53 protein-coding genes and 2 pseudogenes (1 of these 55 cut by a window edge) are annotated in these 56,584 nt (G+C 62.4%); 26 read left to right on the top strand and 29 right to left on the bottom strand.

Annotated elements, in window-relative coordinates; all coding sequences use genetic code 11:
* From lspA to ACESL9_RS04235, 4 genes are all read left to right on the top strand, one after another.
* Nucleotides 1-35, top strand: partial view of a signal peptidase II gene (lspA, locus tag ACESL9_RS04250; protein ID WP_372610121.1) — the final stretch only. 499 nt of this gene lie to the left of the window's left edge; the window shows 35 of its 534 coding nt (coding positions 500-534); its start codon lies beyond the left edge, outside the window; the stop codon is at nucleotides 33-35.
* 52 nt (nucleotides 36-87) lie between these two features.
* Entirely contained in the window at nucleotides 88-615 is a 528-nt protein-coding gene (locus ACESL9_RS04245) for a DUF3035 domain-containing protein (RefSeq protein WP_372610123.1), read from the top strand.
* A gap of 100 nt (nucleotides 616-715) precedes the next feature.
* On the top strand, nucleotides 716-2,089 hold the full coding sequence (locus ACESL9_RS04240; protein ID WP_372610125.1) for a M16 family metallopeptidase: 1,374 nt from the start codon (nucleotides 716-718) through the stop codon (nucleotides 2,087-2,089).
* On the top strand, nucleotides 2,086-3,393 hold the full coding sequence (locus tag ACESL9_RS04235; protein WP_372610127.1) for a M16 family metallopeptidase: 1,308 nt from the start codon (nucleotides 2,086-2,088) through the stop codon (nucleotides 3,391-3,393). Before ACESL9_RS04240 ends, ACESL9_RS04235 begins: the two co-directional genes overlap by 4 nt.
* Nucleotides 3,394-3,727: 334 nt before the next feature.
* Here the strand turns inward: ACESL9_RS04235 and ACESL9_RS04230 are convergent.
* Nucleotides 3,728-5,592 (bottom strand): annotated as a pseudogene (locus ACESL9_RS04230) (aldehyde dehydrogenase family protein); the annotation flags it as partial.
* A gap of 18 nt (nucleotides 5,593-5,610) precedes the next feature.
* A pseudogene (gene deoC / locus ACESL9_RS04225) lies at nucleotides 5,611-6,372 on the bottom strand (deoxyribose-phosphate aldolase); the annotation flags it as partial.
* A 262-nt stretch (nucleotides 6,373-6,634) separates the two neighbouring features.
* Between deoC and ACESL9_RS04220 the strand changes: the two are divergent.
* From ACESL9_RS04220 to ACESL9_RS04205, 4 genes are read left to right on the top strand one after another with little or no spacing between them, the layout of a single operon-like run.
* The gene (locus ACESL9_RS04220; protein ID WP_372610129.1) at nucleotides 6,635-7,597 is read left to right on the top strand and encodes a metal ABC transporter solute-binding protein, Zn/Mn family; all 963 of its coding nucleotides are present in this window, start codon (nucleotides 6,635-6,637) and stop codon (nucleotides 7,595-7,597) included.
* 13 nt (nucleotides 7,598-7,610) lie between these two features.
* A complete protein-coding gene (locus tag ACESL9_RS04215) occupies nucleotides 7,611-8,408 on the top strand; it encodes a metal ABC transporter ATP-binding protein (protein ID WP_372610131.1) in 798 nt (265 codons plus the stop codon).
* A gap of 3 nt (nucleotides 8,409-8,411) precedes the next feature.
* Nucleotides 8,412-9,593, top strand: a complete 1,182-nt coding sequence (locus ACESL9_RS04210; RefSeq protein WP_372610133.1) for a metal ABC transporter permease — start codon at nucleotides 8,412-8,414, stop codon at nucleotides 9,591-9,593.
* A complete protein-coding gene (locus tag ACESL9_RS04205) occupies nucleotides 9,593-10,507 on the top strand; it encodes a metal ABC transporter permease (RefSeq protein ID WP_372610681.1) in 915 nt (304 codons plus the stop codon). Before ACESL9_RS04210 ends, ACESL9_RS04205 begins: the two co-directional genes overlap by 1 nt.
* On the opposite strand, the gene ACESL9_RS04200 is transcribed toward ACESL9_RS04205, so the two are convergent.
* Together ACESL9_RS04200 and ACESL9_RS04195 are read right to left on the bottom strand one after the other, a co-directional pair.
* Nucleotides 10,504-11,031 (bottom strand): 2-dehydro-3-deoxygalactonokinase, encoded by a 528-nt coding sequence (locus ACESL9_RS04200; protein WP_372610135.1) that lies wholly within the window; start codon nucleotides 11,029-11,031, stop codon nucleotides 10,504-10,506. The genes ACESL9_RS04205 and ACESL9_RS04200 overlap by 4 nt on opposite strands.
* A gap of 46 nt (nucleotides 11,032-11,077) precedes the next feature.
* Complete coding sequence (locus tag ACESL9_RS04195; RefSeq protein ID WP_372610137.1) at nucleotides 11,078-12,001, bottom strand: DMT family transporter; 924 nt, start codon at nucleotides 11,999-12,001, stop codon at nucleotides 11,078-11,080.
* 117 nt (nucleotides 12,002-12,118) lie between these two features.
* Here ACESL9_RS04195 and ACESL9_RS04190 point away from each other — a divergent pair, with 117 nt between their 5' ends.
* Nucleotides 12,119-13,621, top strand: coding sequence for a malonate--CoA ligase (locus ACESL9_RS04190; protein WP_372674540.1), 1,503 nt, complete (start codon nucleotides 12,119-12,121; stop codon nucleotides 13,619-13,621).
* A gap of 9 nt (nucleotides 13,622-13,630) precedes the next feature.
* Here the strand turns inward: ACESL9_RS04190 and ACESL9_RS04185 are convergent, their stop codons facing one another.
* Complete coding sequence (locus tag ACESL9_RS04185; RefSeq protein ID WP_372610141.1) at nucleotides 13,631-14,332, bottom strand: response regulator; 702 nt, start codon at nucleotides 14,330-14,332, stop codon at nucleotides 13,631-13,633.
* Nucleotides 14,329-14,826 (bottom strand): MarR family winged helix-turn-helix transcriptional regulator, encoded by a 498-nt coding sequence (locus ACESL9_RS04180; protein WP_372674539.1) that lies wholly within the window; start codon nucleotides 14,824-14,826, stop codon nucleotides 14,329-14,331. The genes ACESL9_RS04185 and ACESL9_RS04180 overlap by 4 nt, the downstream gene beginning before the upstream one ends.
* A 170-nt stretch (nucleotides 14,827-14,996) precedes the next feature.
* Here ACESL9_RS04180 and ACESL9_RS04175 point away from each other — a divergent pair, with 170 nt between their 5' ends.
* The gene (locus ACESL9_RS04175; RefSeq protein WP_372610145.1) at nucleotides 14,997-15,863 is read left to right on the top strand and encodes a branched-chain amino acid aminotransferase; all 867 of its coding nucleotides are present in this window, start codon (nucleotides 14,997-14,999) and stop codon (nucleotides 15,861-15,863) included.
* Between the two features lie 219 nt (nucleotides 15,864-16,082).
* On the opposite strand, the gene ACESL9_RS04170 is transcribed toward ACESL9_RS04175, so the two are convergent.
* The 5 genes from ACESL9_RS04170 to ACESL9_RS04150 all read right to left on the bottom strand — a co-directional run bounded on the left by ACESL9_RS04170 (nucleotide 16,083) and on the right by ACESL9_RS04150 (nucleotide 21,846).
* The gene (locus tag ACESL9_RS04170) at nucleotides 16,083-16,880 is read right to left on the bottom strand and encodes an SDR family NAD(P)-dependent oxidoreductase (protein ID WP_372610147.1); all 798 of its coding nucleotides are present in this window, start codon (nucleotides 16,878-16,880) and stop codon (nucleotides 16,083-16,085) included.
* A gap of 16 nt (nucleotides 16,881-16,896) precedes the next feature.
* The gene (locus ACESL9_RS04165) at nucleotides 16,897-17,811 is read right to left on the bottom strand and encodes an ABC transporter permease (protein WP_372610683.1); all 915 of its coding nucleotides are present in this window, start codon (nucleotides 17,809-17,811) and stop codon (nucleotides 16,897-16,899) included.
* Between the two features lie 356 nt (nucleotides 17,812-18,167).
* Nucleotides 18,168-19,457, bottom strand: a complete 1,290-nt coding sequence (locus tag ACESL9_RS04160) for an ABC transporter permease (RefSeq protein ID WP_372674538.1) — start codon at nucleotides 19,455-19,457, stop codon at nucleotides 18,168-18,170.
* A 98-nt stretch (nucleotides 19,458-19,555) separates the two neighbouring features.
* Complete coding sequence (locus tag ACESL9_RS04155; protein WP_372610151.1) at nucleotides 19,556-20,629, bottom strand: ABC transporter substrate-binding protein; 1,074 nt, start codon at nucleotides 20,627-20,629, stop codon at nucleotides 19,556-19,558.
* 116 nt (nucleotides 20,630-20,745) lie between these two features.
* A complete protein-coding gene (locus ACESL9_RS04150; RefSeq protein ID WP_372610153.1) occupies nucleotides 20,746-21,846 on the bottom strand; it encodes an ABC transporter ATP-binding protein in 1,101 nt (366 codons plus the stop codon).
* 262 nt (nucleotides 21,847-22,108) lie between these two features.
* On the opposite strand from ACESL9_RS04150, the gene ACESL9_RS04145 reads away from it, so the two are divergent.
* On the top strand, nucleotides 22,109-23,293 hold the full coding sequence (locus ACESL9_RS04145) for a M24 family metallopeptidase (RefSeq protein WP_372610155.1): 1,185 nt from the start codon (nucleotides 22,109-22,111) through the stop codon (nucleotides 23,291-23,293).
* Entirely contained in the window at nucleotides 23,290-24,450 is a 1,161-nt protein-coding gene (argE, locus tag ACESL9_RS04140) for an acetylornithine deacetylase (protein WP_372674537.1), read from the top strand. The genes ACESL9_RS04145 and argE overlap by 4 nt, the downstream gene beginning before the upstream one ends.
* Here argE and ACESL9_RS04135 read toward each other — a convergent pair.
* The 3 genes from ACESL9_RS04135 to ACESL9_RS04125 all read right to left on the bottom strand — a co-directional run bounded on the left by ACESL9_RS04135 (nucleotide 24,447) and on the right by ACESL9_RS04125 (nucleotide 28,237).
* Nucleotides 24,447-26,003: a class I adenylate-forming enzyme family protein gene (locus tag ACESL9_RS04135; protein WP_372674536.1), complete on the bottom strand. Its 1,557-nt coding sequence runs from the start codon at nucleotides 26,001-26,003 to the stop codon at nucleotides 24,447-24,449. The two genes, argE and ACESL9_RS04135, sit on opposite strands and share 4 nt — an antisense overlap.
* A gap of 82 nt (nucleotides 26,004-26,085) precedes the next feature.
* The gene (locus tag ACESL9_RS04130; protein WP_372610161.1) at nucleotides 26,086-27,483 is read right to left on the bottom strand and encodes an aspartate aminotransferase family protein; all 1,398 of its coding nucleotides are present in this window, start codon (nucleotides 27,481-27,483) and stop codon (nucleotides 26,086-26,088) included.
* Between the two features lie 76 nt (nucleotides 27,484-27,559).
* Entirely contained in the window at nucleotides 27,560-28,237 is a 678-nt protein-coding gene (locus ACESL9_RS04125) for a GntR family transcriptional regulator (RefSeq protein ID WP_372610685.1), read from the bottom strand.
* A gap of 192 nt (nucleotides 28,238-28,429) precedes the next feature.
* On the opposite strand from ACESL9_RS04125, the gene ACESL9_RS04120 reads away from it, so the two are divergent.
* From ACESL9_RS04120 to ACESL9_RS04100, 5 genes are all read left to right on the top strand, one after another.
* A complete protein-coding gene (locus ACESL9_RS04120; protein WP_372674534.1) occupies nucleotides 28,430-29,515 on the top strand; it encodes a polyamine ABC transporter substrate-binding protein in 1,086 nt (361 codons plus the stop codon).
* A gap of 61 nt (nucleotides 29,516-29,576) precedes the next feature.
* Nucleotides 29,577-30,701, top strand: coding sequence for an ABC transporter ATP-binding protein (locus tag ACESL9_RS04115; RefSeq protein WP_372610165.1), 1,125 nt, complete (start codon nucleotides 29,577-29,579; stop codon nucleotides 30,699-30,701).
* Nucleotide 30,702: 1 nt separating this feature from the next.
* Nucleotides 30,703-31,593 carry an ABC transporter permease subunit gene (locus ACESL9_RS04110; protein ID WP_372610167.1) on the top strand — a complete coding sequence of 297 codons (891 nt, stop codon included), beginning with the start codon at nucleotides 30,703-30,705 and terminating at the stop codon, nucleotides 31,591-31,593.
* Entirely contained in the window at nucleotides 31,590-32,405 is an 816-nt protein-coding gene (locus ACESL9_RS04105) for an ABC transporter permease (protein ID WP_372610169.1), read from the top strand. The genes ACESL9_RS04110 and ACESL9_RS04105 overlap by 4 nt, the downstream gene beginning before the upstream one ends.
* Before the next feature lie 2 nt (nucleotides 32,406-32,407).
* Nucleotides 32,408-33,745 (top strand): NAD(P)/FAD-dependent oxidoreductase, encoded by a 1,338-nt coding sequence (locus ACESL9_RS04100; protein WP_372674533.1) that lies wholly within the window; start codon nucleotides 32,408-32,410, stop codon nucleotides 33,743-33,745.
* Here the strand turns inward: ACESL9_RS04100 and ACESL9_RS04095 are convergent.
* On the bottom strand, nucleotides 33,742-35,094 hold the full coding sequence (locus ACESL9_RS04095; protein ID WP_372610173.1) for an aminotransferase class III-fold pyridoxal phosphate-dependent enzyme: 1,353 nt from the start codon (nucleotides 35,092-35,094) through the stop codon (nucleotides 33,742-33,744). The genes ACESL9_RS04100 and ACESL9_RS04095 overlap by 4 nt on opposite strands.
* A gap of 97 nt (nucleotides 35,095-35,191) precedes the next feature.
* Nucleotides 35,192-35,932 (bottom strand): glutamine amidotransferase, encoded by a 741-nt coding sequence (locus ACESL9_RS04090; RefSeq protein ID WP_372610175.1) that lies wholly within the window; start codon nucleotides 35,930-35,932, stop codon nucleotides 35,192-35,194.
* A 203-nt stretch (nucleotides 35,933-36,135) separates the two neighbouring features.
* On the opposite strand from ACESL9_RS04090, the gene ACESL9_RS04085 reads away from it, so the two are divergent.
* The gene (locus ACESL9_RS04085) at nucleotides 36,136-37,368 is read left to right on the top strand and encodes a 3-deoxy-D-manno-octulosonic acid transferase (protein ID WP_372674532.1); all 1,233 of its coding nucleotides are present in this window, start codon (nucleotides 36,136-36,138) and stop codon (nucleotides 37,366-37,368) included.
* On the top strand, nucleotides 37,368-38,372 hold the full coding sequence (lpxK, locus tag ACESL9_RS04080; protein ID WP_372610179.1) for a tetraacyldisaccharide 4'-kinase: 1,005 nt from the start codon (nucleotides 37,368-37,370) through the stop codon (nucleotides 38,370-38,372). Before ACESL9_RS04085 ends, lpxK begins: the two co-directional genes overlap by 1 nt.
* Before the next feature lie 167 nt (nucleotides 38,373-38,539).
* Here lpxK and ACESL9_RS04075 read toward each other — a convergent pair whose 3' ends face one another.
* Genes ACESL9_RS04075 through ACESL9_RS04065 form a run of 3 tightly spaced genes read right to left on the bottom strand, consistent with a single transcriptional unit; the run spans nucleotide 38,540 to nucleotide 40,787 of the window.
* Nucleotides 38,540-39,655, bottom strand: a complete 1,116-nt coding sequence (locus ACESL9_RS04075) for a CaiB/BaiF CoA transferase family protein (RefSeq protein ID WP_372610181.1) — start codon at nucleotides 39,653-39,655, stop codon at nucleotides 38,540-38,542.
* Nucleotides 39,652-40,260 (bottom strand): DsbA family protein, encoded by a 609-nt coding sequence (locus ACESL9_RS04070; RefSeq protein ID WP_372610183.1) that lies wholly within the window; start codon nucleotides 40,258-40,260, stop codon nucleotides 39,652-39,654. The genes ACESL9_RS04075 and ACESL9_RS04070 overlap by 4 nt, the downstream gene beginning before the upstream one ends.
* The gene (locus ACESL9_RS04065) at nucleotides 40,257-40,787 is read right to left on the bottom strand and encodes a DUF721 domain-containing protein (RefSeq protein ID WP_372610687.1); all 531 of its coding nucleotides are present in this window, start codon (nucleotides 40,785-40,787) and stop codon (nucleotides 40,257-40,259) included. Before ACESL9_RS04065 ends, ACESL9_RS04070 begins: the two co-directional genes overlap by 4 nt.
* A gap of 81 nt (nucleotides 40,788-40,868) precedes the next feature.
* On the opposite strand from ACESL9_RS04065, the gene ACESL9_RS04060 reads away from it, so the two are divergent.
* Both ACESL9_RS04060 and ACESL9_RS04055 read left to right on the top strand, forming a co-directional pair.
* Entirely contained in the window at nucleotides 40,869-41,954 is a 1,086-nt protein-coding gene (locus ACESL9_RS04060) for an A/G-specific adenine glycosylase (RefSeq protein WP_372610185.1), read from the top strand.
* Nucleotides 41,951-43,084, top strand: coding sequence for an alkane 1-monooxygenase (locus tag ACESL9_RS04055; RefSeq protein ID WP_372610187.1), 1,134 nt, complete (start codon nucleotides 41,951-41,953; stop codon nucleotides 43,082-43,084). The genes ACESL9_RS04060 and ACESL9_RS04055 overlap by 4 nt, the downstream gene beginning before the upstream one ends.
* 15 nt (nucleotides 43,085-43,099) lie before the next feature.
* On the opposite strand, the gene ACESL9_RS04050 is transcribed toward ACESL9_RS04055, so the two are convergent.
* The 7 genes from ACESL9_RS04050 to ACESL9_RS04020 form a co-directional block, all read right to left on the bottom strand.
* Nucleotides 43,100-44,266, bottom strand: coding sequence for a nucleotide sugar dehydrogenase (locus ACESL9_RS04050; RefSeq protein WP_372610689.1), 1,167 nt, complete (start codon nucleotides 44,264-44,266; stop codon nucleotides 43,100-43,102).
* Nucleotides 44,267-44,412: 146 nt separating this feature from the next.
* Nucleotides 44,413-44,838, bottom strand: coding sequence for a DUF4376 domain-containing protein (locus ACESL9_RS04045; protein ID WP_372674531.1), 426 nt, complete (start codon nucleotides 44,836-44,838; stop codon nucleotides 44,413-44,415).
* Nucleotides 44,835-45,155, bottom strand: coding sequence for a hypothetical protein (locus ACESL9_RS04040; protein ID WP_372610191.1), 321 nt, complete (start codon nucleotides 45,153-45,155; stop codon nucleotides 44,835-44,837). Before ACESL9_RS04040 ends, ACESL9_RS04045 begins: the two co-directional genes overlap by 4 nt.
* Before the next feature lie 11 nt (nucleotides 45,156-45,166).
* Entirely contained in the window at nucleotides 45,167-46,285 is a 1,119-nt protein-coding gene (locus ACESL9_RS04035; protein ID WP_372610691.1) for a DUF2793 domain-containing protein, read from the bottom strand.
* Between the two features lie 159 nt (nucleotides 46,286-46,444).
* On the bottom strand, nucleotides 46,445-47,938 hold the full coding sequence (locus ACESL9_RS04030; protein ID WP_372610193.1) for a heme biosynthesis protein HemY: 1,494 nt from the start codon (nucleotides 47,936-47,938) through the stop codon (nucleotides 46,445-46,447).
* Between the two features lie 4 nt (nucleotides 47,939-47,942).
* Complete coding sequence (locus ACESL9_RS04025) at nucleotides 47,943-49,247, bottom strand: COG4223 family protein (RefSeq protein ID WP_372610195.1); 1,305 nt, start codon at nucleotides 49,245-49,247, stop codon at nucleotides 47,943-47,945.
* Between the two features lie 56 nt (nucleotides 49,248-49,303).
* The gene (locus ACESL9_RS04020; RefSeq protein WP_372674530.1) at nucleotides 49,304-50,035 is read right to left on the bottom strand and encodes a uroporphyrinogen-III synthase; all 732 of its coding nucleotides are present in this window, start codon (nucleotides 50,033-50,035) and stop codon (nucleotides 49,304-49,306) included.
* Between the two features lie 80 nt (nucleotides 50,036-50,115).
* Between ACESL9_RS04020 and tsaD the strand changes: the two genes are divergently transcribed.
* From tsaD to ACESL9_RS03995, 5 genes are all read left to right on the top strand, one after another.
* Nucleotides 50,116-51,210, top strand: a complete 1,095-nt coding sequence (tsaD, locus tag ACESL9_RS04015) for a tRNA (adenosine(37)-N6)-threonylcarbamoyltransferase complex transferase subunit TsaD (RefSeq protein ID WP_372610199.1) — start codon at nucleotides 50,116-50,118, stop codon at nucleotides 51,208-51,210.
* Complete coding sequence (locus tag ACESL9_RS04010) at nucleotides 51,207-52,169, top strand: NAD(P)H-dependent glycerol-3-phosphate dehydrogenase (RefSeq protein ID WP_372610201.1); 963 nt, start codon at nucleotides 51,207-51,209, stop codon at nucleotides 52,167-52,169. Before tsaD ends, ACESL9_RS04010 begins: the two co-directional genes overlap by 4 nt.
* Nucleotides 52,170-52,439 (top strand): YciI family protein, encoded by a 270-nt coding sequence (locus ACESL9_RS04005; protein WP_372610203.1) that lies wholly within the window; start codon nucleotides 52,170-52,172, stop codon nucleotides 52,437-52,439. It begins immediately after the preceding gene.
* Nucleotides 52,439-52,858 (top strand): EVE domain-containing protein, encoded by a 420-nt coding sequence (locus ACESL9_RS04000; protein WP_372610205.1) that lies wholly within the window; start codon nucleotides 52,439-52,441, stop codon nucleotides 52,856-52,858. Before ACESL9_RS04005 ends, ACESL9_RS04000 begins: the two co-directional genes overlap by 1 nt.
* Nucleotides 52,859-53,193: 335 nt before the next feature.
* Nucleotides 53,194-53,661, top strand: a complete 468-nt coding sequence (locus ACESL9_RS03995) for an MAPEG family protein (protein ID WP_372610207.1) — start codon at nucleotides 53,194-53,196, stop codon at nucleotides 53,659-53,661.
* A 59-nt stretch (nucleotides 53,662-53,720) separates the two neighbouring features.
* Here ACESL9_RS03995 and ACESL9_RS03990 read toward each other — a convergent pair whose 3' ends face one another.
* From ACESL9_RS03990 to ahcY, 3 genes are all read right to left on the bottom strand, one after another.
* A complete protein-coding gene (locus ACESL9_RS03990) occupies nucleotides 53,721-54,062 on the bottom strand; it encodes a DUF2853 family protein (RefSeq protein ID WP_372610209.1) in 342 nt (113 codons plus the stop codon).
* Between the two features lie 127 nt (nucleotides 54,063-54,189).
* Nucleotides 54,190-55,155: a ketopantoate reductase family protein gene (locus tag ACESL9_RS03985; protein ID WP_372610211.1), complete on the bottom strand. Its 966-nt coding sequence runs from the start codon at nucleotides 55,153-55,155 to the stop codon at nucleotides 54,190-54,192.
* 67 nt (nucleotides 55,156-55,222) lie between these two features.
* Nucleotides 55,223-56,584: adenosylhomocysteinase (ahcY, locus tag ACESL9_RS03980; RefSeq protein WP_372674528.1), on the bottom strand; the 1,362-nt coding region annotated here is incomplete at its 5' end.

Raw genomic sequence — 56,584 nt, 5'->3', positions numbered from 1 at the left:
CACCCAAGGCAAATCAGGCCAAAAACGGCTCGTGACGCCAGTGTCGTGATGGGGTAAACCTGTGCCAAGTTGTGTGGGAGTGCAAAGATGCGCAAGCGCGTCCTGATCCTGATGATCTCTGCCCTGGGTCTTTCGGCCTGTGGTGGCAATGAACGTGACATAACCCTGCGTGACATGCGTTCGGCCACGCCCGGCCCGGACGAATTCTCGGTCCTGCCGACCAAGCCGCTCGAGGCCCCGCCCGAACGTGGCGACCTGCCCACGCCCACACCCGGCGCGGCGAACCTTGTCGATCAGAATCCACGTGCCGATGGCGTCGCCGCGCTTGGCGGCCGACCCGAACGGCTCTCGCCCGGCGACGTGCCCGCGTCGGACGGGGCATTGGTGCGCCACGCGGGACGCAATGGCGTGCCTGCCAACATCCGCGAGGAACTGGCCGCCGTGGACGAGGATTTCCGCCGCCGCAAGTCGCGCTTCACCCGGATTCGTATCGTCCCGACCGACCGCTACAACCAGGTCTACCGGGGCCAGACCCTCAACCCGCGCGCCGAGGCCGAACGGTTCCGCCGCGCGACCGGCGTGCGCACGCCGACCTACCCGCCACCCAACCGCTGACCGGCCCCTCACGTCTGCGTCACCGGCACCGCACCCGGCTTGAAGCCGCGGGGCGATGGCCTATCTTGTGCGCAGCGTTCTCCAGACAAAAGGACAGCCCATGTTGCGCCTTGTGCCCCTTCGCGCCACCTTCCTCGCCCTGACCGTCACGTTCGTTCTGGCCCTCGCACCGGGCACACGGGCCGACGACACGGTGACGCATTTCACCCTCGACAACGGGATGGAGGTCGTGGTGATCGAAGACCACCGCGCCCCGGTCGCCATGCACATGGTCTGGTACCGGGTCGGCGCGGCGGACGAACCCCCCGGCCAATCGGGTATCGCGCATTTCCTCGAACACCTGATGTTCAAGGGCACCGAGACCCTCGCCCCCGGTGAACTCTCGCGCACCGTCGCGCGCAATGGCGGCCGCGACAACGCTTTCACCAGCTATGATTACACCGCCTATTTCCAACGTGTCGCCGCCGACCGGCTTGACCTCGTGATGGGGATGGAGGCCGACCGGATGGTCAATCTGCGCCTCGCCCCCGAGGCCGTCGCCACCGAACGCGATGTCGTCCTCGAGGAACGCAACCAGCGCACCGAGAACAACCCCTCTTCCCTCTTTCGCGAACAGAAGAACGCGGCGCAATATCTCAACCATCCCTACGGCGTGCCGATCATCGGCTGGCGCCACGAGATCAAGACGCTCGACCGCGAGGCGGCACTGGCCTTCTACGAACGCTTCTACACCCCCAACAACGCGATCCTGGTCGTCGCGGGCGATGTCAGGCCGGACGAGGTGCGCGCGCTGGCCGAAGAACATTACGGCCCGCTGCCGCCCAATCCCGACCTCGCCGACCGCGCACGCCCGCAAGAGCCGCCCCAACTGGCCGAGCGCCGCCTGGTATTCGAAGACCCGCGCGTCGCCCAACCCTGGGTCAACCGCTCCTACACGGCACCCGCACGGGAAAGCGGCGCACAGGAAAAAGCCGCGGCGCTCAACATCCTGGCCGAGCTTCTGGGTGGTGGCACCACCTCCTACCTCGCCGAGAAACTGCAATTCGACGATGAGATCGCGGTCCATACATCGGCCTACTATGACGGGCTCTCGCTGGACGACACGACCTTTTCGCTCATCGTGGTGCCCGCCGACGGCGTTTCCCTGCAACAGGCCGAAGACGAGATGGACGCGACGCTCGCACAATTCATCGAAGACGGGATCGACAGCGAAGATCTCGACCGGGTCAAGATGCAACTGCGCGCCGCACAGGTCTATGCGCGAGACGATGTCGAACGCCTGGCCAACCGCTATGGCCAGGCGATGACCCAGGGCCTGACCGTGGCCGACGTGCAGGCATGGCCCGACGTTCTCCAATCCGTCACCGAGGATGACATCCTTGCCGCCGCGCAAGAGGTGTTCGACCGCCGCCGCGCCGTCACCGGCTGGCTCAACGCGCCATCCGAAACCGCGCAAGAGGAGATCATCCAGTGATTCGCTTCGTCCTTGCCTTTGCCGCCACGCTTTTCCTTGCACTTCCCGCCCGCGCCGGCGTCGAGATCGAAGAGGTCACGTCGCCCGGCGGTATCACCGCCTGGCTGGTCGAGGAGCGGTCGATTCCCTTCGTCGCGCTCGAACTGCGCTTTCGCGGCGGCGGCTCGCTCGACGCACCCGGCAAACGCGGCGCGACAAGCCTCATGACCGGCCTGCTCGAAGAAGGGGCGGGCGACATGGACGCGCGCGAATTTGCCCGCGCCTCCGAACGGCTCGCCGCCTCGTTCCGCTATGACGTGAATGACGACGCGGTGACCGTTTCCGCCAAGTTCCTGACCGAGACCCGCGATGATGCCATCGCGCTCTTGCGCGAGAGCCTGGTTGACCCGCAATTCGATGACGACGCCATCGAGCGTGTGCGCCGGCAGTTGCTCTCGTCGATCCGCTCGGATGAAAAGGACCCCCGCGCCATCGCCGGGCGCGTCTTTGACGCGAAGATCTATGGCGACCATCCCTATGGGACGCCGCTTGACGGCACGGCGGAGAGCGTATCGGCGCTCACGCGCGACGACCTCGTCGCGGCGCATCGCGGCGCGCTCGCGCGCGACAGGCTCTATGTCAGCGCCGTGGGCGACATAACCGGCGAAGAGTTGGGCGCCCTGCTCGACCGGCTGCTTGCCGACCTGCCCGAATCCGGCGCTGATCTGCCCGGACCCGCCGAACCCCGGCTCGATGGCGGGATCGAAGTGGTCGATTTCGACACGCCGCAATCGGTGGTGCAATTCGCGCAGCCGGGACTCGATTTCGACCACCCCGACTACTTCGCGACCTACATCCTCAACCACATCCTTGGCGGCGGCGGTTTCGAATCGCGGCTGATGAACGAAATCAGGGAAAAGCGCGGCCTGACCTATGGCATATATTCCTACCTGGTCGACAAGGACCAGGCCGATCTCTGGATGGGCTCGGTCGCCTCGTCCAACGAGCGCGTGGCCGAGGCCATCGAGGCGGTGCGTGAGGAATGGGTTCGGGCCCGCGATGAGGGCGTGACAGAGGAAGAGCTCGAACAGGCCAAGACCTATCTGACCGGCTCCTATCCTCTGCGCTTTGACGGCAATGGCCCGATCGCCCGGATCATGGTGGCGATGCAGATGTCGGACATGCCCATCGACTATATCGAGACCCGAAACGACCGGGTGAATGCCGTCACGCTCGATGACGTGAACCGCGTCGCAAAGGAACGGCTCGACCCCGAACGGCTCAGCTTCGTCGTTGTCGGGCGTCCGCAGGGGCTGTCGAACTGACGGACGAGAAGTTGCGCCGACTGACGTCGTCGCGGCGGGGCCTCGCTTTCGCTCGGCCCATCAGAACGAGGGGCCCGTGCCAGGGGTCTTGCGGCGGGCCGTGGGTCAACCCGGGGATTGAGTATTTTTCCCAAGAAAGAACCGGCAAGTCTTGTCATCTCACGGGTGGCGCCGTGCGCCGCGTTAACCGCTTTCGCGGCGGATTTTCCGCAGTGCGGCGGTGTACGCCTGGCAGCCGGGCCGCAGCCGGAGATCACCCCCCTGATTCATCGGGGCCAGCCCGGCGTTAACCTTTCGGGACGGCTGTCAGGCCCCACCGCAGGCAAGCGCCCGCTCACGCGCCGCAAGGCACCCAGATCGTCTTGACCTCGGTCGCTGCTTCAAGAAAGGTGCTTCCCTCGCCTTTGGCTGAAAACCAGTCTCTAACAAGGCCATTATTGACCCATGTGCGCTTGAGATTACGCACGCTCTCGCGCTCGATCACTCCGGAAATATCCGAGGACGAAAACGACCAGACCGCAACCACATCCATATGCGCCGCCATTACCGGGGCCAGCGCGTCATGTTTTCCAACCAGAATGCTCACCACCCCACCGGGCAGATCGGACGTGTCGAGAACCTGGTAAAAATCAGCATAAACAAGGGGGTAAGGCTCGCTTGCAACCAGGACCGCACGGTTTCCCATGGCGATTGCCGGCCCCATCACCGACACCAGTCCCAGGAGCGGCACCTCATCGGGACAGAACACCCCGATCACCCCCACCGGCGCGCGCAGGCCCAGCGCCATGCCCCGCATCGGCACGCCATGCACCTGCCCGTCAAACTTGTCCGCCCAGGCGGCATAGGTGAAGAGGCGGCAGATGCTGGCCTCAACTTCCCTGTCGCCCCCGCGTCTACCTTTCATCTTGTTGATTTCACGGGCAAACTCATCGGCCCGGGCCTGCTTGCCACCAATATAGAGTTTCGGAGTGCGGTCGATGCCCTCGAAAGTGCCACTTTTCCATGTGTTAGGCTCGATTCCGACCAAGTGTCGCGACGCACGATCCGCAGGCCGGGTATAAGCGCGCAGCCCTTCCCAGCCGCCTTCGCGGCCAGAACCACTCTCGCGACACCCCCGAAAGCGGCGGCAGCATCGAACATGTTGGAGCCGTTGATCCAGATCACCCCCGCCTCGATCTGCGGCGCGATATCGAGCGCGAGATTCACATTCTTGCTCCAGACACTCGCTGCCAGCCCGTATTTCGTGCTGTTGGCCAAATGCACCGCTTCATCTGGTGTGCGGAACGTGGTTGAAACCAGAACGGGGCCGAAAATTTCCTCCTGCATCAGGCGATGCGACGGCGCCAGCCCGCTGATCAGCGTCGGCGGATAGAATGACCCCTCGGCAGGTAGTTCCGTGCCGACGCTGAACCGTTCATCCTCCGCGCAGCCCTCGACCATCTCGGTGATGGCCCGCAACTGCGCCGGATCGACGATCGCCCCCACATCGATGCATTTGTCGAGCGGATTGCCGATCCGCAGGCTCTGCATTCGCGCCTTCAGCTTGTCGTGAAACCGCTCTGCGATTCCCTCCTGCACCAGAAGGCGCGACCCTGCGCAACAGACCTGCCCATGGTTGAGCCAGATCGCATCGACCAGCCCCCCGATCGCCGAGTCGAGATCGGCAAAAAGAAGCGCGGTCAACGACGTGTATTCGGCCGGTTTCAACACCACCGTGTTGCCCATCGCCAGCGTTGGCGCCACCTTCCAGGCCAGCATCAGCAGGGGGAAGTTCCACTAGATCACCTGTCCGCAGACCCCCACCGGGGCGCGGTCGGGCAATTGGCTTTCCATCAGTTGCGCCATGCCCGCGTGAAAATAGAAATGCCGCTGCGCGAGAGGCAGGTCGATGTCGCGGCTCTCGAGGATCGGCTTGCCGTTATCAAGCGTCTCTAACACGGCGCAAAGCCGCGCATTGCGCTGCAAGATGCGGGCAATCGCATAAAGGTGTTTCGCCCGCCCGTGCCCGCCAAGCCGCGCCCATTTGCCCTGTGCCTTGCGCGCCGCCGCAACCGCGGCATCCACATCCACCTGCGTCGCCTGGGTGAGCGTCTCCAATGTCTCGCCATTGGCCGGGTTGCGTGAAAGGAACCCATCGCCCGGTGGCGTGAACGCCCCGTCGATGAAATGGCCGAACCGGAACAGCGCCGGGGTCAGCCACGGCTTGCCCAGCTCTTCCTTGATCAGCACGAGATAGCTCAGCGCATCCTTGGCCTTGCCGATCCCGCCCGCCGGTTTGTATCCCACGCAATGGCCTGTTGCGGCGTAATAGTCCCTGATCGCGCGGATCATCACCAGTGACACCGGCAGCGTCGCGTTCGCTGCCTCCTTGCCGGTCGAGGTCTTGATGAAATCCGCCCCCGCCATCATCGCCACCAGCGACGCGCGCGCCACGTTGCGCAGCGTGCCGAGTTCTCCGGTGGCAAGGATCGCCTTGAGATGGGCCGGGCCACAGGCCGCGCGAAAGGCGCTGATCTCGTCGTAATGCGCGGCCCAGTTCCCGGTGAGCACATGGCGCAGCGAAATCACGATGTCGATCTCCTCGGCGCCGGCCTTGACGCTTTCCTCGATCTCGGCCAGCCGCAGGTGAAACGGCGTGAGCCCGGCGGGGAACCCTGTTGAGACAGCCGCGACCGGAATGCCCGACCCTTCCAGCGCCGCGCGCGCCGGTGCGATCATCTCGTGATAGACACAGACCGTGCCCACGCGCAGCCCCTCCATCCCCAGCGAATCGAGCAGATCGGCGCGCACCGGTTGGCGCGCCTTGGCCGCGAGGCGGTGCACACGGCCCACGGTATCATCGCCGGCAAGCGTGGTCAGGTCGATGCAGCTGATCGCCCGGCACAGCCATGCCGCCTGATATTCCTTGTTCACCGTGCGCCGCCCCGCAAGCGTCGCCACGCGCCGTTCGATGGCCGACCGATTGGCCTGCGACCGCATCACCCAGTCGAGGTCAAGCGCCATGCCCGCATTACGGGCCACGCGCGCCTGTTAAAGCCCGGCCACCGGGGTTGCTATATCGGTCTGCATGATCACGTCCCCGCTTGCCGAAGAAAGGTCTCATGCGACCGGTGCCGAGGCAAGCACGGCGTATCCGGGCATTCCGTTACCCGGAAACTTTGCGAATGACTTGCAAGAATATTGACATTCCTGCGAGTGACTCGCATATTCATCTGAACAACCCGATCCACATGAGGTTTCCATGACACTTTCCAGACGGGCGGCGCTCGGTCTGATCGCGGGGGCGAGCGCCCTTCCCCACATTGCCGGCGCGGCCAGCGCCCGGCCCGGCGTTGTCGCCACAACCGGCATGATCGCCGATACCGCGCGCCGGATCGCCGGCGACCTGATCGATGTGCGCGCGCTCATGGGTCCGGGCGTCGATCCGCATTCCTATCGCCAGACTCGAAGCGATATCGTCGCGCTCACCCGGGCCGATCTGATCCTGCGCCACGGTCTCTATCTCGAAGCCCAGCTCGAAAAGCTTTTCGCGCGCATGGCCAAACGCTCCACCCTCGTTGCCGTGGGCGAGGCGACACCGGCCGAATTTCTCATCGCGCACCCGGACTACGACAACAAGTTCGACCCGCATGTCTGGATGGTGCCCGCTCTCTGGGCTCATGCGTCCCGTGCAATCCGCGATGCGTTGACAGCGCTCCTGCCGGATGAGGCCGAGACGATCGCCGCCCGGGCCGAGGACTTCCTGACCGATATTGCCAGGCTTGACGCCTACGCCCTCGAAACCCTGACGAGCGTGCCCGAACCCGCCCGTGTATTGCTCACCGCGCATGACGCTTTCGGCTATTTCGGCCGTGCCTACGGGTTCGAGGTAATCGGCATCCAGGGCATCTCGACCGAATCCGAGGCCGGGCTGAACCGTATCAGCGAATTGGTTGAAATGCTCGCGTCCCGCAAGATCAGTGCCGTTTTCGTCGAGAGCTCGGTCTCGGATCGCAATACCCGCGCCCTGATCGAAGGTGCTGCGGCGCGGGATCACGAGGTGAGGATCGGCGGCGAGCTTTATTCGGATGCAATGGGGGCCGAAGGCAGCTATGAAGGCACCTATATCGGCATGATTGACCATAACGTCACCACCATCGCCGCCGCGCTTGGCGGCACCGTGCCCTCCCGTGGCATGAACGGGCGCCTGGCACAGGCAAGTTGAGGAAAGGGCCGCAATGCAACTTGGACTGGCCGCACGCGATGGCAGGATCGTCTCGCCCGACGAGAACAAGACCGCGCCGCTCGCGGTGCGTGGCCTGACCGTCACCTATGGTGAGAAACCTGCGCTCTTCGCGCTCGACGCCACGTTCGAGGCCGGCGTGATGAGTGCGATCATCGGCCCGAACGGGGCCGGCAAATCGACCCTGCTCAAGGCAGTTCTGGGGATGGTGACACCGGTTTCGGGCGACATCAGGGCCTATGGGCACCCGGTCAGGGACGTGCTCGACCGCATCGCCTACGTCCCGCAACGCGCAAGTGTCGACTGGGATTTCCCGGCCCGCGTGATCGACGTGGTGTTGATGGGGATGGCGCGCGAGCTGGGGCTTTTGCGCCCGGTCCGGCAGGCACACCGCGACCGCGCAATGGATTGTCTCACCCGCGTCGGGATGGAGCATTTCGCCGACCGTCAGATCGGTCAGCTTTCGGGCGGCCAGCAACAGCGCGTCTTTCTCGCCCGCGCATTGGCGCAAGAGGCCGATCTCTACCTGCTTGATGAACCCTTTGCCGGGGTGGATGCCGCCACCGAGAAGACCATCGTCGCGGTCCTAAAGTCCCTGCGCGACACGGGCCGCACCGTGGTCGTCGTCCATCACGACCTCGCCACCGTGTCGGACTATTTCGAGCGGGCGCTTTTGATCAACACCACCCGCATCGCCGAAGGGCCCGTTGCCGACGTGCTGACCCCTGATACGCTTCAGGCCACCTATGGCGGGCGCCTCGCACAGGCGCAGCTGGCCCAGATCCTCGGCTGAGACATGTGGGGGCTGGGCTATAACGCCGCCCTCGTGGCGACCGGGGCGGGGCTCCTCGGGGCGGCGGCAGGAATCACCGGCAGCTTCCTGGTCCTGCGCAAACGCGCGCTCGTGTCCGACGCCATCGCCCACGCCACGCTGCCCGGCATCGCGCTGGCCTTTCTGGTGATGGTGGCGTTGGGTGGTGACGGCCGCAGCCTTGCCGGGTTGCTCATGGGATCGGCGCTCTCGGCCTGGCTCGGCCTGCTCTGTGTCGGCTGGCTCACCCATGCCACGCGGCTGAGCGAGGATGCCGCCATCGGCGCGGTGCTCTCGGTCTTCTTCGGCTTCGGAATCCTGCTGCTGACGGTGATTCAGTCCCTGAACCTGGGGCGGCAGGCCGGGCTTGAAACCTTCCTGCTCGGCGCCACGGCGGGGATGCTCTATTCCGACGCGCTGACCATTGCCATTGGCGGCGGGATGGCCACGCTGGCTGCGCTGGTGCTGCGCCGTCCGATGCTGACCGCCGCCTTCGATCCGGGCTACGCGGCCGCAACGGGACTCGATGTGCGGCGGGTCGACCTGGCGATGATGGGGCTGGTCATGGCCATCACCGTGATCGGGATCAAGATCGTGGGCCTCGTGCTCATCGTCGCGATGGTCATCCTGCCCCCGGTCACCGCCCGGTTCTGGAGCGACCGGGCCAACCGCGTGGTTCTGATCGCCGGTATCATGGGTGGTCTGACCGGCCTTGTGGGCGCGCTTATCTCGGCGACCGCGCCGAACCTGCCCACCGGCCCGATCATCGTGCTGACCGGCAGCGCGGGATTTGCCCTTTCGCTTCTGATCGCCCCGAGGCGCGGGCTCCTGGCCACCGTCCTCGGACAGTATCGCTATCAACGCCGGGTGCATCTGCGGCAGGGACTACTGGCCCTCGCCCATGGCCATCCGGTCTATGAACGCTTTACACTGCGGCTTCTGATCCGCGCGGGGCTTGCCAATCCCGACGGCACCGCCACGGAAACCGGCCGTGCCGCCGCGGCGCGCGCGCTGCTCGACGAAAGCCGCTGGCAGGTGCTGCGTGCCGATCCCGCGCAGGAAATCGCCGCTTCGCATTATGACGGGCTGCGCCCGATCGAAACCGTGCTCACCCCCGACCAGATCGCGCAGATCGATGCCCGCCTTGCCCCGAGGCCGCTCACATGATCGGGGCCGAGTTCGTCGCACTGTCGCTGCCTCCGATCCTGATCGGGTGCCTGGCTGCCATCGCCTGTGCGATTCCGGGCAATTTCCTTTTGCTCCGGCGGCAGGCCCTGATCGGCGACGCGATTTCGCATGTGGTGCTGCCGGGGATCGTGGTCGGCTTTCTCGTCACCCGCACCGTCTCGACCTGGCCGATGATGCTCGGCGCGGGCGGTGCGGCCCTAGTCGCTGTGCTGCTGATAGAAAGCATCCGCCGCGCTGGCCGGCTCGAACCCGGCGCGGCGATGGGCGTTGTGTTCAGCACCATGTTCGCGGGCGGTGTCCTGCTGCTTGAACAATCCGACACCTCCTCGGTGCATCTCGACGTGCAGCACGCGCTTTACGGCAATCTCGAAAGCCTGATCTGGCTCGATGCAACCGGCTGGGCCTCGCTCCTCGATGCGCAGGCGCTGGCCGGTTTGCCACCTGAACTCCCGCGCATGGCGATCACCTGCCTGATCGTCACCGGCGTAACCGCCCTGCTCTGGCGCCCGCTCAAGCTCTCGACATTCGACGAAGGTTTCGCCCGCGCGCTAGGCCTGCCGGTGCGCGCGCTCAGCCTCGCGCTGGTCATCATGGCGGCCATGGCGGCCGTGGCGGCTTTCGACGCCGTGGGCTCGATCATCGTGATCGCGATGTTCATCTGCCCGCCCGCCGCCGCGCGGCTGATGACCGACCGGCTGGCTCATCAGGTCTGGCTGAGCGTGGGGTTTGCCACGCTCTCCGCCATACTGGGCTATGTTCTCGCCGGTTATGGCCCGCTCTGGCTCGGCTTCGACAACTCGGTCAGCGCGGCGGGCATGATCGCCACCGTTTCGGGCCTCATCCTCGCGCTGGCTGCAGGCTTCGGCCCGCGCCGCGCGCCGCGCAGCCCCTAAAGCGCCTTGCGCCCCGCATCCTCCATCGCCGCGCGCCCAACCCGCTCCACCGGCACGCCCTGTGCCTCCAGTACCGCCGCATAGCCCTCGGCCAGCGTTTCATCGCCCATCACCACCACCTGCTGGCCAAGCCAGTAGGGCCGTGCCGCCGCCATCTCGGCACCCAGAAGATGACCCAGCAATGCGTCCCTGTTTCCGCCCAATTCCGCGGAATCGAGATGCTGGGCCAAACGCTCGGGCCGGGCCATCGTATCCGCAAGCGCCTCCGCATCCACCCGCTCGCCCGCATCCAGCGCGCGGGCCAGGCGGATGGTCAGGAAGGACTGGAAACTCACGATCTCGCCCGCGCTCAGATGCACCCAATGGCTGCGCACGCCCGGCAAAAGGACCACCCCGTCCCAATGCGGATGCCTCGCCGCATGACCCGCCACGGCGAGCCGCGCGGCCGCATCGAGTTTCCCGCGCGGCTGGTCCTGAGCCACGTCCCCGGACCCAAGCGCCGGGCAAGGCACCCTGTCTGACATTTCCATACCCCTCCAATTCAGTCTCTGTTCAAGCCCAAACGACCAATTACCCCTGCGGCGTAATGTTCCTGCGCGCGCGGTTGCGTTCGATGCCCAGCCGGTGTTCGCGGACGATGATGATCACCCCGGCCAGGATGACGATCCCCGCCCCAAGCAGCATCGGCCCGGTCGGCACCTCGGAAAAGACGAAATACCCGATCAGAAGCGCAAAGATCATCGAGGCATAATCGAACGGCGCCACCACGCTCGCATCCGCAAAACGATAGGCCGAGGTCAGGAATATCTGCCCCATCCCGCCGACAAGCCCGATCAACACCAGCAACACCGCTTCCTTGCCGGTCGGCACCACCCATCCGAAGGGCAGCGTCAAGAGCGCAAGGATGCTCGATGTGAGCGAAAAGAAGAACACGATTGCCGATGTCTGCTCGGTCTGGACCAGCTTGCGCACATAGATCTGCGCCAGCGCCGCACAGCCCGCTCCGGCCAGGACGACGATCGCGCCCAGCGCCTGCGTGGTCTCGACCGTATCGCCGGCGAACGCGGTCAGCCGTGGCGACAGCACGATCAGAACCCCGACAAGGCCCAGCGCCACCGCCCCGAGCCGAAACAGACCCACCTGTTCGTTGAGAAACATCGCCGCGAAGATCACCACAAGCAGCGGCGCGGCATAGCCGATCGCCGTCACCTCGGGCAGCGGCAAGAGCGCCAGCCCGGTGAACATCAGCCCCATCGCCGTCGTCCCGACGAACCCGCGCCAGAAATGCCCCATCGGTGACGCGACGCGCAGCCCGGTGCGCAGATCCCCCCGCACCCAGAGCCAGCCGAGGATCACCGGAATCGCAAAGAACGAGCGAAAGAACACCGCCTGACCCGCCGGCACATGATCCGAGGTCGCCTTGACCAGCGCGGCCATGACGACGAATGTCACCACTGCCAGCAATTTCAGCAATATTCCCTTGATCGGATTCATTTTGCGCGCCCTTTTTCCGGTTGCCACACTTACGACCCCCGGCGAAAAGATCAATCCGCGCTTGAAAATACCCGCCATGCACCGCACGAAAGCCAGACAGAACCAAGGATCGGACCCATGTACGACAACAACCATCTCGCCCATCGTCTCGCCACCCATCTGCCCCAGATCCGCGACAAGGTCTTTGCCGTTCGTCCCGGGCAGTCGGATGTCAGCTATGGTGCGCTTTTCGATGGGGCCGAACATCTTGCCGCGCGACTGATCTCGGCCGGGCTGCAACCCGGCGACCGGGTCGCCGTGCAGGTCGAGAAAAGCATCGAGGCGGTGCAGCTCTATATCGGCACAGTGCTGTCCGGTGGCGTATTCCTCCCGCTCAACACCGCCTATACCGCCGCCGAGATCGAGTATTTCCTTTCGGATGCCACGCCGGCCGTGGTCGTCTGCGACCCCGCGCGCGAGGCCGAGATTGCGCCGCTCGCAGGACAGGCGCGGCTCTTCACCCTCGATAGCGCGGGCGAAGGCAGCCTGACCGCCGACCTGCCCGACGCGCCCGGATTCGCACCCGTGCCGCGCAGCGGCGATGACCTCGCGGCGATCCTCTACACCTCGGGCACGACGGGGCGCTCCAAGGGCGCGATGCTCAGCCACGACAACCTCGCGTCGAACGCGCAAACGCTGCGCGATTACTGGCGTTTTACCCCCGATGACGTGCTCATCCATGCGCTGCCTATCTTCCACACGCACGGGCTTTTCGTGGCCACCAACGTGGCCCTCATGGCCGGGGCCTCGACCGTGTTCCTGCCCAGGTTCGACGCCCGCGCGATCCTCGACGCGATGCCGCATGCCACCTCGCTGATGGGCGTACCCACTTTCTATACCCGCCTGCTCGACGATCCACGCCTCAACCGCGAAACGGTCTCTAACATGCGGCTTTTCATCTCCGGCTCCGCCCCGCTCCTCGTCGACACCCACGAGAAATGGGAGGAACGGACCGGCCATCGCATCCTCGAACGCTATGGCATGACCGAAACCAACATGAACACCTCGAACCCTTACGACGGCGAACGCCGCGCCGGCACGGTTGGCTTTCCCCTGCCGGGGGTCGAACTGCGCATCGTGGATGACGGTCGCGAAGTCGCCGCCGGCGAGATCGGCATGATCGAGGTGCGCGGCCCCAACGTGTTCAAGGGCTACTGGCAGATGCCCGAAAAGACCGCCGAGGAACTGCGCCCCGAGGGGTGGTTCATCACCGGCGATCTGGGGATGCGCGACGAAGACGGCTATGTGAGCATCGTCGGCCGCGGCAAGGATCTTATCATTTCGGGTGGCTTCAATGTCTATCCAAAGGAGGTCGAGAGCCTGCTCGACGACATCCCCGGCGTCCTGGAATCGGCGGTGATCGGCGTGCCGCATCCCGATTTCGGCGAAGCCGTCGTCGCGGTGATCGTGAAAGAGAAAGAGGCTCTTTCGCTTGCGGATATCACCGCCATAACGGGCTCTAACCTGGCCAGATTCAAGCAGCCCAAGCATTACGAATTCGTCGCCGAGCTGCCCCGCAACACCATGGGAAAGGTGCAGAAAAAGACGCTGCGCGAAACCTATGCCGGGCTCTTCACCTGAACGCCGGGGTCAATCGGGCGAAAGCATGTAGCCCGCCCCGCGCACCGTCTGAAGGTAACGCGGCTGTTTCGGGTCTACCTCGATCTTGCGCCGAAGCCGCGTGATCTGCACGTCAATGGCACGCTCCTGGGCCTGCCCGCCATCGCGGCCCAGGTCCTCGACCAGTTTGATCCGGCTCACCGCCTCGTTCGGCGTGGCAGCAAAAATGCGCATCAACTGGCTCTCGGTCGCGGTCAGCCGGATCGGGGCGCCGTCCTTCCAAAGCTCACCGCGCTCGATGTCATAGCGGATCGAGCCGAGGTTGAGGACCTTCGGCCCCGGCGCCTCATCCTGTGCCTCCGGCATCCGCCGCAGGATCGCGTTGATCCTGAGCAAGAGCTCCTTGGGCTCGAACGGCTTGGCGAGGTAATCGTCCGCCCCGGCCTCGAGCCCGGCAATGCGGTCTTCGGTCTCGCCCTTCGCCGTGAGGAGCAGGATCGGCGTCTGCGACGTCTCGCGCAGATCCTGGGTCAACGCGATTCCCGTCTCGCCCGGCATCATCACATCCATCACGATCAGGTCGAAATCCAGCCCCGCAAGGACGCGCCGTGCATGCGCCGCATCCCGCGCCGAGGTGACGAGGAACCCGTGCCGGCTCAGGAATTTCTGCAAAAGCGTTCGGATACGCTCATCGTCATCCACGATAAGCAGATGCGGTTCGAAATCCGTCATGCGCCCTTCTCCCTCAGCGCGTGATAGCGCCGTCGCATCTCCGGGTCCATCATCGCTTCGAGAACGGTGCGAAACCCCGCCACGGCCTGTGGCCCGGCCTGTCGGAACGCCGCCCGCATCCGCGCCCGCTGCGCATCGCTCAGCCTCTGTTCGAGCGCGGCTCCCGCGTCGGTCAGGTAAAGATGCCGCTCCCGCCGATCCGTCCTGCCGACCTGGCTTTCCACCAGGCCATCCTCGACCAGCGTGCGCAGGACACGGTTGAGCGATTGCTTGGTCACGCCAAGAATTTCGAGCAGGTTGTTCACCGTCGTTCCGGGCACCCGCGCGATGAAATGAAGCGCCCGGTGATGAGCGCGGCCATAAGCCATCGTGGCCAGGATGCGATCCGGGTCGGCGGTGAACCCGCGATAGGCAAAGAACATCGCCTCGATCGCCTGCCGCAACTGCTCGTCGGTCAGAAACAAAAGCGTCTCGCCGCCCGCGCTGTCTGACATGACACACCCCTCAATCACAAATCGCCTGCATTTTCTCCACAATAAGTCAGCTTTATTGACATTCCAAGATGCAACTGTTAGCGAATCGCAGTTTTTGCGTAACTTTATGTCCGTAACGGACATAAATCGCGCAACAAATGCAAAGCTCGGACTGTGAAGGAGTAAGCTAAATGACGGGCTACGATGATCGTGACGGCAAGATCTGGATGGATGGCAAACTGGTCGACTGGCGCGCGGCCAATGTGCATGTCCTGTCCCACGCTCTGCATTATGCCTCCTCCGTATTCGAGGGCGAACGCTGCTATGACGGCAAGATTTTCCTCTCCCGCAAGCACTCCGAGCGGCTCCTGAACTCGGGCAGCCTTCTTGACATGCCGATCCCCTATTCGGTGGACGAGATCGAGGCCGCCAAACAGGCGGTGATCGCGGCCAACGGGTTGACCAACGCCTATGTCCGGGCCGTTGCATGGCGCGGCGCGGGCGAGGACATGGGCGTCAGTTCCGCGCGCAACCCGGTCCGCATGGCGGTCGCCGCCTGGGAATGGGGCGACTATTACGGCGATGCCAAGATGAAGGGGGCGAAACTCGACGTGGCAAAATGGAAGCGCCCCAGTCCCGAAACCATCCCCACCTCCGCCAAGGCCGCCGGGCTCTACATGATCTGCACCATGTCGAAACACGCCGCCGAGGCCAAGGGCTGCTCGGACGCGATGTTCCTCGATTACCGCGGCTACGTGGCCGAGGCGACCGGCGCCAACATCTTCTTCGTGCGCGACGGCGAGGTCCACACCCCCCTGACCGACGCCATCCTCAACGGCCTCACCCGGCAGACCGTGATCGACATGCTCAAGGATCGCCAGGTCAAGGTGCATGAACGCCACATCATGCCCGAGGAACTTGAGAGCATGGAACAATGCTGGCTCACCGGTTCCGCCGCCGAGGTCACCCCTGTCGGCCAGATCGGAGATTGGAATTTCGAGGTCGGTGCCCTGACCAAGGACATCGCGCAGGGGTATGAGAAGCGTGTCCGCGCCTGACCCGGTTCTTGCCGAGGTGATCCCGCAGAGGAACCCACCCTCCGGACCCACACGGGTTTCGGGGGGTTTTCTTTTCCACCCGGGCTGGTGCACCCGCAAACACCGCACGGGCGATTAACCTTTTGCGCGGTTAACGAATGGTTGTTTCACCCGGCAGCCGGATGGCAGCCGGGAGTCATACGCTTATCACCCCCCCGGTTTTGGTCCTTTTTGCGGCGTTTACGATTTCGCGTTGGCGTTCTTGTAAATGCGCTGCAACTTGGCCATTCCGCCGATCCAGCGGTCGTAATTCTCGACCTTGTTGCGCATGTATTGCGCAACCTCCTCATGCGGCAGAACAAGGAAGGTCTCAGACCGGATCGCATCCAGCGTTTTCTGTGCAACCTCTTGAGTTGAAAGGACTCCGTCCGCCGTGGCCGGGTTGTCGCCGGCATTGCGCACCATCGCCGTATCCACCCCCTGCGGGCACAGGACGCTCACGCGGATATTGTCGTCCTTGTGGCCCAGCGCCAGCGCCTCGGCAAACCCCACTGCGGCATGTTTCGTCACCCCGTAAACCGCTGATCCCACTTGATTAAGCAACCCCGCGGCGCTGGCCGTATGCATGAAATACCCACCGCCACGCGCCTTCATTTTCGGGATCAGATGGCGCGCGGCATGGACATGCGCCATGACATTCACCGCCCAGGCCTTGTTCCAGGCCTCCGTGCTGGCGAACGCGATGTTGTCAAACGAGTCATCTTTCCCGGTCAGAATGCCCGCGTTCGAACACATAAGGTCGATCGGCCCGATATCCGCCTCGACCTTGTCGAGCATGCCTTCGACCTGGTGCTGATCGCTGACATCACAGGCAACAGCCGTGCCATCCACCATGTCCGCAGTTTCCGCCGCACCGTCGATATCGAGGTCCACCGCCACCACATGACGCGCACCCGCATCTTTCAACGCAATACATAGCGCCCGGCCGATACCTTGGGCAGCACCCGTTACAACTGCAATCTTACCATTGATTTCCAATGACTTACCCTCCCTTTTACTGGGGGGTAACCCCCCTGAGACGCTCCGACCGACGGCGCAGAAGCTCCACCGTGGTCAGGAGCAGGATCGAGATCACGACAAGGATCGTTGCCACCGACAGGATTGCCGGGCTGATCTGTTCGCGGATCCCGTTCCACATTTGCCGGGGGATGGTCTGCTCGTCCAGAGCACCGACGAAAAGAACCACCACAACCTCGTCAAATGACGTAACGAAAGCAAACAGCGCGCCCGACACGACACCGGGAAGGATCAACGGCATCTGCACGCGCCGAAAGGTCGTGAACGAGTCGGCCCCGAGGCTGGCCGCCGCGCGGGTGAGCGAATGATCGAACCCGACAAGCGTCGCGGTCACGGTGATGATCACGAACGGAATGCCCAGTGTGGCGTGGGCCAGCACGACGCCCAGATAGGGAATGCCCCAGTTCTGAATGCCGAGCGCCGAGTAGAAGAAGAACAGGCCCGTTGCCACGATGATGATCGGCACGATCATCGGTGAAATCAGGATGGCCATGATCGCCCGGCGATAGGGCATTTCCGACCGGCTCAGTCCCAGCGCGGCGATGGTGCCCAACGTGGTGGCCAGGATCGTCGAGAAGAACCCGATTATGATCGAGTTCTTGGCGGCGTTGATCCACCTCGCGTTGTCCCAGGCATCAGCCCACCAACTCAGGTCACGCGGCGCATCGGGATTGGTCATCCCGAAAGTCAGCAGCAGGTCATACCAGCGGAGCGAATAGCCCGTGGGATCAAGAGCCAGCATCTTCTCCGTGAAGGTGAAATAGGGCGCTACGTTGAAGCTGAGCGGGATGATGACGAGGATCGGTGCGATCAGGAAAACAAAAATGATGCTGCAGATGGCAAGATACGTGTAATGCCACAGAACTTCGTTCGAAGTCAGATAGTTGGGCAAGCCATCCAGATAATGTCGATAGTGAACCCAGAACACGAAATGGGCGATCAGGACTGCCAGAATTGTCCCTGCGATCGCCCCGCCGATGCCCCCGGCAAACAGCCCGAGAACGAGACCCATCGCACCCAGCACGATCATTGCTGTCCGCTTGCTGTCAAAGACCGACACCAGAACGAATGCCATGCCCGCCGCCACCACGCTGGTCACCAGCATCGCCGTTGCGGCCTCGAGCAAACCCGATGCCCGGGCGTTCATCACGACCAGAACCACGAAGGCCGACAGAAGAGCAAAAAAGGACAAGGAGAAGCGGAAAGACGCGGTTGCCTGCGTGGTCGAAACATCTGAATTCATCGCGATCATCCCAGTTTCAGGTTGTCGATTCCGACAAGGCGGTCATAGAGCCAGTAAAGGATCAGAACCCCGCCGAGCAAAAGTGCCGCAAGCGCCGCGGCAAGCGACCAGTTGAGCGAGTTCTGCATGTGAAAGGCGATCAGGTTCGAAATCAGCTGCCCGCTGGCGCCCCCGACAAGCGCGGGTGTGATGTAATAGCCGACCGACAGGATAAACACCAACAACGCCCCGGCCCCGATCCCCGGAATCGTCTGTGGAAAATAGATTCGCCAGAACGCGGTCCAGCTTGTCGCGCCAAGGCTGCGTGCGGCGCGCACATAGGAGGGGTTGATCGGCCGCATTACCGAGTAGAGCGGCAACACCATGAACGGCAGCAGGATATGTGTCATCGCAACCACCGTACCGATCTGGTTATACATCATCGGGAGCCGGTTCTCGTCGCCAAGCAACCCCGCACCCACCAGCGCGTCATTGAGCACCCCTTCGGATTGAAGCAGCACGATCCAGCTTGTCGTGCGCACCAAGAGCGAGGTCCAGAAGGGCAGGAGGACGAGGATCATCAACAGGTTCGATTGGCGGAGCGGCAGGGTCGCCAGCAGATGTGCGATCGGATACCCCAGTACAAAGGTCAGGAAGGTGATCAGCACCGACAGGAACAACGTGCGCTGGAACAGGTTCACATAGACCTTGCGATTGTCCGGAACGCCCTCAAAGCCCCCGTCGGGCGATTTCTTGAGGTCGATCGCGGCAAGATAGAAATTTACCGTGTAAGGGGTGGATGCATCGCGCATGACCTGCCAGAGGTCCGGGGCACCCCATTCCTCGTCAAGCTCGATGAAGGCCTCCTTGTAAGGTGGTTCAAGGCCGGTGATGCTCCTGTTGGCCTTGGTGAACATCGACCGGGTGCCGGACCGTTCATAATTGATCCGCGTCCCGGCCGAGCCGGCGGCCCGCACTTCTCGCAGTTTTCTTATGTCCTCTGCCAGCGCGGCATAGGCCGCCTCGTCTGGTTCGGTCCCGACAGGGTTTTCGTCGAACCATTCCTTGACGTTCGTCATGATCGGCGTGCGCTCGCCGGTTATGACGTCGGTATGCATCGTGAAGCCTTCGTTATAGACAGATTGATGCAGCATCTGTGCAATCGGCGTTACGAAGGTGATCAGGATGAAGGCGAGCAGGGGAAGCACGAGAAGGAATGCACGGCGCCGCGCCCGTGCTTCTGCCCTTGCAAGGGCAGCCTTGAGAGGTATGCCATCCGCGGTGGTCAGCGATTGATTGGCCGTTGCGTCGCTCATCGATGCCGTCATCCTGTCCCAGTGGGGGCAGGCCGTCCCATTGGCGCCCCGCCCGTTGTCATCCGGCCCGGGTCATGTGCCCCGGGCCGTGTGCTGACTCAGTTCGCCAACCAGGCGTTGAAACGCTCATTCAGCTCGGCGTCCATGTCGACCCAGAACTCGAAATTGTTGACCAGAGCGTTTTCAAGATTGGCTTCCGCTGTGGGCATATGCGGGCCCATCTCGGTTTCTCCATCCTGGTACAGTCCCACGAGCTCGCCAGAAGACTTGCGTGCCGGACCGTAGGAGATCCACTTGGCCTGATCTGCCAGGCGCTGCGTGTCAGTGGCAAAAGAGATGAACTCCATCGCGTTCTCCATATTGGCCGCACCACGGGGCACCACGAAAAGGTCGAAGTCGAGGATCTGGCCATCCCACAGGATTTCAAGAGGTTGCTCTTCCATGACGGCGGCGTTGAAGATACGGCCGTTATAGGCAGTGGACATCACCACCTCGCCATCGGCGAGCAGTTGCGGCGGCTGTGCGCCGGCTTCCCACCAGACGATGTCGTCCTTGATCCCATCGAGAACCGCAAAGGCGCGATCCACGCCTTCAGAGGTATCGAGCACGTCATAGACCTCTTCTGCGGGAACGCCATCTGCCATCAGCGCCATTTCAAGGGTCGCCTTGGCCGATTTGCGCAGGCCGCGCTTGCCGGGGAATTTCTCCGTATCGAAGAAATCCGCGATCGAGGTCGGCGTGCCATCGACATTGTCAGAGTTATAGGACACCACAGTTGACCACACGATGCTGGCCACGGCGCAATCCTGCAGCGCGCCTTCGATGAAATCCTCGGTCGCCGGGGTGCCATCAGGGGCAGGCGGAAGCATGCTGTGGTCGATAAGTTCGAGCAGGCCTTCGTCACAGAGGCGCACCGCGTCGGAGAATTCGACGTCGGCGACATCAACCGAGACATTGCCCGCTTCGACCTGCGCCTTGATCGGGGTGGCCGGGTTGTCGGCATCGACCGAATTCACCTTGATGCCGGTCTCGGCAGTGAACGGCTTGTGATAGGCTTCGACCTGGGACTTCGTATAGGCCCCGCCCCACGACATCACGGTTACTTCCTGCGCCTGGGCGCCGAACGCCACGCCGGCGAGTGCCGTTGCCATCAGTACAGATTTGAGCTTCATTCGCTTTTTCTCCCTAGTTGACCCGTTTCGTTATTGAGGACCGCCGCTCCGGGTTCAGCGGATTGGCCCATGCCGTCACCCCGGGTCCTGGACGACCCGGAACGGTCACATTCCCTTCAGGCATCAAGTGCCCGGCAGTCTTCTGGTAACCAGCCGATCTCGATATGCTCTCCGGGTTGAAGCCTTTTCTGGTCGGGCGCATTGCGGGTCTTGACGACGAACTCGTCATTCCCGGCGACCCGGAGCCGCGTGCGGAAGATGTCACCCATATAGATGAATTCAAGCACTTCGGCCTTGAGCGTATGGGCCCCCTCTTGAAGACGCGCCTTGTTGAATTCCACCCGTTCGGGGCGAATGGATACGCGCGTGCGTTCACCGGCCTTGCTCACGTTTACGGGGTTGCAATCTATCACTTCGCCATCGTCAAGCTGAACCAGTGCAACGCCGTTCCTGATCTCCTTGACGAAACCCTCCAGCGTGTTGTTCTCACCGATGAACTGCGCCACGAAGCTGTTCATCGGCTCCTCGTAAAGCTTGTCTGGCGTGTCAAGCTGCTGAATGACCCCGTCATCGAAAACCGCCACCCTGTCGGACATGGTCAGAGCCTCGGTTTGGTCATGGGTCACATAAACCACGGTGATTCCAAGGCTGTGGGCCAGGTTGGTGATCTCGAACTGCATCTTTTCACGCAACTGCTTGTCAAGCGCCCCGAGCGGTTCGTCCATCAGGACAAGCTCGGGCTCGAACACGAGCGCGCGGGCCAAGGCAATCCTTTGTTGCTGCCCGCCGGAAAGCTGGGCCGGGCGCCGCTTGCCGAAATTGCCCATCTCGACCATTTCCAGAGCGCGCTTGACCTTGGCCTCGCGATCGGATTTGCCGATGTTGCGCACCTCCAATGGGAAGGACAGGTTTTCCTCGATCGTCATGTGCGGGAAAAGCGCGTAATTCTGAAAGACCATGCCGATCCCGCGCTTGTGCGGCGGAATGTTGTTGATGGACTTGCCACCCAACCGGATATCGCCATGGGTGGCTGTCTCGAACCCCGCGAGCATCATAAGGCAGGTGGTCTTGCCGGATCCGGAGGGACCAAGCATGGTCAGAAACTCACCCTTGGGCATCGTGAGGTTCAGGTCTTTCACGACGAGCGTTTCGCCGTCATAACTCTTTTGCACGCGATCGAACTCGACGAACGCATCCGAAGTCTGCGAAGCTGCCAATTTCGGCTCCCTGTTGTTTTTCCCGGCTCTTGCCGTTTGTTGAATCGTATGTAAACCGGGCTAGACGTTCGTTTGCAACAGATTTGAGGTCTTAAACGGCGATTCGGGCATTTCTGTTGAAGAAATGGGCGCCTTTTCCGCCCAATTGCAAAGATTGGTGTCGGGTTGCTCGCGTCGCCGCAAGCGTGCGGGTTGTCGTAATCGAAGGGGCCAGAACACGTTAACCGTGTTTAATGCGCCCATGCGAAAGAAGGAGTGGGGCATGACAAGGAACGCGACCGCGTTTTCCGAAGCGGAATACCAACGCCGGTTGAAACGGACACGCGCGGCGATGTCCGAACAGGGCATCGACGTTCTCTTCGTCGAGGATCCCTCCAACATGGCATGGCTGACCGGCTATGACGGATGGTCCTTCTACGTGCATCAGGGTGTCATCCTGACCCAGGAGGGCGAACCGTTCTGGTGGGGCCGGAACATGGACGCGAATGGCGCACGTCGCACCGCCTGGCTCTCGGATGACAGCCTGCGCCCCTATGGGGACGAATACGTCCAATCGACCACGCGTCATCCGATGCAGCACCTTGCCGTTCTGCTCGCCGATCTGGGTTTCGAGCGCGCGCGGATCGGCGTCGAAATGGAGAATTATTACTTCTCGGCAAAAGCGTACACGACACTGCTCGACTGCCTGCCGCAGGCGCAGATTGTCGATGCGACCGCGCTTGTGAACTGGCAGCGCGCAGTGAAGTCCGAGGAGGAACTGAACTTCATGCGCCGCGCCGCGCGCATCGCGGAAAAGATGATCGACGGCGCGATCGAACGCGCCGAACCGGGGTTGCGCAAGAACGAATTGGTGGCTGAAATCTATCGCGATGCATTGCGCGGCGTTGGCGAGGACTGGGGGGACTACCCGGCCATCGTGCCGATGTGTCCGTCGGGGGCCGATGCGTCCGCGCCGCATCTGACATGGGATGGCAACGCGCTCAAGACCGGCGAATGCACCTTTTTTGAATTGGCTGGTGTCTACCGCAGGTATCACACTCCGTTCTCTCGCACCGTCTTTCTCGGCACGCCACCAGACGACATGAAACGCGCCGAGGCCGCACTGGTCGAGGGGCTGGAGGCCGGCCTTGACATGGCCCGCGCCGGAAACCGGGCATGTGATATCGCGAATGCCCTGGCCAAGCCGCTGGAAAGTGCTGGAATCGAACGCGGCGCGCGTTGCGGATATCCCATCGGACTATCCTATCCGCCGGACTGGGGCGAACGCACCATTTCACTGCGCGCCGAAGATGAAACCGTGCTCGAACCGGGCATGACCTTTCATTTCATGCCGGGTCTCTGGACACCCACCTGGGGCCTTGAAATCACCGAGCCTATCCTGATCCGCGAGAGTGGTCCGGCCGAGGCTTTCTGCAATCGCCCGCGTCAGATGTTCGTGAAACCATGACCGATCTTGCTCGTACCAAGGACATATTGAGCGAACTCATATCCTTTCCGACCGTGTCCACCGACAGCAATCTGGACATGATACAGCATATGGGTGCGTTACTTTATGACATCGGCGCGAGTGTCGATATCTATGCCGATGACAGCGGGACGAAGGCGAACCTTTTCGCCACGATCGGGCCGGATCGCGATGGTGGTATCCTGTTGTCTGGTCATTCGGACGTCGTGCCGGTGGCCGATCAGGATTGGCGATCCGATCCGTTCCAGCTTTATGAGGCGGATGACAAGCTCTATGGCCGCGGCACCTGCGACATGAAAGGCTTTATCGCTGCAACGCTCGCCATGGCACCCGAGTTTGCGCGCCGCGAATTATCCCGCCCAATCCACTTCGCCTTCACCCATGACGAGGAAACCGGATGCATCGGGGCGCAGACGCTGGTTTCGGAGCTAAAGGCACGCGGTATCAAACCCGGCATTGCGGTTATCGGCGAACCGACCATGATGAGGATCATCGAGGGCCACAAGGGATGCTGTGAATACACGACCCGCTTTTCCGGTCTCGAAGGTCACGGATCGGCCCCCGATCGTGGCGTGAATGCTGCCGAGTACGCGGTGCGCTATGTCTCGCGCTTGCTGGAGATCCGCGAAGAGTTGAAGGGCCGCGCGCCTGGAAACAGCCGCTTTGATCCACCATGGACCACGCTCAATATCGGGCGTGTGACCGGCGGCGTTGCGCATAACGTGATTGTGGGAAAATCCGAGGTGGAATGGGAGTTCCGGCCGGTTCAATCTGATGACTATAACTATGTGACATCTGAAATCACGCGCTATGCCGAAACCGTGCTGTTGCCAGCCATGCGCGCCATTTGCCCGGATGCCTCGATTGAAACCGAAACCATAGGTGAGGTGACCGGGCTGGAACCCATGCCCGAAAACGAGGCACGAGACCTTGTCGCTGGTCTGACTGGAAGCAATGACGCCGATGTCGTGGCCTTCGGGACCGAAGCGGGGCTGTTCCAGTCGCTGGGTCTGTCCGCGGTGGTCTGTGGCCCGGGCTCGATCGATCAGGCCCATAAACCCGATGAATACATAGAACTCAAACAGCTCTCGGCCTGCCTCGATATGCTCAAGGGGTTGGGCCGCAAGGTAGCGGCCTAGGCAAGGAACTCCTTGCGCAGATCCCGTTTGAGGATCTTGCCGATCTCACTGCGCGGAAGAGTGTTCATCACGCGTAAGCTGTGCAGTCTCTGGCTCTTGCCCAATCGCGCGTTGGCCGCTTCGAGAATATCCTGAGCTGAACGTGTCGCGGTTTGACGTAGAACGACGAAACCCACCGGCGTCTCGCCCCATTGCTCCGACGGGATACCGACAACTGCAGCGTCGGTCAGATCGGGGTCATCCAGAAGAACCAGTTCCAGATCGTTGGCATAGATGTTCAAACCACCGGAAATGATCATGTCTTTCTTGCGGTCGCTGAGCACCAGAAATCCGTCTTCATCAAACGAGCCCATGTCGCCCGAGCGAAAGAACACTCGGCCGTTTGCGTCGCGCCAGATGGTTTCCTCGGTCAGGTCATCACGCCCGAAATACCCCGCCATCATCGCACCGGAGCGGCCACAGATCTCCCCGATCTCGCCCGGGGCAACCTCGTTTCCATCTTCATCTACAAGGCGGAATTCTACGCCTGGGCCAGGCTGGCCCACGGTGTGGAGCTTCTCGGGGTGCTCATGCGCCGCCAGAACACTGACTCCACCGCCTTCGGTCAAGCCGTAGTATTCGGTCAGGCCACCGGGGAACCGGGTTAGGACATCGCGTTTGATGTCCGCGCGAAGCGGGGCCGAGGTGGAAAACTTGGCCTGCATGGACGACAGGTCGAAATTGCCGAAATCGGGATGTTCCATGATCCGCTTGTATTGAACCGGAACAAGCATCGTGTGCGTGATTTTCTCTTGCTCAACGATTTCGAGATAGCGCAACACGTCGAACTTGCCCATCAGGTGCACGCAGGACCCACCCGCCAGAGTGGGCAGAAACGCTACAATCGTCGTGTTGGAATAGAGCGGCGTCGAAAGCAATGTCCGCGCAGTATCCACATATCCGGCGGGTTCGATCCGCTCCATCTGGACCGCACGCATATAATGGTTGTGAAGAATGCCCTTGGGCGTGCCGGTGGTGCCGGAAGAATAGATCAGGTTGAACGCGTCCTTCATTCCGATGGGCACCATGGGATCGGACGTGTCGCCTTTGTCCCGGAACGCCGTGTAACCGATCCATCCGTCCGCATCAAAATCCAGCGCGATCCGGATCGCGTCCAGATCGGGCAAAAACGGCTGCGCCAGTGGCCTATATTGATCCGACAGGAAAAAGACCTTGGGCGTGCAATCCGCGATCATCTTTCCCAAGGCTTCGGAGGACGCCATCGTGGACAGCGGTACCAGGCAAGCACCGGCCCGGATCGTTCCAAGGAAAATCTCCGCAAAAGCTGCCGAGTTTTCCGACAGGATTGCAACCCGATCTCCCTTCTCGACACCAAGCGCGCGCAGCTGATTGGCGACCTGGTTGGTCCGGCGATCCAGCGCGCGCCATGTCAGGCGCGTGTCCCCCTCGACCAACGCTTCCTTGTCCGTATTGCGTTCTGCCGCGTCGCGGATCATGTCCACGACGGTTTTCGTGGGCCTGCTTTCCGGTGCACCCGGTTCAAACTCGATCATCAATTCCCTCCCACGCCTGCGCGAGCGGGATGCTCAAATCATTCAGGTCGCATTGGCAAGCAGAACGCTACGTTCCGGCCACCTAGCTTGCCGGCACCATGAGCCCACGTTCCGTGGCCTGGGCCAGGCATTCATCAAGAGCCCGGGATGCACGTTCGATCAAGGTGTCGATTTCGCCCTTGCTGATGACCAGCGGCGGCGAGATGATCATCCGGTCGCCGACATGGCGCATCACCAGATTGTTGGCAAAGCACCGTTCGCGACAGATAAGGCCGATGGTGCCCGGATCCGATGCGAATTTCGCGCGCGATGCCTTGTCGGGTGTCAGGGCGATTGACCCCATCATGCCGACGATCCGCGCCTCGCCGACGAGCGGATGATCGGCCAAAGCTTCCCATTTCTGCTTGAGATACGGGGCGGTTTCGGTTCCACAGGTTTCAACGATCTTCTCTTCATCGAGAATCCGCAGATTCTCCAGCGCGACAGCCGCCGCGACGGGATGACCGGAATAGGTATAGCCGTGATTGAACTCGCAGGCCCCGATTACCTCGGCCACTTCGTCGCAAACGATAGAGCCGCCAATCGGGGCGTATCCCGATGACAGACCCTTGGCGATGGTCATGATATGCGGGCGGATGCCCATTGTCTGGCTGCCGAACCATTGCCCTGTGCGACCAAAGCCGCAGATGACCTCATCAGCAATCAACAGGATCTCGTACTTGTCGCAAATCCGCTGGATCTCGGGCCAATAGGTTTCGGGCGGCACGATCACACCACCCGCCCCCTGAACCGGTTCCGCGATAAAGGCCGCGACCTTGTCCTCGCCCAGTTCAAGGATCGCCTCTTCCAGCGCGCGGGCCCGGGCCAGACCGAATTCTTCCGGGCTCATGTCACCGCCTTCGGCCCACCAGTTGGGCTGGTCGATATGGTGGATGCCAGGGATCGGCAGGCCGCCCTGCGCATGCATCGGAGTCATCCCGCCAAGAGAGGCCCCGGCCATCGTCGACCCATGATAGGCATTCTTGCGGCTGATGATGATCTGCTTGTCGGGTTTTCCCTTCTGGGCCCAGTAGGTGCGGACCAAGCGCATGTTGGTGTCATTGGCCTCGGACCCCGACCCGGCAAAGAACACATGGTTCAGATCCCCGGGCGCCAGTTCTGCCAACCGATTTGCAAGGGCGATCGCGGGCACATGCGTCGTTTGAAAGAAAGTATTGTAATAGGGAAGCTCTTTCATCTGCCGGGCTGCAACCTCGGCAAGTTCCGCCCTGCCGTAGCCGATATTGACGCACCAAAGGCCCGCCATCGCATCCAGTATCTCGTTACCTTCGCTATCCGTCAGCGTCACGCCACTTGCCCGGGTGATCACGCGGGCGCCCTTCTCGGCCAGTTCGTCACCTGCGGTGAAAGGATGCATGTGATGCGCCGCATCAAGCGCCTGAAGCTCTTTCGTCGGCATGTGATTCGAGATCGGTATCATTCGGAAAGCCTCGCAAGTGGGGGATACAACATGCTCCAAGCCAAGCCCGGAGCGTCGCATTCAGAATATGATCAAATTATGCGGTGTCAATCGAATCATGTGGCAATTGCTCTGATTCGGCGATGGCCTGGCGAACCTGCTCCATGCCCTGAATCACGTCTCCACGCATCGCTTCCGCGGCCGCAAGTGCATCTCTTGCCCTGAGCGCATCCAACGCCTCTTTATGCCGATCCGGCAGATTCTGCGTCCCCATTCGGCCGCAAACCACGCGCAACGAGGGCCCATAACGCAACCAAAGCCCATCGGCCAGGGAAGACAGGATCGGGGCATCTGCCAGTGCGTACAATGTCTTGTGAAAGCGATAGTTTTCTTCGAGATAAGCGCGCAGGTTTCCGTTCAGTATCGCCTGATCGAGACGCATGTCGATCCGAGCAAGGTCCTCAACGTCCTCTACCGATCCGCGCTGTGCTGCACGCAGCACCAATTCGGTTTCAATCGCTTGGCGAGCATATATGATTTCATCTATATTTCCCACACTTAGGTTCGGAACACTGACGCGCCGATTGTCGTTTGAAACCAGGGCTCCTTCGGCAATCAACCTGCGGATTGCCTCTCGCACGGGCGTCATGCCGGCATTGAGAGTCGAGGTAAGTCCCTGGATCGTGACCGGTTGTCCCGGTGCGAGTTCTCCAAACAGAATCGTCTCGCGCAACCGTCTGTATACCTGCTCATGGGCCGGAAGGGACGGCAGCATGCGCTCCGTTGCCGAGTTTTTGCCGGATCGATCTGCCAAGTTTTTAATCATCTGCAAGGGCGCGCTTTCGTCGATGGGCCGTTTCCGACAAGGTTACAAGCAGTGAAATGAAATTGCCATGTTGCATGATGGGAAAAAACTTGATCAAATCTTGCGACAAGAGGCGCACGACCTCAACAAAGGGAGACTGAAATGAGAAACCATCTGCTCACCGCCGCAGCTTCGCTCGCTCTTTTCGCGGGCATGGCCACCGCCGAAGAAGTTCGCGTCTACAACTGGTCCGATTACATCGACGAGGACCTGCTCGAGAAATTCGAGGAAGAGACCGGCATCGACCTGGTCTATGATGTGTTTGACAGCAACGAAGTTCTGGAAACCAAGATGCTTGCCGGTGGATCAGGTTACGATGTCGTTGTCCCGTCCGGCACTTTTCTGCAGCGCCAGATAACGGCGGGCGCCTTCCAGGAACTGGACAAGTCCAAGCTGCCCAACATTGAAAACATGTGGGATGTGATTGACGAACGCACCGAGCAATATGACCCGGACAACGCCTACTCGATCAATTACATGTGGGGCACGACCGGGCTCGGGGTGAATGTCGGCAAGGTCAGGGAGGTTCTGGGCGACGACGCACCGATCAACTCGCTTGCGCTTGTTTTCGATCCCGCGAACATGGAAAAGCTGGCCGATTGCGGCGTGCACTTCCTTGACGCGCCCGCCGAGATGATCCCGGCGGCACTCAAATACATCGGGGAAGATCCCAACAGCCATGACCCCGATGTCATCGCCAAGGCGGAAGGCGTGTTCGAGCCGGTGCGGCCCTACATCCAGAAATTCCACAGCTCCGAGTATATCAACGCGCTGGCCAATGGAGACATCTGTGTCGCGGTCGGCTGGTCTGGCGATGTTCTTCAGGCGCGCGACCGTGCCGAAGAGGCCGACAATGACGTTGAGATCGTCTATAACGCGCCGGTCGAAGGGGCGCAGATGTGGTTCGACCAGATGGCCATTCCCGTGGATGCCCCCAATCCGGAGGGCGCTCACAAGTTCCTGAACTTCATCATGGACCCCGAAAACATGGCGGCCGCGTCGAACTATGTCTACTTTGCCAACGGCAACGAGGCTTCGCAGGAATTTCTTGCCGAGGATGTCATCAACGATCCGGCAATCTATCCTGACGAGGACACCCTCGAAAACCTTTTCACGACCACACCCTATGATGCGCGGGTGCAGCGGGTCGTGACGCGCCTCTGGACCAAGATCAAGTCCGGCACCTGATCAGAAGCCAAAGCAGGCCCGCGCCATCGCAGGCGCGGGCCTTTTTTCAGAGGAATAGTCGATGGCGCAGACCGTGTTCGAACCCTGGAACGATCCCGATCAGGAACCGCTCATCCAGTTTCGCAATGTGACCAAGCGCTTTGGTGATTTCACCGCGATCGACAATCTGTCACTGGATATCTTCGAGCGCGAGTTCTTTGCCCTTCTGGGTCCATCTGGATGCGGCAAGACAACGATGATGCGGATGCTTGCGGGTTTCGAGGGCGTCAGCGAAGGTGCGATCTACCTGTCCGGAAAGGATATCGCTCCGGTGCCGCCCAACAAGCGGGCCGTGAACATGATGTTCCAATCCTACGCGCTTTTTCCGCATCTTTCGGTCTGGGACAACATTGCCTTCGGCCTGAAGCGAGACAGACTGCCCAAAAAAGCGATCGGGGACCGTGTGTCAGAGATGCTTCAACTGACCCGGCTTGAAAAGTTCGCCCATCGCAAACCTCACCAGATTTCCGGTGGCCAGCGTCAGCGCGTCGCGCTGGCGCGCTCCCTGGCCAAGGCACCAAAGCTGCTCCTGCTCGATGAGCCCCTCGGCGCGCTCGACAAGAAGTTGCGACAAGACACGCAGTTCGAGTTGATGGACATCCAGGAAAAGACCGGCACGACCTTCGTGATCGTGACCCATGATCAGGAAGAGGCCATGACCGTCGCAAGCCGCGTCGCGGTGATGGACGAGGGGCGCCTGATTCAGGTCGATACGCCCGCACAGATCTATGAGTCGCCGAACTCGCTGTATGTCGCCGATTTCATTGGTGACGTGAACATCATCGAAGGTCACGCGAAAAGATCCGGCGTTGGCTATGACATCACCTTTGCCGAGGGCCAGCCGGTGCTTCATGCAAAGACATCGAGGGATCTCGGACCAGCCGGGAAATGCTATCTGGCGATCCGTCCCGAGAAGGTGACTGTCTCGGCCGAGAAGCCCGAAGGCAGGACAAATCTCGTCAAGGGGACGATCCTTGACATTGCCTATCTGGGCAACCTCTCGACCTATCACGTGAAACTGGCCTCGGGTCAGATCATCAAGGCGCAGACGGCCAACACCCGCCGCATCGCGCGCCGAGATCTGAGCTGGGAGGATGAGGTCTGGCTCAGCTGGACCGAAACCGCCGCCGTGGTCCTTGAGGTCTGAGATGCGGCGCCTTGTTCTCATCGCGGTTCCCTATCTCTGGCTGCTCGCGCTGTTCCTGATCCCGTTTCTGATCGTCCTGAAAATCTCGCTTTCCGACACGGCGCTTTCGATTCCCCCGTATACGCCCACACTCGATCTCGGTGCCGGGTGGGTGGGTGTGAGAGAATTCTTCGCGGGGCTGGATTTCGAGAATTTCTGGTTCCTGACGACAGATGAACTTTACTGGAAAGCCTACCTCTCCAGCCTCCAAATTGCCCTGTTGTCGACCATCATGACACTGATCGTCGGCTACCCCATTGCCTATGGCATGGCGCAGGCACCCGACGAATGGCGGCCGACCCTGATGCTTTTGGTCATCCTGCCCTTCTGGACCAGCTTTCTGATCCGCGTTTATGCATGGATGGGTATTCTGAGCCGCGAGGGGCTGCTTAACCAGTTTCTGCTCTGGATAGGGGTGATCGACGCGCCTGTCAGAATCCTCAACACCGACACGGCGGTCTATATCGGGATCGTCTATACCTATCTGCCATTCATGGTTCTGCCGATCTATGCCACGCTTGAAAAACTTGACGAGTCGCTGCTCGAAGCGGCCGAGGATCTGGGCTGTTCGCGCGCCTCGGCGTTCTGGCTCGTGACGGTGCCGCTTTCAAAAAGCGGGATCATCGCCGGGTGTTTTCTCGTCTTCATTCCCGCCCTGGGCGAGTTTGTCATCCCTTCGCTTCTTGGCGGTTCGCAGACGCTGATGATCGGCAAGGTTCTGTGGGAGGAGTTCTTCAACAACCGCGATTGGCCGATCGCATCCGCGGTGGCGGTCGTCCTGTTGTTGATCCTGATCGTCCCGATCATCCTCTTTCAACGCAACGAGCAAAAGCAACGAGAGGCCGAAGGATGAGGCGGTTCACCTGGTTCAACGCGACCTCGCTGACACTGGGCTTTGCGTTCCTCTATATCCCGATGCTCATCCTGATCATCTTCAGTTTCAACGCGTCCAAACTCGTCATGGTCTGGGCCGGGTTCAGCACCAGGTGGTATGGTGAGCTCTTGCAGAACGAGGCGTTTCTGAACGCAGCTTGGGTCACGCTCAAGGTGGCGGTCGCGTCTTCGACCATCGCCACGGTCCTGGGAACGATGGCTGCGTATGTGCTGATCCGGGGTGGTCGATTCTGGGGGCGGACGCTGTTTTCGGGCATGATCTATGCGCCGCTTGTGATGCCCGAAGTGATTACCGGTCTGTCGCTCTTGCTGCTCTTTATCGGGATCGGGCTGGACCGGGGCGTCCTGACCATCGTTTTGGCACACACGACCTTTTCAATGTGCTTTGTCTCGGTCGTCGTGTCATCGCGCCTGGTCAGTTTTGACCGCTCTCTGGAGGAGGCGGCCCTCGATCTGGGTAGCACACCGTTCGAGGCTTTCCGCCTTGTCACGCTGCCGATCATTGCACCGGCCGTAATCTCGGGTTGGCTTCTGGCCTTTACACTGTCGCTCGACGACCTGGTTATCGCATCCTTTACCTCTGGGCCCTCGGCCACGACCCTTCCAATCAAGATCTTCTCGTCCATTCGCCTTGGGGTCAGCCCCGAGATCAACGCGCTTTCGACGATCCTGATTCTGATTGTCACGATCGGCGTCCTTACCGCGTCACTGGTGTCAAAGCGGTCGAGTCTCAAGATGCAGGCCGACGAACGGGCCGCCGTGCGAAACTGAACATGAAGCGCATATTTCCGCCCTTTGCCTATTCCGATACCCGCATCGACCACTGTTTCTGGGCCGAGGCCGTGCCCGAAACGATGCTGGAACGCCCCGCGCTCCAGGGCGATCACATGGCCGATGTGGTCATCATCGGGGCCGGGTTCACAGGGTTGAACGCCGCCCTGTCGCTGGCTGAGGCCGGGGTGCAAGTGCGTGTGCTCGACCTGCGCTATCCGGGTTGGGGGGCGTCAGGGCGCAATGGCGGCTTCTGTTGCCTGGGCGGCAGCAAGCTTTCGGATGCCAGCCTCGACCGGACATTCGGCAAGCCCGCGCGGCTGGAATGGCGAGCAGCAGAGCGCGAAGCGATCCGGCATGTCGATAAACTGTTGCACAAACACGGGATCGAGGCCGATCGCCACTCGGATGGTGAAACACTTCTCGCCCATCGTCCCTCACTTGCCCGGTTTGAAGGTGACGCAGCGCAGATCGAGGAGAATTTCGGCGTCACGCCCGAGATCATTCCCGGTGAGCAGCTTTCGGCACATGGGCTCAATGCCGGGTTTCATGGTGGAATGAAACTGCCCATCGGTTTCGCACTGCATCCGCGAAAGTACCTGGCCGGGCTGTTGCAGGCCGCGGAACAGGCCGGGGCGGTGGTTCATGGCGACAGCACGGTTTTGGGTATTGCCAAACAGGCCGGCGCTTGGCGCGTCGAAACGCGCCATGGGGCTGTCAGCTGTGAAAACATCATCGTCGGGACCAACGGCTATTCAAGCGAAGACCTGCCCGACTGGATGGCCGCACGCTATATGCCGGCGCAATCGAGCGTGATCGTCACCCGCCCGCTGAGCGATGCAGAACTCTCCGCGCAGGGCTGGACCTCGCACCAGATGGCCTTTGATACGCGGAAACTGCTGCACTATTTCCGCCTCATGCCGGACAATCGGTTCCTGTTCGGGATGCGCGGGGGGCTGCGCGCCTCGACCGCATCGGACCGGGCCATCCGGCGGTTGATCCGGCGTGATTTCGACGCGATGTTCCCGGCTTGGCAGCATGTCGAAACATCGCACTACTGGAGCGGCATGGTCTGCCTTTCCCCTTCGCTCGCACCCTTTTGTGGCAAAGTGCCCGAGATGCCGGGGGTATATGCCGGCTTTGCCTATCACGGCAATGGCGTCGCCATGGGCAGCTATACCGGCGCGCGGCTGGCCGACATGGTGCTGGGCCGGGCAGGTGACGCTCCGATCCCGGCCGTCATGCAGAAACCGCCCGGGCGCTTTGGCCTCGGGCGGTTCAGACGGACTCTCATGTTCGCGGCCTATGCCGGTTTCCGGTTGCGCGACAGGTTTGCCTAGACCGTCGAGAAACCAGCATCCAGCGCGTCCAGTATGGTCTGCACCTCGCCCTCGGTGATGGTCAGGGGCGGCGACATCAGGATGTTGTGTGCACCCAGACGCACCATCGCCCCGGCCTCGTAGGCGGTCTTGTGGATGCGTTTCATGGTGGCCATGTCCATCGGGGTCTTGGCCGCCTTGTCGCTCACGATCTCGATCCCGGTCATCAGGCCGTGGCCGCCACGCACATCGCCGATGATGTCGTGTTTTTCCGCCAGTTTCAAAACCCCTTCATGAAGCTGCGTGCCCCGGGCGGCGGCGTTGGTCTTGGTGTCGAGGCGCAGGGTTTCCGAAAGGCAGGCCGTGACCGCCGCCGCCCCTACGGGATGCGCCGAATAGGTATAGCCGTGATAGATGGCGCCTTCGCCGGTGGTGTCGTTTTCGAACACATCCGCGACCTTCTCACCCATCAGGGCGGCACCTACGGGGAAATAGCCCGAGGTGATGCCCTTGGCCGTGGACATCATGTCGGGCTTGACGCCCCAGTGGCGCGCACCGGTCCAGTCGCCGGTGCGGCCGAAACCGGTGATCACCTCGTCCGAGATCATCAGGATGCCATGGCGATCACAGATTTCACGCATGAGCAGCATGAAGGTCTCGCCCGGCACGATCACCCCGCCCGCGCCCTGAATGGGCTCCATGATGAAGGCGGCGATGGTGTTGGCGCCCTGAAAGAGGATCTCGTCCTCCATTGCCTGCGCGATGAACTGGGCCAGTTTCGCTGGATCGGTTTCGTTGAACGGATTGCGATAGGTATAAGGTGACGGCAGGTGATAGCAGCCCGGCAGGAGCGGCTCGTAGTTGATGCGGAAACGGTTGTTGCCGTTGACCGAAGCCCCGCCGAAATGGGTGCCGTGATAACCCTTTTTCAGGCTCAGGAACTTGGTGCGCGTGGGTTCGCCGCGCAGGCGATGATATTGCCGGGCAAGCCGCAGCGTGGTTTCCACGGAATCCGATCCGCCCGAAGTGAAGAAGCAACGCACCATCCCGTCCTCGGCAAAGAACTCTCGCACGGCATAGGAGGCTTCGATCGCGGTCGGGTTGGTCGATCCGGCGAAGGCCGAGTAATAGGGCAGATCGTAAAGTTGCTTGGCAATGGCATCTTTCACCACGTCGTTGGAATAACCCAGGTTCACGCACCATAGCCCCCCAACCGCATCCACGACACGATGCCCGTCGATGTCCGTGATATGGGCGCCATCGGCCCCCTTGATGATCGTCGGTGGATTCTCGAGGCTGTCCGCAGGATGACCCATCGGATGCCAGAGATGGCGTGCATTGTTTTCCTTGAGAAAATTGTCGTCCTTCATCGGAGTCACTCCCTGCGCTTCGGATATCGAATTTGATCAAAACCTAGCATGTGGCGGAACGCTGTCCAAGCCCGCGCGCGGCCATGCCATGTCGGTTTCAAGCGCGCCGGTATCTGGAGACAAAATTCCGCAGCACAAGCTCGGGCGCATGGACCTCCGCGGCGCGGCACAGGGCGATCAGGTTTTCGGCCTCTTCCGGCGGAAAGTAGCCGCGATTCCCATAGATCTTGATCCGAAGCTCGAATCCGTCGCTATCGGCCTCGGGGTGGAACTGGGTGGCATAGACATTCTCTCCATGCCGGATCATCTGGAACGGGCAGCTGGACGAACTGACCAGATGGGCGCATCCGGGCGGAAGTGCCTGCACGGCTTCCTTGTGGCCCACGAATGCCTCAAACCGATCGGGCAGTCCCGCGCATATCGGATCGGCACGACCCTCGGGTGTCAGGCTGCAATCCGAGATGCCGACATCCTCTCCGAAGCGCGCCTTGCTGATCTCTCCGCCAAGGTGCACACCAAGGATTCCGATGCCATAGCAACATCCAAGATAAGGGAAATCACGCGCCGTGATTTCCGGCATGAGCGACATCACGGCGGATTCGATCCGGGCTTCGACCGGGGATTTCATTTCGGGTGGATCGCTGACGCAGCCCGGGCCGCCCCCCACGATGACGCCGGAATACTGGTCGAGATCGAGCCAATTCGGTAACGCCTCCTGATCCAGCCGGATGCGATGCGCATCCGCTTCCCCAAGCCCGCCCTTGTGCAGGATCGCCTCGAACTCATTATCCGAAGCCTCCGTTTCGGGCCGCAATTGCAGGATCAGGAATGGCTTCATCGGGATCTCCTTGGCCCATGTGGTTTGACCTGCAGGGTCGTCTGCGTCAAGGTGGCAAGGTCCGGGCGCTTGCTTGAACGCTTCCGGCAAACCCCCGGCACTCTTGCGAAACCAAGCGATCGAGGCGAACCCATGGTCCATATTCTACGGTCCCTGACAACATGGCCGCCGCTCCCGGATCGTCGCGTTGGAAGGGTTTGAACGTGCCTTTGCGATCAATCGGCCGCTCCTTGTCGCTGGGCGCCTATATGGCCTATGCGGGCAAGGGGCAAAGATCGGGCAAGGGTTTTGCAAAAGACAGGCCCGACGGGACGTTGATCTGGGGTCATGCGACCTCGCCCTCCCGGGCTTCGGCATTGCTCCAGCTCGCTGCGCGGCTGCGTGCGCAGCGGGCCAAGTTCACCTTCCTGCTCACCACGCCGACTCCCGATCCTGCACCCGATCATCTGCGCCACGGCGATATCTGGCAGGTGTTGCCAGAGGATACGATTGTGGGCGCTGCACGCTTTCTCGACCATTGGCGCCCCGACATCGGGTTATGGACCGGCGGATATTTTCGGCCCGTATTGCTCGAACGGGCAAAGCGCCGGGAAGTGCCGATGATCCTGATCGATGCATGTGAAGAAGGGTTTAATGCGCCGCACCAGCGCTGGCTGCCGGAAATCCTGCGTTCCAATCTCGAATCATTCGACAGCGTGTTTGCCCGGTCCGGCAATGCGGCCCAGAAACTGCGGCGCCTGGGTGTGCCCGACGAAACCCTGACCGTGACCGGCCCTTTGCAGGAGGGCCGAAACGCCCTGCCATGCGATGAGGAGGAACGGCAGGAAATGGCGCGGGCGCTGGGTGGTCGGCCGGTTTGGCTGGCTGCGATGGCGCAGCCCGAGGAAGTGCCAACGATTCTCGAGGCGCACCGGCAGTCAAGTCGAATGGCGCATCGGCAACTCCTGATCCTTGTCCCTGATGACGAAACCAGGGGCCCGGAGTTCAGCGCAATGCTGCACGAGCAGGGGTTGGCCACGGCCACTCGGTCGGCCGGCGAGAGGCCCAGCGAACGGACCCGGGTTCTGCTCGGCGACACGCGGGGCGAGATGGGGCTCTGGTATAGGCTCGCCCCGGTAACGTTCATGGCCAGTTCTCTGTTTCCCGGCTTCGGCGGGCGCGATCCATTTGAACCTGCCGCGCTCGGTTCGGCCATTCTTTACGGCCCGAACGTGAGCCGGCACCTGTCGGCCTATTCTCGCTTTGCCAATGCGGGCGCAGCACGAATCGTCAATGATTCCCAAGCATTGACGACGGCGTTGGAGCTGCTTTCCGCGCCGGATCGCGTTGCGCAGATGGCATCGGCAGGATGGGAGGTCGCATCCGAGGGCGCCGAGGCGACGGACCGGGTCATCGATCTGTTGCAGGACATGCTCGACATGCTGGGGAAAGGCTGATGCGGGCGCCGGGTTTCTGGTTCACTCCGCCCGCCCGGCCGGGTTGGCAGGCGCGGGCGCTGGCCCCCTTGGGCTGGCTCTACGGGTGGGCGACGGCCTGGCGGCTTGGGCGCGGCGCGCCGGGCGATCCGGGTCTGCCGGTGATCTGTGTCGGCAACCTGAATGCCGGGGGGACAGGCAAGACGCCGACGGTCATTGCGCTGGCCCGCAGATTGCAGGATCGAGGGCTGAAACCGCACGTGGTTTCAAAGGGTTACGGTGGCCGATTGGCAGGGCCCGTGCAGGTGAACGAGCGCACGCATCGGGCGGATGAGACGGGAGACGAGCCGCTGCTGCTGGCCGCGTTCCTGCCAACCTGGGTCGCGAAGGACCGCATGGCGGGCGCGCGCGCGGCGAAAGCGGCGGGTGCGGATCTCGTGATTCTCGATGACGGGTTTCAGAACCCCCTGATCCGCAAGGATATTTCCCTGATCGTCGTGGATGCCGCCAAGGGATTCGGCAATGGGCGCTGCCTGCCGGCCGGGCCTTTGCGCGAGCCGGTGGAAAAGGGCATGAAACGGGCCGATGCCGTGATCTCCATCGGGCCAGACGATCACCAGAAATCCTTCGAAAAACAATGGGGTAAGGATATCTTTCGCCCCCGTCTCAGGGGGCATCTGGCGCCTTTGGAGATGGGCATGGACTGGGCCGGGCAACGCTGTCTCGCCTTCGCGGGAATCGGGCACCCGGAAAAGTTCTTTGACACGCTGCGCGGTCTGGGTGCGGATGTGGTCGGCGAAGTGGCGCTTGAGGATCACCAGCCGCTGACCAAGGCCATTCTCAACCGGTTGGAATCTCAGGCGAAATCCATGAATGCCCAGCTTGTCACGACCGAGAAGGACGCGGTGCGGCTGGCGCGCGAATACCGGTTCAAGGTGCTGACATTGCCGGTGCGATTAGAGATCGAGGATTGGCAGGCGCTGGATGACCTTGTGGAACGGTTAATACCACGTCCCGACAGGTAAACGCGGGGCGCAACACCGGAAAAACGGGGGTGATATGCGTATGACTCCCGGCTGCCACCCGGCTGCCGGGGCGTTCCAAGGTTTCGATCGCCAGATCGGTTAAGACGGCGTGCGCCCCGGAAGACCTCGGAGGGAAGGCCAAAAAATCAGGCGCGAATTTCGGCGCCTCAGCCGTTGTCCTGCCCCAGTTTCGGGCTGGGCCGGTGCAGGGAAAGTTCGGCATCCGAGAACTTGAACGGCGCGCGCACGCCGGGGATGCCGTCAAGCTCGATCTGCAGGCCGCGCGCCTGCACATGCGGGTCGGCAAAGACCTCGGCCATGTCGTTGATCGGCCCGGCGGGAATGCCCCTCTCCTCGCAGCCCTTGAGCAGGTCCACCTTGGTCCATTTGCGGGTTTCGGCCATCAGGTTCCCGATCATCTCGGGCCGGTTCTGAACCCGATCCGCGTTGCGCAGGAATTTCGGGTGTTCGGCCATCCAGTCGAGGCCGAGTAGCCCGCAAAGGCGTTGATACTGCGCATCGTTTCCGGTGGCGATGATGATATAGCCATCGGCACAGTCGAACACCTGGTAGGGGGTGAGGTTGGGGTGATAGTTTCCCGTGCGCCCCGGCGGCGTACCGGTCGCGAGGTAGTTGAGCGCCTGATTGGCCATGGCCGCCACGGCGCAATCGAGAAGGGACATATCCACATGCTGCCCACGCCCGGTGCTCGCACGTTGATGCAGCGCGGCCAGGATACCGGCGACGGAATAAAGCCCGGTGAAGAGATCGGTGATCGCCACGCCCGCGCGCTGGGGCTGGCCATCGGGATCGCCGGTGATCGACATGAAGCCCGACATGCCCTGGATGATATAGTCATATCCGGCGCGATGGGCATAGGGGCCATCCTGCCCGAAGCCGGTGATCGAACAATAGATGAGGCCCGGGTTGATTTCCTTGACCGTCTCGTAATCGAGCCCGTATTTGGCAAGGCCCCCGACCTTGAAATTTTCGATCAGGATGTCGGCCCCGGCGATCACATCGCGCAGCCGGGCCAGATCGTCCGGATCGCGGAAATCAATCGTGATCGACGCCTTGCCGCGATTGCAGGAGTGGAAATAGGCCGCGCTGCGATCACCGTCACGTTCGATGAAGGGCGGGCCCCATTGGCGGGTATCATCGCCTTGCAGTGCCTCGACCTTGATCACCTCGGCGCCGAGGTCGGAAAGCGTCTGACCGGCCCAGGGGCCGGCCAGGATACGGGCGAGTTCGACGACCTTGAGGCCGGAAAGCGGGGCTGTCATTCCTCGCCCAGCTCCTCGTCGAGGATTTCCTTGATCTCGGAATAGGCCATGTTGGAATATTTCGTGCCGTTGATCACAAGACTGGGGGTGGAATCGATATCGTCGGCCTCGCGGTTCTCCTCGAACCAGTTGACGAGTGCGGTGGCCTTGTCGGCATCCGAAAGGCAGGCCTCGATCCGGTCTTCGTCAAGTCCGGCGACCTTGCCGATCCGGCGCAGGTTGCCCGCGACTTGTGCCGGATCGTTCGAGCTCAGCCATTCATCCTGCTTTTCATAAAGCAGGCCGGTGACGCCGAAGAAACGCGACTCCTCGCAACGGGCAAGCAACGACGCCCAGAGACCGACCCGATCGAAAAAGACATCGCGGTAAATGAAACGGATCTTGTCGGTGTCGATATAGTCGGCCTTGATCTTCTTGAACTGGTCCTCATGGAAGGTCGCGCAATGCGGGCAGGTGAAGGAGGCGTATTCGATGAGTGTCACCTCCGCGTCCTCGGGGCCCATGGTCATTTCGGTTACGGTTGCGCCCTCTCCGTCGGATTGCGCGATGGCCGGGGTTTGCCACGCGAGGATGGCGGCAAGCGTCACTGCGAGAAGTCGGATCATGTGTCGGGCCCTTTCTGGCGTTTGGATCTGGATAGAACGTTTTGCGCAAGGGCTTCAAGCGCCTGGCGCAACCCGGGGTCGGAAACGCCGCATGCCGTGGCAGCGGCGGCGCGGGTCAGCGCGGGGTCGGCAGTGACGGGACTGGCGGGTTTGGGGTGATGCTCGAAACTGACCTGGCCCTCGGAAAAGCCGGTGGCGTGGGTCTGTGTCACCCGTACCCGGGCGATGGCATTATAGCCATAGGCGGCATTCACCCGTTCGCGGATCTGCTCTTTCTGCATCTCCAGAAGCGGGGCCTGTGCCCCGGTGGTCAAGAGCGAAAGCGTCGCGCCAAAGCCGCCACGACCATAGGACACCTCGACCGGGCGCGAAATGGCGGCGACCTCTTCTCCCGCGATTTCCGCCCAGTGGGTCAGGATGCGCGACACGGCAAATCCCCGCGATTCGCCCGCCCGGCGGATATCAGGCTGCAAGAGCGCGGATGCGCGGGTAAAGCCCTTGCTGTATGATACCTTGCGCGATGTGATCGCTGCCTCCCTTGGTTCCGAGCCAATTTAGTGGCAGGAGAGCTGGGCGAACAGGGGTATTCGAATTGGGGGACGTAAAACTTGCGTGACGGGCCGGAGGGCAGGGTCGGGGAAATCCTCGCATGGTATGACGTCAATGCGCGCGACCTTCCCTGGCGGGTGCCACCGGGGCGGACGGAACGGCCCGATCCATATCGGGTCTGGCTGTCCGAAGTGATGCTCCAGCAGACCACCGTTGCGGCGGTGCGCGGTTATTTCGATCGGTTCACGACGCGCTGGCCCACGGTCGGCGCGCTCGCCGCGGCGGATGATGCGGATGTGATGGGCGAATGGGCGGGTCTGGGGTATTACGCCCGCGCCCGCAACCTCTTGAAATGCGCGCGGGTGGTGACCGGGATGGGCGGGTTTCCGCGAACGCGGGTGGAATTGGAAAAACTGCCCGGCATCGGCCCCTACACGGCGGCAGCGATCGCGGCGATCGCCTTCGATGCGCCCGAAGTGGTGGTGGATGGCAATGTCGAACGGGTCATGGCGCGCATGTTCGGGATCGAAACGCCGCTGCCCCGCGCCAAGCCCGCGATCCGCGATAAAGCCGCCCGCCTGACGCCCGATGCGCGGCCCGGGGATTACGCACAGGCGGTGATGGACCTCGGTGCCACGATCTGCACGCCGAAGAACCCGGCCTGCGGGATCTGCCCATGGACGGGCTCTTGCCGCGCCCGGGCCGATGGCATGGCGTCGAAGCTTCCGAAAAAAGAGCCTAAAAAGGCGAAACCGACCCGGTTTGGCATCGCCTATGTCGGGCGGCGGGTGGATGGTGCATGGCTTCTGGAACGACGGCCGGAGCGGGGGCTGTTGGGCGGGATGCTGGGCTGGCCCGGGGCAGAGTGGGGCGCAGTGGCACAGGAGGCCCCGCCCGCTGCGGCAAAATGGCGCGACATCGGGGCCGAGGCGCGCCACACATTCACCCATTTCCACCTTTATCTTGGTATTCGGACCGCCGTTTTGCCGATGGAGTGCGTGCCGCAAAGGGGCCTGTTCATGCCAAGCCACGATTTTCGCCCCTCGGACCTGCCCACGGTGATGCGCAAGGTATTTGACCTTGCCCGCGATGCGGTCGAAACTGAGCTTCAATCTGTGGCCACCGCGCCGAGGGACTTGCCATGATCGACGCCGAAACCATCGCCCGCCCGAACCGGTTCCTGCCGTTCTGGATGACCTATCTGCTGGTCCCGATTGCGTGGATCAGTGCGGTTCACGGTGGCTGGACCGTGATCCTGCTGCCGCTCGTGGCGTGGTGGGTGTTTTCAGGGCTCGACGGGATTCTGGGACTGAACACCGAGAACGCCGACACCGGGATCGATGACGATGCGCTCTACTGGTACAGGATGGGCGTCATGCTCTGGGTGCCGGTCCAGTTCGTCACGCTTTACGGCATCCTGTGGTATGTCACCGCCTCGGGGCACCTGGGCTGGATCGAGCTTCTGGTGCTCTTCGCCTCGCTCGGGGTGATCAGCGGAACGGTCGGCATCGTCTATGCCCATGAGCTTTTGCATCAGCGCAACAAGCTCGAACGCTGGCTGGGCGATATCCTTCTCGCGATGGTGCTTTATTCACATTTCCGCACCGAGCACCTTTTGGTGCATCACCCCTATGTCGGCACGCCGCGCGACACGGTGACCGCGCGCTATAACGAGAATTTCCATCGCTATTTTGCCCGCGTGCTGCGCGAGGGGCTGATCTCGGCCTTTCGCGCGGAAAAGGAGAAGCTGGCAAAAAAGAACCTGCCCTGGACCGATACGCGCAACCCGTTCTGGCGCTATTGGGGGTTGCAGGGTCTGGCGCTGGCGTTGGCGCTCTATCTGGGGGGCTGGCTGGGGCTTTTCCTGTTCCTCGTGCAGGCGCTGAGCGCGGTCTGGCAGTTGGAGTTGACCAACTATGTCGAGCATTACGGGTTGACGCGCAAACATCTGGGCGATGGCAAGTATGAGCACGTGAAACCGCATCATTCATGGAACGCGGCGCACAAGGCGACAAACTGGCTCTTGATCAACCTGCAACGCCATTCGGATCACCATTACAAACCCGACCGGCGCTTTCCGCTGTTGCAGAACTACTCCGGGGCGCAGGCGCCGCAACTACCCTATGGCTATCCGATCATGACGCTGTTCGCGCTGTGGCCACGTAAATGGCGGCAGGTGATGAACCCGCGCGTCGCGCGCTGGCGCGAGATGTATTACCCCGAGATCACCGACTGGAAGCCGTATAACAAGCACCGCACACCAATGCCGCGCTGACACGCATCGCCGCGTTCACCCCGAGCCGAACAGGTCGCGTGTGAACACCTTCTCGTGAACATCCGAAAGGTCCGCCGTACTGCGGTTGGCCAGAATGACGTCGGCACGTGCCTTGAAGGAAGCAAGATCGCGCGTCACTTCCGAACCGAAGAACGTGGCATCCTCCATCGCCGGCTCATAGACTATGACCGGGATACCCTTGGCCTTGATCCGCTTCATGATTCCCTGAACCGAGCTTTGGCGGAAATTGTCCGACCCCTGCTTCATGACCAGCCGATAAATGCCGACGCAGGACGGATTCATTTTCACGATCTGCTCGGCGATGAAGTCCTTGCGCGTGCTGTTCGCATCCACGATGGCCCGGATCAGGTTCTGCGGCACGCTGGAATAATTGGCCAGCAACTGCTTGGAATCCTTGGGCAGGCAATAACCCCCGTACCCGAACGAAGGATTGTTGTAATGGCTTCCGATCCGCGGATCGAATCCAACCCCCTCAATGATCTGGCGCGAATTCAGCCCGAGGCTGAGCGCATAGCTGTCGAGCTCGTTGAAGAAGGCCACCCGCATGGCAAGATAGGTATTGGCAAAAAGCTTGATCGCCTCGGCCTCTGACGGATCGGTCAGCAAGACCGGCACGTCTTCGCGCAGCGCGCCCTGCCTGAGAAGTTCGGCAAAGCGGCGCCCCCGATCCGAGTGCTCGCCAACCACGATCCGGCTGGGATAGAGATTGTCATGAAGCGCACGCCCTTCGCGCAGGAACTCGGGGCTGAAAATCACCTGCCCGGTGCCCAGCTTTTCCGACAAGCTGGCCGTGTATCCCACCGGAACCGTGGATTTGATCACGATCGTCGCCGTCGGATTGATCCGCGCGGCGGTGCGTATCACGTCCTCGACACTCGTCGTGTCAAAGAAATTGGTCTCGGGATCATAATTCGTGGGTGTCGCGACGATCACGAAATCGGCGTCGGCGAATGCCGTTGCCGCGTCCGTGGTTGCCCTCAGGTCCAGCGCATCTCCCGCAAGGTAATCCTCGATCTCCGGGTCCTCGACCGGGCTCTGCCGCGCCGACAACATCGACACACGCTCTTCATCGATGTCATAGGCGCAGACGGGATTCGAACGGGCCAGCAGGACGGCATTGGACAGGCCGACATACCCCATGCCAGCGACGGTAATCCTGATTCTGGACATGAAACAACTCTTTGACAAGGACCGGGCAGCAGACAACGCCGCCCCTGTTTCCCCCTTCTAACGCACGGATTACACGCTCACAATTGCACTGTGGCCATGGTGAACGCCAAGCGGCCACTTTTCGATCGTCAGCGTGATCAATCGGCCCGCTTCAACGCCTCATACACCTCGTCGAACGCATTCACGAGATCAAGATCCGACAGGTCGCCGTCGTGCTCCTCCATTCGTGCCGCAAGCCGCCGTTCGGTGGCGAAACACCGCTGCACGTGATCTACCACCGCACGTGCAATCAGGAGGATCTGCTCGATCGTCAATTTTGACCAACCTGTTTCGAGTTTCCAGTCAACCGGTTCCTTGAGCAGGCCCGACTGTATCGATTGCACAGAAGCCGCGATCTGGGCCTGGCTTTCCCGCGACGTGTTCACCCGCAAGCTGCCCGAAAGATTGAGTCCCCCGGTTTCCCGTTTCCAGCGCAAATCCGCGAGTTCGTGAAACCTCTCTGCCCGGCGCTGCGCAAGTTTGGTCTTCGGCATGATCAATTGGCTCAGATCGATGTTGCTCATTGGATTTGCCCCTCTTGGACAAGGCTGACAGCAGGCAGCTCGATGGGCCCGTCACGGGCGACGGTGAGTGGTTCGGGAAAAAGTGCCTCCTGCGGCGCGGTTGCCCCGTGAGGCAGGATCAGGGTGATGTGCAGATCACCATCTATGCGCTCCACGTCCGACGCCAACCAGTCACACGTTACCGCGTCTTGTGGAAGCGTTGCGCCCTCGGGGATACCCGACAAGTCAAACGTCTCGCCGTTGATCGTAAGAGTGTCGCCGCTTCTTGACAGTGTGAGCGTGTCATCGCGGCGCATGGGGGAAAATGAAATTTTCATGGGGATCTCCTTCAGAACCAGCGACCAATGGCAGTCACTGGAATAATCACATCCTCTGGCGAAGCATTGCTGTTCATCGAATAGACGCGAACGGCATTCAGGCTCGTGGTCGTGCGTGAAAAGTAGGTCGCCAGCATGGATCGGTCGGACAATAGATGTGTTTTGCCTTCGACATGCAACGAGACGCCGATATCATCGTCGATAAAGACTGCCGGAAAGGTCCATGAAACATTGGTTGAGTAATAGGGATCGTCGCGTGTCCCGTCCCCTCCGCCGTCACCCACCTTGCCGACATTGATTTCATGCCAGCAAATCTGTGTGCCGTCCGCATAACGGACGTAACGGCCGCTGCTGTTGCTGCCGCGTTCGATCACCGCGCCGGATGGATCACCACCTGATTGGGAGACGGCGCCGAGAATGTTGCCCGGACAGTATCCGTAATCGGCACGCATAAGGCGCCCCGCCATGGTATCGCTGGCGGATTGCTGGATGGCCTCGCCCGAGGCAAGACCAGTCGTGTTGTCCAGACGGAGCGCCTCGATCCAGGACGCGCCATCGGGTGACAGCTTGATCGACCAGTCATTCGTGCCCGCCAGCCCCATCTCGGCATGACCGGCCCAGTTTGACTGGAACAGGAGCGAGGCGGTGTCGCCCGTCGCGGACTTGTTGAGTTTCAGTTGATGCCCCGAACCCGCGTGGCTCAAAAGTGTCGCATCTGACGCCACCGCCAGCCTGTTCGTTGCATCCGCGCTCGTGTTGACGCCCAGGTGCACGACACCATCCAGCCGGTCAATGACGGCTTGCCATTGCCCATCGCGCCAGACCCGCAGTTCCTGCTCTGGCACACCCCAGGCCCGCCACCCTTCTTTCGGGGTGAAAAACAGCCACTGATCGCCACTCCAATAGGCAAGCTCGCCCCCATGCCCCGCCCAGGCAGCCGTCGGACCGGCGCCGAGCCCGTGAATGTCGCCGGGCGCCGGCAGTTCCGGCGGTTCCGTATCGGCAAAGCCCAGCAGGCAAAGCTGCGTCACCGCGTCCAGACGCTGAAGCGCCTCGTTATGGGTGACATCTTTCTGGGCCTGGGACGGCTGAAGATAGGGCAGTTCAACCCGTGGCGAAGAGTGCGGCATCTGACTTTCCCGAATTCCGTGAAGCTGTGCTGATAAGACAGCGACCGGTCTACCGCCGCGGGGTAAAGCGTTCCTCACGCCGCGGTTCGGGGGGTTCAGAATTTCTTAACTGCCGGCTCCAAGGCAGGCGGGACATCACGGCACCAAAGGCGCACGCCTTTACTTGTCCGTCCGCTCCGGGGCCGGCTCGTGCAAGACGTCCTCCGCGTCGATGATCTCGGATTCGCCTGGCTCCGCCTCCTGCGTGCGGGTCTCGTCACGATCCGAATCGTCCCCGATTGCCCCCACGATCAGCGGCAGCATCTCGGTCCCCGCGGGCATCGTCACCTGCGATTGCGGCGGCGCGGTCCAGCTCAGCGTGTCGAGCGCGCCGCAATTCTCGCAGACCGGAACCCATTCGGCGTGGATATGGTGGCACTTTTCGCACACCCATTGCGGCCCCCGCGGCGCGTTGAGCGCCCGGGCCAGCCAGCCCTTGACCACCGCGTCCGACCCGCCCTCGCCGCGTTCGATGGCGGCCATGATCGTGAACACCCGCGCATCCGGGTCACGCTCGGGCAGGTCGCCCAGCTCGCGCCGGGCCTGCGGGAAATCCTCGGCCGCGATGTTAAGCTCGGCCAGCAAGAGCCGGGTCTCGCGGTGATCGGGCCGAATTTTCGTCAGCTTGGCAAACCGCTTGAGCCTTTCGGCGGGCGTTTCATCCGGGGCGATCTCGGCAAAGGCGGCGGCAAGGTCCGGATGCGGCGCGGCCTCCCACGCCTTCTTGATGACGCGCGCCGCATAGCGTGGCTTGCTTTCCTCGATATACATGCGCGCCGCCATCACCGCCGCCGGAACGAGGTCGGGCGACAGCTTGTTGGCCGCGATCGCCGCCTCGCGCGCCTCGATCGTGGCGCCCTCCTCGATCACGTCCTTGGCCTCCTGCAAGGCCAGAACCGCCTCGCGCCGCTTGTGCACGTCGCGCGGCAATGTCCCGTGGCGCAGCTTGGCGGCCAGCGTCTCGCGCGCGCCTTTCCAGTCGGCTTTCTCCGACTGGAGCTTGAGCAGCACGTCCTGCGTCTCGGCATGGCCCGGCTTGAGCGCAAAGGCCGTCTGCGCCAGCTTCAGAGCCATGTCCGTGTCACCCTCGGCCAGCTTCTGCTTCATGATCCCGCGCACACCGACAAAGCGGGTCGAGTCGTGCTTCAGAAGCCGCTTGTAGACCTGTTCGGCCTTCCGCGCATCGCCCGTCATCTCGGCCGCCTGCGCGGTCAGAAGGTTGGTCAGTTCCGGTTTGCGCAGGTATTTCTCGGCCTTTCCGGCCTTGCTCATGGCCAGCTTGCCCTCGCCCGAGGCCAGCGCCAGCATCCCCTGTGCGAGCGCATCATACCCCTTGCGTTCGCGGTTGCGGTCGAACCAGCGCGACAACGCCGTCTCGTCCCCGTTGAGGAATTTGAGCATCGCGATCAGCAGCCCGAACAGCCGCAGGAACAGCCACACGGCCAGGATCACCAGCAACGCCACGATGACCGACATCAGCGGGGTGAGCGTGATTTCCTGCCCGGCAAAGGCGATGCGCACACCGCCCTCCATTTCCAGAAGATACCCCGCCCCCAATGTCGCCATGGCGACAAGGACAACGAAAAGGACAATCTTGATAAGTGACCACAGCATTCCGTTATCCCCGGTTCAAATCCAGATCCGCGCCCAGCGCCTCGGCGGCGGCGACCGCATCCGCCCGTGCCTGCGCCCGATCCATCCAGTCCGACATCGCCGCCCGCGCGGACTCGGGCAGGGTGTCGATCTCGGCCATCGCATCCGTGAGCCGACCTTCATTGACCGCCGCCTCGGCCCGGCTCAGGATCGCATCGGCATCGTCGCCCTCGCGCGGCTCGAGCGAGCGAACCCCCAACTGATCCTTGAGGAAGGCCGCGAACCCGCCGTCCTCGTCCTTGCGCGCCTCGGCCAGTGCCGCGCGTGCCGCGTCGGGAAAGGCGCTGGCCAGGTCCGCCATCGTATCCACGCCCGAATCCGCGACCCCGGCCAATTCCGGCGGCAGGTCCACATCCTGCGCCGCCAGCTCCTCGGCCGCTTCGGCGAAACCCGTCCCCGTATCGAGCGCGGTCAGGATTCGGGTCATCGCCGTCCGTGTCGCCACCTCCTCTGCACTCCTTTCGGCGCTGGCCTCTTTCTCCGCGGCCTCGGCCAAAAGCTCCTCGATCTCGGCACGCTGCTCGGCCATCGCGTCCTGCACCGCCTGCAACTCACGCTCATAGGCCTCCACGGCCTCGGGCGACGCGCTTTCGGTGACGGGCCGCTTTTCCAGATCGTTCACCCGGGTTTCGAGCGCCGACATCGCCTCTGCCATGTCATCGACCCGCCCGTCGAGCGTATCGATCCCACCCTGCATCCCTTCGAGATCGTCAAGCCGCGCCTCGATGGGGCCAAGGTCCGGCTCGGCCTCCTGCAATGCCTCGATCGCCTGCGCCTGTTCATCCAGCCGTTCGCTCACCTGCGCCTCGAACCCGTCGTCATCGCCCAGGTCCGGCCAGACCTCGGGCAGGATATAGAACGCCGCGCCGAATCCGATCCCCGCAGCCAGAAGCCCGCCGATAAGCATCGGCAGAAACCCGCCCTTGCGGATCACCACCGGCTCGGCGGATTGCGCGCTGGCCGTCTCGCTGCCCACCCAGGGGCCAGAGTCGGCTTGTTCGGGTTCATCGGGTTCCGGCGCTTGCGTGGCCTCTTCGGCACCGTCGGCATCGGGTGCTTCGGCGTCGTCGCTCACATCCTTTGGCAGCGTGTCCGCATCGTCACGGCCGACGGTTTCCGCGGCCATGTCATCCGGCGATGTCTCGGGATCCATCGCGACGGGCCGTTCAGGCACCTCTGCCACCACATCCTGAATTGCAGTCCTGAGCTTGTCGGCATCGACCTCATGCCCGGTGTCCGGCTCATTCCTGGGTTTCGATGTCTTTGCCACCTGCTACCACCTTCCCGAATCTCGACGTGGAAAAACTCAGTTCAATCCAATCGACCTTACTTGTGACCCGGCCCGGCCTCAAGCCGCCTCGCTGCGTCGATCAGTCCTTGCACCGCGTCACGCATCGCTTGTGCATCCGGATGCGTGGCAATGCTCAAGGCACGGGCATCGACATCGCCCAGCGCATCGCGCACGGCCGCGCTCATCGCCGCGATGAAAAGCGGCGCTCGCATCGCGGGGTCAGCGCGGTATTCCTTTACAAACTGTCGTGCCGTGCGTGGCGAAAACAGGGGGAGCACCACCGGCGCCTTGCCATGCAGAAGCGACCGCGCCTCCGGGGTCAGCGGCTGCGTCACCTGGTCATAGACCACCGCCGAACGCGTCTCGCGTCCCGCGTCGCTCAGGATCGCCGCCAGATCGGCAATCGCGTGGCGCCCCCGGGCATGCACGAACGGCCCCGCCTCCCCACTCTCCAGAATCGCCGCGACCAACGCCTTTGCATCGCCGCTGGCCGAACGCGCGGTGAATCCCGCCTCTGTCGCGGCCCGGGCCGTGGCATCGCCCACACACCAGCACCCGCCACCCGCGTCTCCACCCGCGCGCACGAACCCCTCGACCCCGCGCGGCGAGGTAAAGATCGGCACGCCCCCGGGCAGGTCCGCCGCCAGCCATTCGATCCGCAGAAGCGGCGATTGCACGATCCGGACGGCGCCCAGCTGCGCCCGCAGCGCATCGGCAAAAGGCCGGGCGGCGATGTGGGGACGGGTCAGGAGGATCACGGGTTTCATCACATGCCACTACGGGCCAACTTGTTATTGGCGCTTGACCGGTGTTACCTGCCGCAAAGGGGCCACGCAATGGAAACACCATGGGCGACACGCTGACCATCCTCGGTATCGAAAGCAGTTGCGACGACACCGCCGCCGCCGTGGTCCGTGGCGTGCCCGGCGCGGCGCGCATCCTGTCGTCGGTTGTCTATGGCCAGGCCGAGCTTCATGCCGACTATGGCGGCGTGGTGCCCGAGATCGCGGCCCGTGCCCATGCCGAACGGGTCGATACTTGCGCGAAAGAGGCTCTGTTACAGGCTGATCTGGCCCTTTCCGACATGGACGCCATCGCCGTCACCGCCGGGCCGGGCCTCATCGGCGGCGTGCTCTCGGGTGTCATGTGCGCCAAGGGGCTCGCCGCGGGGGCGGGCAAACCGCTCATCGGCGTCAACCATCTTGCCGGCCATGCGCTCACCCCGCGGCTCACCGACGGGATCGCCTATCCCTATCTCATGCTGCTCGTCTCGGGGGGGCATTGCCAGTTCCTGCTGACCCGTGGTCACGGCGATTTCTCGCGCCTCGGCGGCACCATCGACGATGCCCCCGGCGAAGCCTTTGACAAGACCGCGCGCCTTCTCGGCCTGCCCCAGCCCGGCGGTCCCGCGGTTCAGGCCGCGGCCGCGCATGGCAACCCCACCCGCTTCCGCTTCCCCCGCCCGCTGCTGGACCGGCCCGGTTGCGACCTCTCGTTCTCGGGTCTGAAAACCGCGCTCCTGCGCGCCCGCGACGCGATTGTCGCCGACAAGGGCGGTCTCACCCGGCAGGACCGCGCCGACCTCTGCGCCGCGTTCCAGGCCGCCGTGGTCGATGTGCTGGCCGAGAAAACTGCCCGCGCCCTGGCGCTTTACCTTGCCGAAGACCCGCCCGTGCCGGTCCTTGCCGTGGCCGGCGGTGTCGCCGCGAATACTGCCATTCGGGCAAGGTTAGAGACGCTTGCGGCCGGTCATGCCACCCGCTTCCTCGCTCCACCGCTGGCGCTTTGCACCGACAACGCGGCGATGATAGCCTATGCTGGGCTCGAACGCTTTGCCCATGGCGAACAGGACGACATGACATTGGCCGCGCGTCCGCGCTGGCCGCTCGACGCAAACCAACCGGCCCTTCTGGGCTCGGGCAAGAAAGGGGCCAAGGCATGATCGCGATCCTCGGGTCCGGCGCGTTCGGCACCGCGCTGGCCATCTCGCTGGCACAGAATGGCGGCGACATCCTGCTCTGGGCGCATGACCCCGACCATGTCTCGGAAATGCGCAACACGCGGCAGAACACCCGCCGCCTGCCCGGGCTGAAACTGCCCGAGAACATCCTTCTGTCCGACGATCTCGCGGCGCTCCCCTCCGAGATCCCCGCGCTGCTCTCGGTGCCGACGCAAACCCTGCGCGGCTTTCTCGAAGACCACGCGACCACGCTCGGCCCGCGCCCCCTTGTCGCCTGTTGCAAGGGGATCGACCTTGAAACCCATCTCGGCCCGGTCGAGACCATCGCCCGTCACGCTCCCAATGCGCAACCGGCCATCCTCACCGGCCCCAGCTTTGCCGCCGACATTGCCCATGGCCTGCCGACCGCGCTCACCCTGGCCTGTGCCGACGACGCCACCGGCAAGACCCTGCAACGGTCTCTGACAACGCCCAACCTGCGCATATACCGCAGCACCGACACCATCGGCGCCGAGCTGGGCGGGGCTCTCAAGAACGTCATCGCCATCGCCTGTGGTGCCGCGATCGGCCTCGGGATGGGCGACAGTGCCCGCGCCGCGCTCATGACCCGCGGCTTCGCCGAGATGCAGCGCCTCGCCCTCGAACGCGGCGCACGGTCCGAGACGCTCATGGGCCTCTCGGGGCTTGGCGATCTCGCGCTCACCTGCACCTCGGACCTCTCGCGCAACTATCGCCACGGTCTCGCGCTCGGCCGCGGCGAGGCCGTCGATCCCGTGATCACCGTCGAAGGCGTGGCCACCGCCCGCGCCGTCACCGAATGGGCCGCCGAGTTGCAGATCGACATGCCGATCTGCGCCACCGTCGCCGATCTCTGCGCCGGTCGCCTCACCGCCACGCAGGCCCTGCAAACCCTGCTGTCCAGACCCCTTAAGGAGGAATAGATGCTCGTCGCTCTCATCGCCCGGGACATGCCCGGCAAGATCGAACTGCGCCGCGAGAACCGCGCCGCCCATCTCGATTACATCGAGGAAACCGGCATCGTAAGCCAGGCCGGGCCACTCATCGTCGATGGTGAAATGGCCGGATCGCTGGTGATCCTCGATGTCGAGACCATGGAGCAGGCCCAGGACTGGGCCGACAACGACCCCTATACCAAGGCCGGTCTTTTCGAGTCCGTCAATCTCATCGAATGGAAAAAGGTGATCGGCTGATGCGCTACTGGCTGTTCAAATCCGAGCCCAACACTTGGGGTTGGGACGATCAGCTCGCCCGCGGCGACGCGGGCGAGGAATGGGATGGCGTGCGCAACTACCAGGCCCGCAACTTCATGCGCGAAATGAAACGCGGCGACCGCGGCTTCTTCTACCACTCGGTCAACGAGAAGCGGATCGTCGGCATCGTCGAGATCATCGCCGAGGCGCATCCCGACAGCACCACGGACGACACCCGCTGGGAATGCGTCGACATCAAGGCGTTGTCCACGCTGCCCCGCCCCGTCACCCTCGACGAGATCAAGTCCGACCCCCGCCTGGCCGACATGGTGCTGGTAAAGAACTCGCGCCTCTCGGTGCAACCCGTCACCGACGCGGAATGGCGCATCATCTGTGAACTGGGCGGCGTCGATCCCTGATCCCGCCCCTTCATCCTGCCTGAAACACTCCCGCCGGAGGCGTCCGCCCGCGCAACACGGCCCCAACACATGAACGGAGGGCCCCGGCACAACCAGAACCCTCCGTCTCCCCACGTGCTCCCTACTCACCACACGCGACTTTTGAAACTGGGTCCGGCCATCCTGACTCGGGCAGGTTTGAAAATATCGCGCTCGCCCCCAACGCGCAAACGCCATCTGCCTGGAATTTGGCTAAAATGCGGGTCTCCTGTGGATGCGCGCAGGGCTTCCAAACCCGACAGCTTTGACAGATCCCGGACAATTCCGCATTCTTCTCTCCAAAAACGGGGGGAAACATGTCTCTATACACGCTGGAAAACCCGGTCTTCGTGACCTACGCCATCGCCGCGGCACTCATGGTTCTCAAGATCATGGGGCAAGGCTGGGTCACGGTGTACCGGATGATAAAGGTCAAGGGTGGCTATGCCAGCCCCGAAGATCTCCGACCCGGCCGCATCAACACCGATCCCGATCCGACACAACTCGAACCCAATGATTACGTCGATCGGTCTCGCCGGATGCACCGCAACGATCTCGAGAACATTCCCGGCTTTCTCGCCGCGGGCTTTCTGTTTGTCGCGGCCTCGCCGCCCCTGCTTCTGGCACAGATCCTGATGTATGGCTTTGTTGCGGCCCGCGCACTGCACGCATGGGCCTATGGCACCGCCAAGAGCCACGAGACCCGCGCCAATTTCTACACGCTCGGCTCGCTCATCGTGATCTTCATGGCGCTTTACGTTCTGGCCGCCATCCTGTTCTTTTGAAACCAAGCAAAACGCCCGCCACGGATGGGCGGGCGTCCTCGATCGGGTGTTGGCGCGGCTCAGTTGTAAACCGATTCCTTGCCGAAATGCTTGACCAGCATGTAATAGACCACGGCGCGGTACTTGTTGCGCTCCGACTGGCCATAGGTGTCCAGCACCGACTTGATCGCCTCCATCAGTTGCGGGCCATCGGCCAGGCCCAGCTTCTTGATCAGGAAGTTGTTCTTCACCGTCTCGAGCTCGCTCTCCTGCGTCGCCGCCACGGTCGCGGCATCGGCATCATAGATCGCCGGCCCGCATCCGATCGTGACCTTGGTCAAAAGGTCCATGTCCGGCGTCATCCCGCATTTTGTCCTGAGGTCTTCCGCATATCTTGCAATCAAATCGTCGCGTTTGCCCATCTCACTGTCTCCAATTGTCTGACGTATCCGCCCGTTACAAAAGCTCCTGCTTGCGCTATGGGCAAGACTAGCGTGAGTTCCTGACGCCACAAAGGGAAAACTGGCCCGCGTGCTCCCTGCCGTGGTGTCATCCGACCAGGCGGCGCAGATCATCGAGCGTCATCGATCCGGGCGCCACGCCTTCGCGCGCCAACCGCGCACCCAGCCGCGTCATCGCATCGTTCACCGGCGTCGGAACGCCCGCCAGCCGCCCCATGAGAGAGATCTCGCCGTTCAGATAGTCGGTTTCCACCGACCCGGCCCCCCGGGCAAGGCTCTGCGCCGTCGATCCGCCGATATTCTCGATTCCCTCGATCGTGCCGAACCGCATCAACTCCCTGCGTTCGGGTTCGTGCTTCTCGCCGTCCCGGGGCTTAATCCCATGTGCGTCGTAGACGGCCCGGGCCTCATCCTTCAGCGCCGCACCGATCTCCCCGGTATCGACACCCCGGCCCAGCGCCGCCTGCGTGATGTTTCCCACGTTGTGAAGCAGTTTCCTGTATTTGCTCGGCATCACGTCATCGAGGACGAACGGAGTGATCTTGCTGCCCCGGAACGCCTCCGACAGCCGCACGTCGTCCGCGTCATGGCCGTGCGGATAGCGCCCGATATCGAAATATCCGAATTGCGGCTCACCCCATGTCACGACGTCACCCGGCGCCAACAGCAATGCGGGCAGCATCACCGTGATCCCATGCACGTTGGGAAAGACACGCAGCGCGATCCGCTCGTTCTCTACGCCGTTCTGCGCACAAAAAATCGGCTGCTTGTCCACACCCGCCGCACGCAGCGCCTCGAGCGCCGGCGCGGTGTCCTGCGTCTTCATGCACAGCAGGATCGCATCATCCTCGCGAAACGCGATTTCCCCCGGATCAGAAACACATTCCAACTTGACCACCCGGTCGAACACGGGCGAGCGCACGCGAAGACCGTTCTGGCGGATCGCCTCCAACTGCGCCCCGCGGGCGATGCCGATCACCTCCTGCCCGCTCTCGACCAGCGCGGCCGCCACCGCCCCGCCAACCGCACCCACGCCATAGATGATCACCCGCATCGCGTATCCTCCAAATGAAAAGGCCCCGGAACTCCGGGGCCCATCGTGATCGGCTCTTGGCCGGGATTCAATAGCGGTAATGATCGGGCTTGAACGGTCCTTCCGGGCTCACCCCGATATAATCCGCCTGGTCCTTGCTCAGGCTCGACAGCTTCACGCCGATCCGGTCGAGATGCAGCCGCGCGACTTTCTCGTCGAGATGCTTGGGCAGCACGTAAACCTCGTTCTCGTATGCGTCGCCCCGGGTGAACAGCTCGATCTGTGCCAGAACCTGGTTGGTGAAACTGGCCGACATCACGAAGCTGGGATGCCCCGTCGCATTGCCGAGGTTCAGGAGTCGCCCTTCGGACAGCAGGATGATCCGGTTGCCACTCGGCATCTCGATCATGTCCACCTGGTCCTTGATGTTGGTCCATTTGTGGTTCTTGAGGCTCGCCACCTGGATCTCGTTGTCGAAATGGCCGATGTTGCCGACGATCGCCATGTCCTTCATCTCGCGCATATGCTCGATGCGGATCACGTCGCGGTTGCCGGTGGTGGTGATGAAAATGTCGGCGCTGGACGCCACGTCCTCGAGCGTCACCACCTCGAATCCGTCCATCGCCGCCTGAAGCGCGCAAATGGGGTCAACCTCAGTCACCTTCACACGCGCGCCGGCCCCGCGCAGCGACGCAGCCGATCCCTTGCCCACATCGCCATAGCCGCAGACCACGGCGACCTTGCCGGCCATCATGGTGTCCGTGGCGCGACGGATACCGTCGACAAGGCTTTCCTTGCAGCCATACTTGTTGTCGAATTTCGACTTGGTGACGGAATCGTTCACGTTGATCGCCGGGAAAGGCAGGTGCCCCTTTTCCATCATCTGGTAAAGACGGTGCACCCCGGTCGTGGTCTCCTCGGTCACGCCCTGGATCATGTGGCGCTGCTTGATGAACCAGCCGGGGGTTTCCGCGATACGCTTGCGGATCTGCGCGAAAAGCGCCTCTTCCTCTTCGCTCGTGGGCGCGGCGATCAGCTCTTCCTCGCCCTCTTCGACCCGCGCGCCCATCAGGATGTAAAGCGTCGCATCGCCACCATCATCGAGGATCATGTTGGCGCCGCCCTCCTCGAAATGGAAGATCCGGTCGGCATAATCCCAGTATTCCGGCAGGGTCTCGCCCTTGACCGCGAAAACCGGTGTGCCGCCCGCGGCAATCGCGGCCGCCGCGTGATCCTGCGTCGAGAAGATGTTGCACGACGCCCAGCGCACGTCCGCGCCCAGTTCCACCAGCGTCTCGATCAACACCGCCGTCTGGATCGTCATGTGCAGGCTGCCCGCGATCCGCGCACCCTTGAGCGGCTTTTGCGCGCCATATTCCGCGCGCAGCGCCATCAGGCCCGGCATCTCGGTCTCGGCAATCGCGATTTCCTTGCGGCCATACTCGGCCAG

It is taken from the genome of Aquicoccus sp. (assembly GCF_041686535.1).
Taxonomy (GTDB): Bacteria; Pseudomonadota; Alphaproteobacteria; order Rhodobacterales; family Rhodobacteraceae; genus Aquicoccus.
The sequence above is the reverse complement of the archived record's forward strand: the minus strand, read 5'-3'. Positions and strand labels throughout refer to the sequence as shown.

What these genes read in the sequence shown, in the direction of transcription:
- ACESL9_RS04245 (WP_372610123.1), top strand. Translation starts at nt 88, where the DNA reads ATGCGCAAGCGCGTCCTGATCCTGATGATCTCTGCCCTGGGTCTTTCG.
- ACESL9_RS04240 (WP_372610125.1), top strand. Translation starts at nt 716, where the DNA reads ATGTTGCGCCTTGTGCCCCTTCGCGCCACCTTCCTCGCCCTGACCGTC.
- ACESL9_RS04220 (WP_372610129.1), top strand. Translation starts at nt 6,635, where the DNA reads ATGACACTTTCCAGACGGGCGGCGCTCGGTCTGATCGCGGGGGCGAGC.
- ACESL9_RS04215 (WP_372610131.1), top strand. Translation starts at nt 7,611, where the DNA reads ATGCAACTTGGACTGGCCGCACGCGATGGCAGGATCGTCTCGCCCGAC.
- ACESL9_RS04210 (WP_372610133.1), top strand. Translation starts at nt 8,412, where the DNA reads ATGTGGGGGCTGGGCTATAACGCCGCCCTCGTGGCGACCGGGGCGGGG.
- ACESL9_RS04200 (WP_372610135.1), bottom strand. Translation starts at nt 11,031, where the DNA reads ATGTCAGACAGGGTGCCTTGCCCGGCGCTTGGGTCCGGGGACGTGGCT.
- ACESL9_RS04195 (WP_372610137.1), bottom strand. Translation starts at nt 12,001, where the DNA reads ATGAATCCGATCAAGGGAATATTGCTGAAATTGCTGGCAGTGGTGACA.
- ACESL9_RS04190 (WP_372674540.1), top strand. Translation starts at nt 12,119, where the DNA reads ATGTACGACAACAACCATCTCGCCCATCGTCTCGCCACCCATCTGCCC.
- ACESL9_RS04185 (WP_372610141.1), bottom strand. Translation starts at nt 14,332, where the DNA reads ATGACGGATTTCGAACCGCATCTGCTTATCGTGGATGACGATGAGCGT.
- ACESL9_RS04180 (WP_372674539.1), bottom strand. Translation starts at nt 14,826, where the DNA reads ATGTCAGACAGCGCGGGCGGCGAGACGCTTTTGTTTCTGACCGACGAG.
- ACESL9_RS04175 (WP_372610145.1), top strand. Translation starts at nt 14,997, where the DNA reads ATGACGGGCTACGATGATCGTGACGGCAAGATCTGGATGGATGGCAAA.
- ACESL9_RS04160 (WP_372674538.1), bottom strand. Translation starts at nt 19,457, where the DNA reads ATGAGCGACGCAACGGCCAATCAATCGCTGACCACCGCGGATGGCATA.
- ACESL9_RS04155 (WP_372610151.1), bottom strand. Translation starts at nt 20,629, where the DNA reads ATGAAGCTCAAATCTGTACTGATGGCAACGGCACTCGCCGGCGTGGCG.
- ACESL9_RS04145 (WP_372610155.1), top strand. Translation starts at nt 22,109, where the DNA reads ATGACAAGGAACGCGACCGCGTTTTCCGAAGCGGAATACCAACGCCGG.
- argE (WP_372674537.1), top strand. Translation starts at nt 23,290, where the DNA reads ATGACCGATCTTGCTCGTACCAAGGACATATTGAGCGAACTCATATCC.
- ACESL9_RS04135 (WP_372674536.1), bottom strand. Translation starts at nt 26,003, where the DNA reads ATGATCGAGTTTGAACCGGGTGCACCGGAAAGCAGGCCCACGAAAACC.
- ACESL9_RS04130 (WP_372610161.1), bottom strand. Translation starts at nt 27,483, where the DNA reads ATGATACCGATCTCGAATCACATGCCGACGAAAGAGCTTCAGGCGCTT.
- ACESL9_RS04125 (WP_372610685.1), bottom strand. Translation starts at nt 28,237, where the DNA reads ATGCTGCCGTCCCTTCCGGCCCATGAGCAGGTATACAGACGGTTGCGC.
- ACESL9_RS04120 (WP_372674534.1), top strand. Translation starts at nt 28,430, where the DNA reads ATGAGAAACCATCTGCTCACCGCCGCAGCTTCGCTCGCTCTTTTCGCG.
- ACESL9_RS04115 (WP_372610165.1), top strand. Translation starts at nt 29,577, where the DNA reads ATGGCGCAGACCGTGTTCGAACCCTGGAACGATCCCGATCAGGAACCG.
- ACESL9_RS04110 (WP_372610167.1), top strand. Translation starts at nt 30,703, where the DNA reads ATGCGGCGCCTTGTTCTCATCGCGGTTCCCTATCTCTGGCTGCTCGCG.
- ACESL9_RS04105 (WP_372610169.1), top strand. Translation starts at nt 31,590, where the DNA reads ATGAGGCGGTTCACCTGGTTCAACGCGACCTCGCTGACACTGGGCTTT.
- ACESL9_RS04100 (WP_372674533.1), top strand. Translation starts at nt 32,408, where the DNA reads ATGAAGCGCATATTTCCGCCCTTTGCCTATTCCGATACCCGCATCGAC.
- ACESL9_RS04095 (WP_372610173.1), bottom strand. Translation starts at nt 35,094, where the DNA reads ATGAAGGACGACAATTTTCTCAAGGAAAACAATGCACGCCATCTCTGG.
- ACESL9_RS04090 (WP_372610175.1), bottom strand. Translation starts at nt 35,932, where the DNA reads ATGAAGCCATTCCTGATCCTGCAATTGCGGCCCGAAACGGAGGCTTCG.
- lpxK (WP_372610179.1), top strand. Translation starts at nt 37,368, where the DNA reads ATGCGGGCGCCGGGTTTCTGGTTCACTCCGCCCGCCCGGCCGGGTTGG.
- ACESL9_RS04075 (WP_372610181.1), bottom strand. Translation starts at nt 39,655, where the DNA reads ATGACAGCCCCGCTTTCCGGCCTCAAGGTCGTCGAACTCGCCCGTATC.
- ACESL9_RS04070 (WP_372610183.1), bottom strand. Translation starts at nt 40,260, where the DNA reads ATGATCCGACTTCTCGCAGTGACGCTTGCCGCCATCCTCGCGTGGCAA.
- ACESL9_RS04055 (WP_372610187.1), top strand. Translation starts at nt 41,951, where the DNA reads ATGATCGACGCCGAAACCATCGCCCGCCCGAACCGGTTCCTGCCGTTC.
- ACESL9_RS04045 (WP_372674531.1), bottom strand. Translation starts at nt 44,838, where the DNA reads ATGAGCAACATCGATCTGAGCCAATTGATCATGCCGAAGACCAAACTT.
- ACESL9_RS04040 (WP_372610191.1), bottom strand. Translation starts at nt 45,155, where the DNA reads ATGAAAATTTCATTTTCCCCCATGCGCCGCGATGACACGCTCACACTG.
- ACESL9_RS04035 (WP_372610691.1), bottom strand. Translation starts at nt 46,285, where the DNA reads ATGCCGCACTCTTCGCCACGGGTTGAACTGCCCTATCTTCAGCCGTCC.
- ACESL9_RS04030 (WP_372610193.1), bottom strand. Translation starts at nt 47,938, where the DNA reads ATGCTGTGGTCACTTATCAAGATTGTCCTTTTCGTTGTCCTTGTCGCC.
- ACESL9_RS04020 (WP_372674530.1), bottom strand. Translation starts at nt 50,035, where the DNA reads ATGAAACCCGTGATCCTCCTGACCCGTCCCCACATCGCCGCCCGGCCT.
- tsaD (WP_372610199.1), top strand. Translation starts at nt 50,116, where the DNA reads ATGGGCGACACGCTGACCATCCTCGGTATCGAAAGCAGTTGCGACGAC.
- ACESL9_RS04010 (WP_372610201.1), top strand. Translation starts at nt 51,207, where the DNA reads ATGATCGCGATCCTCGGGTCCGGCGCGTTCGGCACCGCGCTGGCCATC.
- ACESL9_RS04005 (WP_372610203.1), top strand. Translation starts at nt 52,170, where the DNA reads ATGCTCGTCGCTCTCATCGCCCGGGACATGCCCGGCAAGATCGAACTG.
- ACESL9_RS04000 (WP_372610205.1), top strand. Translation starts at nt 52,439, where the DNA reads ATGCGCTACTGGCTGTTCAAATCCGAGCCCAACACTTGGGGTTGGGAC.
- ACESL9_RS03995 (WP_372610207.1), top strand. Translation starts at nt 53,194, where the DNA reads ATGTCTCTATACACGCTGGAAAACCCGGTCTTCGTGACCTACGCCATC.
- ACESL9_RS03990 (WP_372610209.1), bottom strand. Translation starts at nt 54,062, where the DNA reads ATGGGCAAACGCGACGATTTGATTGCAAGATATGCGGAAGACCTCAGG.
- ACESL9_RS03985 (WP_372610211.1), bottom strand. Translation starts at nt 55,155, where the DNA reads ATGCGGGTGATCATCTATGGCGTGGGTGCGGTTGGCGGGGCGGTGGCG.